At 48.9% G+C, this 57,671-nt stretch carries 46 protein-coding genes and 1 riboswitch (1 of these 47 running past the window's edge); of the genes, 28 read left to right on the top strand and 18 right to left on the bottom strand.

Annotation, left to right across the window (positions count from 1 at the left end; all coding sequences use genetic code 11):
• Positions 1-92 carry the 5' end (the start) of an ABC transporter ATP-binding protein/permease gene (locus ACTCCX_RS06760; protein ID WP_463275289.1) on the bottom strand. 1,933 nt of this gene lie to the left of the window's left edge, so 92 of the gene's 2,025 nt are visible here — the first part of the coding sequence; it begins with the start codon at positions 90-92; its stop codon lies beyond the left edge, outside the window.
• A gap of 103 nt (positions 93-195) precedes the next feature.
• Positions 196-789 carry a TetR/AcrR family transcriptional regulator gene (locus tag ACTCCX_RS06755; RefSeq protein WP_463275288.1) on the bottom strand — a complete coding sequence of 198 codons (594 nt, stop codon included), beginning with the start codon at positions 787-789 and terminating at the stop codon, positions 196-198.
• 222 nt (positions 790-1,011) lie between these two features.
• On the opposite strand from ACTCCX_RS06755, the gene ACTCCX_RS06750 reads away from it, so the two are divergent.
• The 5 genes from ACTCCX_RS06750 (at position 1,012) to ACTCCX_RS06730 (ending at position 7,237) form a co-directional block, all read left to right on the top strand.
• Complete coding sequence (locus ACTCCX_RS06750; RefSeq protein WP_463275287.1) at positions 1,012-1,995, top strand: lactate/malate family dehydrogenase; 984 nt, start codon at positions 1,012-1,014, stop codon at positions 1,993-1,995.
• Between the two features lie 382 nt (positions 1,996-2,377).
• A complete protein-coding gene (locus tag ACTCCX_RS06745; protein ID WP_463275286.1) occupies positions 2,378-4,186 on the top strand; it encodes a DUF4153 domain-containing protein in 1,809 nt (602 codons plus the stop codon).
• Between the two features lie 300 nt (positions 4,187-4,486).
• Entirely contained in the window at positions 4,487-5,713 is a 1,227-nt protein-coding gene (locus ACTCCX_RS06740; RefSeq protein ID WP_463275285.1) for a MalY/PatB family protein, read from the top strand.
• 126 nt (positions 5,714-5,839) lie between these two features.
• Entirely contained in the window at positions 5,840-6,730 is an 891-nt protein-coding gene (locus ACTCCX_RS06735) for a DMT family transporter (protein ID WP_463275284.1), read from the top strand.
• Between the two features lie 186 nt (positions 6,731-6,916).
• Positions 6,917-7,237 carry a hypothetical protein gene (locus ACTCCX_RS06730; RefSeq protein WP_463275283.1) on the top strand — a complete coding sequence of 107 codons (321 nt, stop codon included), beginning with the start codon at positions 6,917-6,919 and terminating at the stop codon, positions 7,235-7,237.
• 404 nt (positions 7,238-7,641) lie between these two features.
• Here ACTCCX_RS06730 and ACTCCX_RS06725 read toward each other — a convergent pair whose 3' ends face one another.
• From ACTCCX_RS06725 to ACTCCX_RS06680, 10 genes are all read right to left on the bottom strand, one after another.
• The gene (locus tag ACTCCX_RS06725) at positions 7,642-8,496 is read right to left on the bottom strand and encodes a MurR/RpiR family transcriptional regulator (RefSeq protein ID WP_463275282.1); all 855 of its coding nucleotides are present in this window, start codon (positions 8,494-8,496) and stop codon (positions 7,642-7,644) included.
• Positions 8,497-8,507: 11 nt separating this feature from the next.
• Entirely contained in the window at positions 8,508-9,431 is a 924-nt protein-coding gene (locus ACTCCX_RS06720; RefSeq protein ID WP_463275281.1) for an exonuclease domain-containing protein, read from the bottom strand.
• A gap of 43 nt (positions 9,432-9,474) precedes the next feature.
• Complete coding sequence (locus ACTCCX_RS06715; protein ID WP_463275280.1) at positions 9,475-9,765, bottom strand: hypothetical protein; 291 nt, start codon at positions 9,763-9,765, stop codon at positions 9,475-9,477.
• A gap of 352 nt (positions 9,766-10,117) precedes the next feature.
• On the bottom strand, positions 10,118-10,828 hold the full coding sequence (locus tag ACTCCX_RS06710; RefSeq protein WP_463275279.1) for a Crp/Fnr family transcriptional regulator: 711 nt from the start codon (positions 10,826-10,828) through the stop codon (positions 10,118-10,120).
• An 82-nt stretch (positions 10,829-10,910) separates the two neighbouring features.
• A complete protein-coding gene (locus ACTCCX_RS06705; protein WP_463275278.1) occupies positions 10,911-12,785 on the bottom strand; it encodes a heavy metal translocating P-type ATPase in 1,875 nt (624 codons plus the stop codon).
• Positions 12,786-13,136: 351 nt separating this feature from the next.
• Positions 13,137-14,531 carry an L-cystine transporter gene (locus tag ACTCCX_RS06700; protein WP_463275277.1) on the bottom strand — a complete coding sequence of 465 codons (1,395 nt, stop codon included), beginning with the start codon at positions 14,529-14,531 and terminating at the stop codon, positions 13,137-13,139.
• Positions 14,532-15,093: 562 nt separating this feature from the next.
• Positions 15,094-15,315: a heavy-metal-associated domain-containing protein gene (locus tag ACTCCX_RS06695; RefSeq protein WP_463275276.1), complete on the bottom strand. Its 222-nt coding sequence runs from the start codon at positions 15,313-15,315 to the stop codon at positions 15,094-15,096.
• 85 nt (positions 15,316-15,400) lie between these two features.
• Positions 15,401-16,786, bottom strand: coding sequence for an alanine/glycine:cation symporter family protein (locus ACTCCX_RS06690; protein ID WP_463275275.1), 1,386 nt, complete (start codon positions 16,784-16,786; stop codon positions 15,401-15,403).
• Between the two features lie 530 nt (positions 16,787-17,316).
• Positions 17,317-17,673, bottom strand: a complete 357-nt coding sequence (locus tag ACTCCX_RS06685; RefSeq protein ID WP_463275274.1) for a YtxH domain-containing protein — start codon at positions 17,671-17,673, stop codon at positions 17,317-17,319.
• 150 nt (positions 17,674-17,823) lie between these two features.
• Positions 17,824-18,696 carry a MurR/RpiR family transcriptional regulator gene (locus ACTCCX_RS06680; RefSeq protein ID WP_463275273.1) on the bottom strand — a complete coding sequence of 291 codons (873 nt, stop codon included), beginning with the start codon at positions 18,694-18,696 and terminating at the stop codon, positions 17,824-17,826.
• 168 nt (positions 18,697-18,864) lie between these two features.
• Here ACTCCX_RS06680 and ACTCCX_RS06675 point away from each other — a divergent pair, with 168 nt between their 5' ends.
• From ACTCCX_RS06675 to ACTCCX_RS06645, 7 genes are all read left to right on the top strand, one after another.
• Positions 18,865-20,274: a glycoside hydrolase family 1 protein gene (locus ACTCCX_RS06675; RefSeq protein WP_463275272.1), complete on the top strand. Its 1,410-nt coding sequence runs from the start codon at positions 18,865-18,867 to the stop codon at positions 20,272-20,274.
• A 53-nt stretch (positions 20,275-20,327) separates the two neighbouring features.
• Positions 20,328-21,665: a PTS sugar transporter subunit IIC gene (locus ACTCCX_RS06670; RefSeq protein WP_463275271.1), complete on the top strand. Its 1,338-nt coding sequence runs from the start codon at positions 20,328-20,330 to the stop codon at positions 21,663-21,665.
• A 42-nt stretch (positions 21,666-21,707) separates the two neighbouring features.
• The gene (locus tag ACTCCX_RS06665) at positions 21,708-23,201 is read left to right on the top strand and encodes a glycoside hydrolase family 1 protein (protein ID WP_463275270.1); all 1,494 of its coding nucleotides are present in this window, start codon (positions 21,708-21,710) and stop codon (positions 23,199-23,201) included.
• Between the two features lie 329 nt (positions 23,202-23,530).
• A complete protein-coding gene (locus ACTCCX_RS06660) occupies positions 23,531-23,863 on the top strand; it encodes a hypothetical protein (RefSeq protein WP_463275269.1) in 333 nt (110 codons plus the stop codon).
• 364 nt (positions 23,864-24,227) lie between these two features.
• Entirely contained in the window at positions 24,228-25,259 is a 1,032-nt protein-coding gene (locus ACTCCX_RS06655) for a type IV toxin-antitoxin system AbiEi family antitoxin domain-containing protein (protein ID WP_463275268.1), read from the top strand.
• 1 nt (position 25,260) lies between these two features.
• A complete protein-coding gene (locus ACTCCX_RS06650) occupies positions 25,261-26,154 on the top strand; it encodes a nucleotidyl transferase AbiEii/AbiGii toxin family protein (RefSeq protein WP_463275267.1) in 894 nt (297 codons plus the stop codon).
• A gap of 362 nt (positions 26,155-26,516) precedes the next feature.
• Positions 26,517-27,947 (top strand): 6-phospho-beta-glucosidase, encoded by a 1,431-nt coding sequence (locus tag ACTCCX_RS06645; RefSeq protein WP_463275266.1) that lies wholly within the window; start codon positions 26,517-26,519, stop codon positions 27,945-27,947.
• A gap of 415 nt (positions 27,948-28,362) precedes the next feature.
• On the opposite strand, the gene ACTCCX_RS06640 is transcribed toward ACTCCX_RS06645, so the two are convergent.
• Together ACTCCX_RS06640 and ACTCCX_RS06635 are read right to left on the bottom strand one after the other, a co-directional pair.
• Positions 28,363-29,043 carry a response regulator gene (locus tag ACTCCX_RS06640; RefSeq protein ID WP_463275265.1) on the bottom strand — a complete coding sequence of 227 codons (681 nt, stop codon included), beginning with the start codon at positions 29,041-29,043 and terminating at the stop codon, positions 28,363-28,365.
• Complete coding sequence (locus ACTCCX_RS06635) at positions 29,043-30,602, bottom strand: Spo0B domain-containing protein (RefSeq protein ID WP_463275264.1); 1,560 nt, start codon at positions 30,600-30,602, stop codon at positions 29,043-29,045. The genes ACTCCX_RS06640 and ACTCCX_RS06635 overlap by 1 nt, the downstream gene beginning before the upstream one ends.
• Positions 30,603-30,836: 234 nt before the next feature.
• Between ACTCCX_RS06635 and ACTCCX_RS06630 the strand changes: the two genes are divergently transcribed.
• The gene (locus tag ACTCCX_RS06630) at positions 30,837-32,135 is read left to right on the top strand and encodes a 2-hydroxycarboxylate transporter family protein (protein WP_463275292.1); all 1,299 of its coding nucleotides are present in this window, start codon (positions 30,837-30,839) and stop codon (positions 32,133-32,135) included.
• 51 nt (positions 32,136-32,186) lie between these two features.
• Entirely contained in the window at positions 32,187-33,359 is a 1,173-nt protein-coding gene (locus ACTCCX_RS06625; RefSeq protein ID WP_463275263.1) for an NAD(P)-dependent malic enzyme, read from the top strand.
• 262 nt (positions 33,360-33,621) lie between these two features.
• On the opposite strand, the gene ACTCCX_RS06620 is transcribed toward ACTCCX_RS06625, so the two are convergent.
• Positions 33,622-34,344: a Fic family protein gene (locus ACTCCX_RS06620; protein ID WP_463275262.1), complete on the bottom strand. Its 723-nt coding sequence runs from the start codon at positions 34,342-34,344 to the stop codon at positions 33,622-33,624.
• A gap of 252 nt (positions 34,345-34,596) precedes the next feature.
• On the opposite strand from ACTCCX_RS06620, the gene ACTCCX_RS06615 reads away from it, so the two are divergent.
• Entirely contained in the window at positions 34,597-35,280 is a 684-nt protein-coding gene (locus tag ACTCCX_RS06615; RefSeq protein ID WP_463275261.1) for an RraA family protein, read from the top strand.
• Positions 35,281-35,574: 294 nt separating this feature from the next.
• Here the strand turns inward: ACTCCX_RS06615 and ACTCCX_RS06610 are convergent, their stop codons facing one another.
• The 3 genes from ACTCCX_RS06610 to ACTCCX_RS06600 are packed head-to-tail and all read right to left on the bottom strand — an operon-like array spanning position 35,575 to position 40,628.
• Positions 35,575-37,200: a glycoside hydrolase family 13 protein gene (locus tag ACTCCX_RS06610; protein WP_463275260.1), complete on the bottom strand. Its 1,626-nt coding sequence runs from the start codon at positions 37,198-37,200 to the stop codon at positions 35,575-35,577.
• A complete protein-coding gene (locus ACTCCX_RS06605) occupies positions 37,197-38,822 on the bottom strand; it encodes a glycoside hydrolase family 13 protein (protein WP_463275259.1) in 1,626 nt (541 codons plus the stop codon). The genes ACTCCX_RS06610 and ACTCCX_RS06605 overlap by 4 nt, the downstream gene beginning before the upstream one ends.
• Before the next feature lie 42 nt (positions 38,823-38,864).
• On the bottom strand, positions 38,865-40,628 hold the full coding sequence (locus tag ACTCCX_RS06600; RefSeq protein ID WP_463275258.1) for a glycoside hydrolase family 13 protein: 1,764 nt from the start codon (positions 40,626-40,628) through the stop codon (positions 38,865-38,867).
• A gap of 295 nt (positions 40,629-40,923) precedes the next feature.
• Between ACTCCX_RS06600 and ACTCCX_RS06595 the strand changes: the two genes are divergently transcribed.
• From ACTCCX_RS06595 to ACTCCX_RS06535, 13 genes are all read left to right on the top strand, one after another.
• Positions 40,924-42,189 carry an extracellular solute-binding protein gene (locus ACTCCX_RS06595; RefSeq protein ID WP_463275257.1) on the top strand — a complete coding sequence of 422 codons (1,266 nt, stop codon included), beginning with the start codon at positions 40,924-40,926 and terminating at the stop codon, positions 42,187-42,189.
• A gap of 232 nt (positions 42,190-42,421) precedes the next feature.
• Positions 42,422-43,771, top strand: a complete 1,350-nt coding sequence (locus tag ACTCCX_RS06590; protein WP_463275256.1) for a carbohydrate ABC transporter permease — start codon at positions 42,422-42,424, stop codon at positions 43,769-43,771.
• A gap of 3 nt (positions 43,772-43,774) precedes the next feature.
• Complete coding sequence (locus ACTCCX_RS06585; protein WP_068622978.1) at positions 43,775-44,647, top strand: sugar ABC transporter permease; 873 nt, start codon at positions 43,775-43,777, stop codon at positions 44,645-44,647.
• A gap of 196 nt (positions 44,648-44,843) precedes the next feature.
• On the top strand, positions 44,844-45,677 hold the full coding sequence (locus tag ACTCCX_RS06580; protein ID WP_463275255.1) for an AraC family transcriptional regulator: 834 nt from the start codon (positions 44,844-44,846) through the stop codon (positions 45,675-45,677).
• A gap of 96 nt (positions 45,678-45,773) precedes the next feature.
• The gene (melA, locus tag ACTCCX_RS06575; RefSeq protein ID WP_463275254.1) at positions 45,774-47,084 is read left to right on the top strand and encodes an alpha-galactosidase; all 1,311 of its coding nucleotides are present in this window, start codon (positions 45,774-45,776) and stop codon (positions 47,082-47,084) included.
• Between the two features lie 500 nt (positions 47,085-47,584).
• Positions 47,585-48,766, top strand: a complete 1,182-nt coding sequence (locus ACTCCX_RS06570; protein ID WP_463275253.1) for a DUF1186 domain-containing protein — start codon at positions 47,585-47,587, stop codon at positions 48,764-48,766.
• Positions 48,767-48,932: 166 nt separating this feature from the next.
• Positions 48,933-49,000: riboswitch (Fluoride riboswitch) on the top strand.
• Positions 49,001-49,071: 71 nt separating this feature from the next.
• Positions 49,072-50,349 (top strand): phosphopyruvate hydratase, encoded by a 1,278-nt coding sequence (gene eno, locus ACTCCX_RS06565; protein WP_463275252.1) that lies wholly within the window; start codon positions 49,072-49,074, stop codon positions 50,347-50,349.
• A 432-nt stretch (positions 50,350-50,781) separates the two neighbouring features.
• Positions 50,782-51,102 carry a hypothetical protein gene (locus tag ACTCCX_RS06560; RefSeq protein ID WP_463275251.1) on the top strand — a complete coding sequence of 107 codons (321 nt, stop codon included), beginning with the start codon at positions 50,782-50,784 and terminating at the stop codon, positions 51,100-51,102.
• Positions 51,103-51,108: 6 nt separating this feature from the next.
• The gene (locus ACTCCX_RS06555; RefSeq protein ID WP_463275291.1) at positions 51,109-52,698 is read left to right on the top strand and encodes an alpha-glucoside-specific PTS transporter subunit IIBC; all 1,590 of its coding nucleotides are present in this window, start codon (positions 51,109-51,111) and stop codon (positions 52,696-52,698) included.
• Between the two features lie 64 nt (positions 52,699-52,762).
• The gene (locus ACTCCX_RS06550; protein WP_463275250.1) at positions 52,763-54,106 is read left to right on the top strand and encodes a 6-phospho-alpha-glucosidase; all 1,344 of its coding nucleotides are present in this window, start codon (positions 52,763-52,765) and stop codon (positions 54,104-54,106) included.
• Between the two features lie 100 nt (positions 54,107-54,206).
• Complete coding sequence (locus ACTCCX_RS06545; RefSeq protein WP_463275249.1) at positions 54,207-54,974, top strand: MurR/RpiR family transcriptional regulator; 768 nt, start codon at positions 54,207-54,209, stop codon at positions 54,972-54,974.
• A 134-nt stretch (positions 54,975-55,108) separates the two neighbouring features.
• Positions 55,109-55,717: a type IV toxin-antitoxin system AbiEi family antitoxin domain-containing protein gene (locus tag ACTCCX_RS06540; RefSeq protein WP_463275248.1), complete on the top strand. Its 609-nt coding sequence runs from the start codon at positions 55,109-55,111 to the stop codon at positions 55,715-55,717.
• 224 nt (positions 55,718-55,941) lie between these two features.
• Positions 55,942-57,030: a Jag N-terminal domain-containing protein gene (locus ACTCCX_RS06535; RefSeq protein WP_463275247.1), complete on the top strand. Its 1,089-nt coding sequence runs from the start codon at positions 55,942-55,944 to the stop codon at positions 57,028-57,030.
• Positions 57,031-57,671 lie beyond the last annotated feature (641 nt).

The raw sequence follows: 57,671 nt of genomic DNA, 5'->3' as shown, positions 1-57,671 counted from the left end.
AAGGAAAGGTTGACGTCCTTCAGTGCCTGGAAATCTTCCGCGCCGCTGATCGGGTAAAATTTATTCAGATTTTTTAGTTCGACAAAAGCCATAGTGATGGGATGCCTCCTTATTATTTTGAAGAATGACGATGAGTGAGTATTTACTCACTGTGTGATTAGTCCAGTATAGCGATTCGGGAACGGGCTGTCAATGCTATTGCTTGTCGGGTTTCAGTCCTTTGACGATCTGCTGGGTCAGATAGACGATCTCGGCTTCTTTATCGCGCTCCGCATCTGTGAAAAGGACGTAATGGGTCAGGTGGTTGCCGAACAGGACGCTCATGATGAACTGCCAAATGATGGGATTCGGCCAGTCGACGATTTCATTTTTTTCTTTATAGCCGTCGAGAATCGCGTAAATGCCTTCTATCAAGTCTTTTGGGATCATGGTGATGAATTCTTGGCAGCGCTGTTTGTCATACATCATTTCGCTGATGAAGATTTTGCCGGATTGAAAATGTTCTTCAGGCATCATAACGTCCTTGCGAACGATGAATTCCACGAACCGCTCGAACGGCGCATTCTCGGCAGAATTGCGGAACTGCCGCACTTGTGTGAGCGCTTCGGCAGAAATGATATCGCGGAGAATCGGGAAAATCGTAGCGTAAAGCAAGTTTTCCTTGGTCCCGAAGTGCTTGTAGATGGTTCCTTCGGCAACGTTGGCCGCTTTTGCGATATCCTTTGTGCTGGTGTTGGAAAATCCTTGCGTCGAGAAAAGCACTACGCAGGCATCCAATATGTCTTGCATCTTGGGGGACAAACCCTCTTTGCTTCGAATTTTTTGTTTTAAAGCTTCCACAAACTTTTCCATTGAACGTATGCTCCTCTTGGATGATGTTGCTTCCATAGTACTCGGACCGACCGATTAATGCAAGCCGGCGCTATGGTTTGCGCTCTTCCGCGAAATACTTGTGATAAACTGCTGAAAAGATGCTAAGATGAAAGTATGATGAGAACTGGAGGGGAAAAGATGCATAAAAATAAACTTGTTGTGGTGGGTGTGGGTCACGTAGGTTCGTACGTGTTGGCAGATGCGATGAAATTGAGGCTCTTTGCGGAAATCGCCACAATCGATATTCTGGAAAATGTCGCCCATGGGGAAGCGTTGGACCAGGCGCATGCGACCGCTTTGACCTATATGTCGAATGTGGATGTGCATGCCGGGGACTACTCCGATTGCGCGGATGCGGATGTGATCATCATCGCTGCTGGCCCAAGTGTCCTGAAGGATGAAAACAATCCGAATGCCATTCCGGATCGCGCCTCCCTGACCGGGAAAAATGCGGCGGTCATCCGTGAAGTGATGGCGGGAATCACCAAATACACAAAAGAAGCGATCATCATCCTGATCACGAATCCGTTGGACACGGTAACCTATATCGCGGCCAGCGAATTCGACTATCCGGAAGGCCGGATCTTCGGGACCGGTACGATGCTGGACTCGGCCCGTCTGCGGAAAGTGATTGCGCAACAGTATGGAGTGGATCCCAAGAGCGTGACCGGCTACATGATGGGCGAACACGGATTCACTGCCTTCCCGGTGGTGAGCCGCTTGGCCATCAATGGCATCCGTTATGATGAGTTCGCAGCCCATTTCCCGGAAGCGGAGACGTTGGATCCCGAAGCGATCGGAGCAGCCGTCGTACAGGTAGCCTATGATGTCCTGAACGGGAAAGGCTGGACGAACGCCGGGGTTGCGCAGTCCGCCATCACTTTGGCACAGGCAGTTTTGTTGGATGAGAAAAGCGTTCATCCCGTCTGTACGATCTTGCGCGGCCAGTACGGCCATGACGGGGATGTGGCTTTGAGTATGCCTTGCCTGATTGGCCGAAACGGTGTGGAAAAACAATTCGACATCGCGTTGGACGAGTGGGAAACCGCCAAACTGAATGCCTCGATCGACTACATTCAGTTGGCGATGAAGGATGCGAAGACCGGTCCGTTCAAAGATTAAGCAAGAGGGGCTGTCTCACATAGAGATAGCCCAATTTGTGTCAGAAAAATCAAAAAACTGTTCAGATTCTTGCAGCATAAGGAAAAATCCCGTACACGGTGAGTGAACCGACTTGCGGTATTTTGCTCTCCTCCGGCTAGGCGGCTCCGTCTGCTTTGCACCGTTTTAGTAGAAGGTGTTTTTTTGAGTGCGCGTACCTTAAAGGCATCGCAAAATTTGACAAAGGCGCTCTTGGATATCCATAATTAAGATAAGCAAACTGTACAGTTTCATCAGGAACAAATAGAACTGCCGCGGGTGCAAAGGATAGGTGCAGGAAGGGGGAAGGTCTCAAAAAGAGGATGCTATCCGATCATCCGAATGCCTGAAGGGAGTGGCAAAAATGAAAATCAAAGACGCATTTTGGAAAGCCTACAAAGGAATGGGGCGTTCCATCAGTCGTTATCCACTGACCGTGCTTTTCTTGATCGCGGTCGCAGTGTTGAACAGCTTCATGATCGAAAACCCGCGCGAGGATTATGCCCGGTATCTGTTCACTTTCTTGGTCGGGGCCATGCTGAGCATCGTCGGCCAAATGGTTTATGAACGTTTCTTTACGCAACTGAATACCCGTTATCTGCTGATGGGCGGATCCGCATTGCTTACCGCCGGCTATTACTTCGCGGTCGGGCCACAAACGCAGTACAATATAGCGATCAGTGTAAAAACGGGTGTGGCACTGTTCGCTCTCATGATCGCATTTATTTGGATACCTTCGATCAAAAATATCAAAGTGCCTTTCCACCGCAGTTTTTTGTCGGCTCTGAAAGCCTTCTTTACGACAGTGCTTTTTTCAGCCGTATTGACAGCCGGTATCAGCGCCATTTTTTATGCTACGGATTACCTTCTCTTCAATGTCGATTACAAGATTCTGATGCATCTGATGAATATCGTCGCATCATTGTTCGCGCCGATCTATTTCTTGTCGATGACGCCGCTTTACCCGGGCAAACGCGAAGAAATGATACCGGACGAGGCCTGGGCGAAACGAGGGGAAACGCTGGACCGCCAATTTATGGTGCCGCGCTTCCTGGAGGTCCTGATTTCCTACATCATCATCCCGTTGACAGCCATCTACACGCTGATCCTTGTGGTCTATGTTGTTCGGAACATCGCAGGGGAATTCTGGACAGACAACCTGATGGAGCCGCTGCTTGTTTCCTATGCGATCATCGTCATCATCGTCTATATCCTTGCCTGCAATCTCGATAATAAATTCGCCGACCTGTTCCGCAAGATTTTCCCTAAAATCCTGATTCCAATCGTCGTCTTCCAGACTATTGCTTCCTTCCTGAAAATCAGGGAGATGGGCGTGACGCATGGCCGCTATTACGTCATCCTGTTCGGCATCTTCGCGACGATAGCCGGCGTAATCTTCAGTTTCATGAAACCGAAGCACAATGGACTAATCGCCATCGCGCTGCTGGTTCTGTCGGCAATTTCCATCATTCCGCCGATTGATGCCTTTACCGTCAGCAAGAACAACCAAATCAGCTTTTTGGAAAAGAAACTGATGGAAAACGACATGTTGGTGGATGATGCAATCGTGCCGAAAAGTGACGTTTCCCTTAGCGATAAGATTGTCATCACCAAGCTCGCTTCCTACATCGACAATATGGGCTACAATAAAGAGGTAGCCTATCTGCCGAATGACTTCAATGTCTACAGTGACTTCAGCGATACCTACGGATTTGACATGACCTATTCCGAAACGGAGTATCCGCAGGGCGAAGGGGAATTCGTCTACCTGAATTGGGAGGCCAATCCGGTCGTCGGAATTGCCGGTTTCGATGTCATGCTCCATCAGTATCTCTACTACTCCGAAGTCGAAACGAGCACCGGCGAAACGACTGATTTTGAAGCGGACGGTCAACAATACCAATTGGAAAAAAGACTGGAGGATTCGTATTACGTCCTGGTTCTGAAGGACGCAGCAGGTGAAGAACTGCTTGCCTACAATACGGAAGAACTGTACGACACCATTTTTGAGAAATCAACAACATCGGGCTTTGATAAAGGGAACCTGACAGTCGAAGATGCCACAATAACCACTGAAAATGACCGCATCAGAATGACGATTTTGGTCAATTCCCTGGAACGCATGCCGGATTTCGTCGGTGGAGATCTCTACCTCTTCATTGAATTCAAGTAAGTCTTACGGAAAGAATGCTTTCGAAGTCCTGGCTGCGCCGTATGTGCGCTGCCGGGACTTATTTTTTCGCGCAAATGGACATGTGAGGAATGTTGACGCGGAACAACTGCGGTTGGATAAGGATTCGGCGTTGTGGCTTGACGACGTGTGAGGTTTTGTGACCTGATTTGTTATGGCAAATTAGACATCAGCCCAAAAACCCCTTATAGTTAGTTGCATAATTGAATTGCACCCGAAAACGAGGTGCTGATCCGACTCTTGTGTGACTAAAACTTACACGAGTGGGAAGGGAGAGATAACATGGTGTACGGTATGGAGATTGAAGGAAACAAAAAAATATATGATTTCGAATCGGTCATCAGCAGAAAAGGCAAAGGTTCTGTCAAGTGGGATCAGATGCGGCAATGGATGCCGGATGTGGCGGATGATGTGGTGCCGCTTACGGTGGCGGACATGGAATTCCGGACTGCACCTGAGATCACTAAAGGGCTGCAGGCGTATTTGGAAGACAACGTATTGGGGTATAGTATTCCTACTGAAGACTACTACCAAGCAGTGATTGCCTGGCAAAAGCGCCGGCACAATTTTGAACTGGAGAAGGAATGGATCCTGACCAGTCCGGGTGTTGTCTCAGCGCTTTATGCGGCGGTCAGGGCTTATACCCAGCCCGGTGAGGGAGTCGTCGTCATGACGCCGGTCTATTATCCTTTCTTTGAGGCCATCGAAAAAGCAGGACGGAAAGTCGTTCGGAATCCGCTCTTGAATCGTGCGGACGATTATACGATCGATTTCAAAGGGCTGGAACATCTCTGCCGCAAGAAAGAGAACAAGCTGATCATTTTCTGCAGCCCGCATAATCCGGTCGGAAGGGTGTGGACGGAAGAAGAGTTGGCGCGTTTGGCGGATATCGTCATTCGCTATGACATGATCATCATCGCGGATGAAATCCATCACGATCTGATCATGCCTGGCTACGAACATAAAGTTTTCCAGACGCTTTCCCACGCAGTGGCGGAAAGGACGATCACCTGCACTTCACCCTCCAAAACATTCAATCTGGCTGGGCTGTGCAATTCCAATATCATCATCAAAAATGTGGCTTTGCGCAAGAAATTATCTGATGCGCTCGGAAGTGTCTCCTGCGGCATGGTCGGGACGTTGGGCTTGGAAGGATGCCGGATCGCCTACAATGAAGCGGAACAGTGGCTTGATCATCTGATTCCGGTTATCGACAGGAACCAGCATCTGGTGCGTGACTTCTTCGCCGCGAATTTCCCCAAAATAACCGCACCCTTGGTTGAGGGGACGTATCTGCAATGGGTGAACTTCAAAGGGCTGGGATTGTCGGCGGAAGAACTGGAACGGTTCATGCGCGAGGAAGCGCAATTCTTTACCGATGAAGGCTACATCTTCGGGGAAGAGGGTGAAGGCTACGAACGCATCAATCTGGCGGCGCCTACCAAAGTCATCGAAGACGCACTGAACCGTCTAGGGGAAGCTTTATACAGAACGCAGGCAAATAATTGAGACTATGTGACGGAACGCAGACAGTTGTGCGTTCCGTATTTTTTTGCGTGGAAATCATCCCAGGCCGATCAACTCTGTGATATGATGGGTGTACTGTTTTGATCAAATAAGGGAAGGTGTGGGGTTGTGTCGAAAGGAAAAGGGAAAGTGATGCTGTCGATGCTGATATTCGGGACAATCAGCATCTTCGTCAAAAATATCGATTTGGCTTCCAATCAGGTCGCCTTCTTCCGGGGCGCTTTGGGGAGTCTGTTCCTCTGGGGAACATTGTGGGTGCGCAAGGAAAGAATCCCTTTGGCTCTGGTCAGAAAAAACGCAAAATTCCTGTTGTTGTCGGGTTTTGCGGTCGGCATGAACTGGATCTTGCTGTTTGAGGCGTTCCGTTATACGACGGTTTCGAATGCGACATTGAGCTATTATTTCCAGCCGATTTTCATGACGTTGTTGGCGCCGTTCGTCTTCAAGGAATCATTGACTGCGAAGAAGATCGCTTGCGTCCTGTTGGCGATGCTAGGGATGTTCCTGATCATCGGCGTGAGCCCGAATGCGGGGGATTACAATCATCCGGTCGGGATCGGATTCGGATTGGCTGCAGCATTTTTCTATGCGGTAGCGATTATGTCCAACAAAAAAATCGCGGGTCTTGGCGGGATCCCTTTGACTGCTTTGACGCTCGTTATCGCAACCGGAATCCTGACACCATATGTCGCTCTGACTTCAGGTTTTGGATTGGGCCAATTGACGGGGGGCTCCATCATCAGCCTGCTGGTTTTGGGCATCATCCACACGGGGATCGCATATGTGCTGATGTTTGCGGGCGCTCAGGCGGTTGAGAGCCAGACATTCGCTGTGCTCAGCTATGTGGATCCGGTGACGGCGATCGCGGTTTCGGCGCTGTTTCTGAAAGAGGACCTGTCGCCGATGCAATTGGCGGGTGGCGTGCTGATCCTGGCAGCGGCCTTCCTGAACGAGTTTCTGGGCAACCGGGAGAAACAGATAACGGTCATCGAAGAGTAACGGGATGATTCCGAATGCCTTACCTGTGCAGCCGCAGTTGCCGGCTTTTCCGCTCGCCCGCTCGCTCATCGGAAGAGGCGACGGAAAAGTGTGCGCAGCTCCGATGAAGGAGCCGCCACCGGAGGACGCCGGTAATAATCAGCCTGAACTCCGATGAAGCCACTCTTGTCGGAGAACGCAATCGGAATGCATCCTGAACTGCGGCGAAGCCTCCGTTCGCCGGAGAAGAACACGCAGCTACCGGCATGCTTTATCCGCAAGGGGCTTCGGTTGTGCTTCTTCACCATTTCCTGTAAGCTTGAACTAACCGCAACAGGAAACTTTTTGAGCACAGGGATTAAGGAGGATACGCGTATGGGTCTATTTGGATTTCTCTCGGTTTTGAATCTCGCGCTCTATATTGGAGGCATTGTTTTTGTCATTTATGTCATCCTTCAATTTCTGAAACTCGGCAGAGAGAGGAACGACCAATTGCAACAAATACTGGAAGACTGGCCATCATTTTAGGCGCATGAAACATTTTGGAAACCTGTGAAACACCTACGGTGAAGCACTTTTCAATTCGAAAAATTTTATACTTTCCTGCTATATGAGAAAAAACCGGACAAATTTGTCCGGTTTTTTTGTTGAGCAGAATGCCTCATTGCGTATGGCAGTACGCGGATAAGGCAATTTCTTCTCAAAGATGGAGTCATTGTTCCGACGCTTACTGACTGAGCGATCTCGCGCCGGGAGAAACCTGCTAATAAGAAATGAAGGTTCCTCTTTTATGGATGCATTCAGTATAAGCCCTAACGGTTTAGGAAAAAAGATGCCGAGTCCCGAATGAGAGAAAACTTTCACAACTTGCTTTCAAACGGTTTGAAAACTGAGAGGATCCTTTCAGAGGAAATGGTTGACCTGGTGAATTCTCACCAAGTGAAGCGGCTGATTTTTTTGTAGAAATCCATTTTCATTGCAACATTGTGATCGTAATCGAGTTTGAAATAGCTGGTGTAGAGACAGTCCAACAAAAACAGCAATGAAAGCCGGGTCGAAAACGAAGAAATCTTATTGTAATGGCTTTCATTCGAACTCATGTACAGGTGGTGCGTGGCAGCGCTTGCGAAAGGAATCTCATCAGTGGATGTGATCAACAGGATGGGCGATCGGTTTTTTTTCAGGATACTCACAATTTCAGGAATGACCGTACCCCTGCCTCCATATGAAACAACAATCGACAGGTGTGAGGGATCACTGGCAGCCGCCGTCAGACGTTGATGGTATTCTTCGACCGGGACATTGACGAACCTGCCGATTTCCTGCATCTGAAACTTGAAATTCTCGGCGAAAAACAGGTTCCCGGCGGAGGTATAAAGATCGATGGCTGTTTTCTTTTTCATCAGAGAAGCCGCCTGCCGCAGCTGCTCCAGATCGAGATTATTGAGCGAGGACACAACCGTCTGTTCGTAGAGTTCCTGCATCGTCCGTGTGATCTGATATTGGGTTTCATTGGGATGGATCGGATAGTTGAAATCCAGCGTCTTGCGCTCCTTCAGATAATCGCCGACCGAAGCCGAAACGAGGATCTTCAATTCGGAAAGTCCGGTCAGATCCAACTTTTTGCATAAGCGGTAAATCGTTGCGTTCGAAATGAAACTGGCTTCGCTGATTTCCGCGGAAGTCATCTTCACGAAAGCCTCGGGATTTTCTTTTATATAGGCAACCAAAATTTTCTCGTTTTCGGTCAGGCTGACCAAATTGTCCATTTTGCTGAAGATATTCATCTATCGTCACCTCATTTCTTTAAAAAGATGCGCAGGAAATCCGATTCCGAAAGCATCGTCAAATTGTGGCCGCTGCCCTGCAGTTCGCGGACGGATTGGATTTTGCGGCTCTCACCCGGTGTGCCGATTTTGCGCCAATCGCTGTCGGCGACGACGAGGTAGAGGGTCTCATAACTCAGATTGGCATCGAAATGGCCGCCGACATCGACGACGAGCTGCGCCAGATCGTTGCGCTTCAGTTTCTGGAAACGGCCGGTGAAGCAGACGTGCTTGTCGTAAAAGACGTGCTCCTTTTCGAACAGTAGGCTTTTCGGCTTCAGCGGGGCCGTCGCTTTTGTTCGTCTGGCAGGCGTACTTTTACCGCCTTTCGCGACGCCGAAGCTATGCGAGAACAATTTGCCCATCCGGTACTGGTATTCGTCAAGAAAGCCTTGGATTTCATAATCGTATTGCGCCAGCATCTTGCTGGTGATCAACCCGCAGGCGACCGCATCCTCCACTGCGTTATGGTGGTTATCGATGGTCATGCCGAAGTAGTCCAACACAGTCGGCAAGCGGTTGTTGTGCAGGTCCAGCATGCGCTGCGCCATCTTGCAGGAACAGAAAAATTCGTTCTGCATCTTCGGCAATTTGTAGGTTTCGATCGTTTGCTGCAGGCACTTCATATCGAATTGGGCAAAGTGAGCCACAAGCGGATCTGCGCCGATGAACGAACGGATTTCCGGATAAAGGCCGGCAAAGTCAGGTTCCCGCGCGACCATGTCCTCGGTGATGCCGTGGATCTGGATGTTTCCGTGGCTGAAATATTGGCGCGGATTGATGAGCGCATAGTAGCGATCAACTTCCTTGCCGTCGGAAAAACGGCTCAGGCCGATGGAACAGACGCTGTCACCCCGGCTGTTTGCAGTTTCAAAGTCAATGGCGACGTAATCCATGTGCATACTCCTTTTGGTTATTTAGTGAAAATGAATAAATGGCCTATTGCTGCTGCAAAGCTATGATCTCTTGGTAATAAGGGATCATGCTGCCCAGAGCGGCACCAATGATGAAAAACAACAGCATGCGGATGAGCAGGTAAGCCCAGCTTTCCGAGTAGTCACGCTCCGGATTTTTGTTCGAGCGCCGGAAGAGGAAGAACATGCCGATTCCCGCGATCCAGCCGATTCCCGACAGGAGCGCCTGCGACGCCACCGGATTCAGGTAGCCGATCACGAAGCCGACAACCGTGGCAAAGGCCAACAAAAGTCGCTGCTGCATTTTTTCTGTCATCAAAATTTCCCCCTTTTTCGTAAACCCATTCTACCACAAAGCATGCTTCGAGAATACGGTTGTGATCCGGCAAAGACAAGCAGAGTACGCATCTGTCGACAAACCGATCACCGAAAACCACAACAAACCTGACGGATCGCACTTTTGTCGGGCGTCCGCCCAGGATAGCATCCCCGAATGACGAGAGAGTACACATCTGTCGACAAAACAATCACCGAAAACCACAACAAACCTGACAAATCGTCCTTTTGTCGGGCGTTTGCAACTCTTAGCCGTCCCGACAGCGGACATCCAACGATTCATCCGGTTGCAAGTAAAAAACCGTCTCATTACGAGACGGTCGCTAACGGTTTTACAGGAACAGCAGACCATCGAGATCGAGGATGATGATTTCGCGGTGGTTCAGTTGTTTGATGAGGTGATGATCCTCCAATGAGCCCATCTTCCTGCTGATCGTTTCCGGTGTCGTCCCGAGGTAGGAAGCGAGATCCTTCTTCGACATCGGCAAAGCAATGGTGTCGCCGTCTTTCTTGGCCAGTTCGGCAAGGTAGAGGGCCAAGCGCGCTTCGACTTTTTCGGTCGCCACATAGGTCGTCTGCCTTTCCGATTTTTCCAGACGGTTGGAGAATTCCTGCAGCAATTTCAGCGAAATGGCAGGGTATTTCAACAAAAAGTGCTGCAGATCGCTCCTTTTCATCCGGCAAACTTGGGTCTCCTTCACCGCTTCGGCATAGGCTTCGTGCTTCGATTCGCTGAAGAGGGCCAACTCACCGGTGAAATCGCCCGGATTGAGGAAACGCACGAGCTGCTCTTTTCCGGACTCGGCCAGCCGGTAAATGCGGATCAGGCCGGAATGGAGGATGTAGAGTGTATCCGACGTATCACCGGGGCGGTAGAGCAGTTCGCCTTTTTTGTAGGTCGCCGGATGCGTGACGGACATGATTTCGTCCATCTGATCCGGCTCCAAGTGATTGAAGATCGGCACCAGCGAAATGCAGGAGCGGTGAGCGTTGCAAGAGCACGCGCCACTGCAGTTGTGGGCAGTTTTAGTTTGTTCATTCATTTGGCAAATCCTCCGTTTCGGAATGGGACAGGCAGTCTTGGTTGCTTAAATTGTACCGCAATCCACCGTCTGCGTGCGAATTTTATCTTAGTGCGATGTTCGATGTCCGGTTGAACCCGATCAGACGCATGGCGTTCAGGATGACGGCCAGGATGCTGGCTTCGTGGATGAACATGCCGCTGGCGAGATGGACGGAACCCATCAGCACGCCCGCCAAAAGGAAGAAAACGACCCCTACCGCAATGGCGATGTTCTGTTTCATGTTGCGCATGGTCGCCTTTGATAGCGAATAAGCGTGGGAAAACTGCATCAGTTTGTCGGCCATCAGCACAACGTCGGCCGTCTCCATCGAGATATCGGTCCCACCTTCGCCCATGGCCAAGCCGATGTCGGCTGTCGCGATGGCAGGTGCATCGTTGATACCGTCACCGGCCATCGCCACGACGGCTCCTTCAGCCTGCAACTGTTTGACGAACCGCACTTTATCCTCCGGCAGCAGCTCGGCATGGAAGGCATCCAGTTTCAGCTGCTCAGCAACCGCTTGGGCGGTATGCCGGTTGTCACCCGTCAGCATGATGATCTGTTTGATACCGTTGCGGCGCATTTCGGCCAAAGCCTGTGGTGCGTCCTCACGAATCTGATCGGCGATCGAGAAGAGCCCGGCAAGCGTGCCGTCGATGGCGATGAAAACGACGGTATTGCCGGTTTTTTCGCGTGCAATTGCGTAACTTTCTGCTGCTTCATTTATCAAGATTCCGGTCTGCGCCATCAGTTTGCGGTTGCCGGCGATGAGACGGCGGCCGTCCACAGTCGCTTTCAATCCGTGGCCTTTGATCACTTCCGTATCTTTCGGTGCAGCGCCCATTTCCAGGCCTTGTTGATGTGCGTATTTCACGATTGTTTGTCCGAGATGGTGTTCGGAAATGCGCTCCGCCGAAGCCGTCAGATGCAGCAGTTCGCTGCGATCGACAGCACCGAGGATATGGATATCGGTCACTTCCGGTTTGCCTTTTGTCAGCGTGCCGGTCTTGTCGAAAACGAGCGTATCGACTTTGGAAAAACGATCCATAACCTCGCCGCCTTTCACGAGCACGCCGTATTTGGCGCCGTTACCGATGCCGGCCACGTTCGATACCGGCGCTCCAATCACGAGGGCGCCAGGGCACGCGATCACAAGGAAAGTGATGGCAAGATGCAAGTCACGCGTCCAAGCGTAAACGATGACGGAAAGCACCACAATGGCCGGCGTGTAAAAGTTGGCGAAGGCATCGAGGAAACGTTCGGCCTTGGATTTGGATTCCTGCGCCTCTTCGACCAATTCGATGATTTTAGCGAAAGTTGTGTCATCGCCGACTTTTTCCGCGATCATTTCGATGAAACCATCATCCACCAATGTCCCCGAAAAGACTTTGTCATCCAAGGATTTGTTGGCCGGGACCGATTCGCCCGTCACGGCGGCTTCGTTGATGGCGGCTTGGCCCTTCACGATGATGCCGTCTACCGGGATTTTGCCGCCCGGCTTGATCAGTAAGCGGTCTCCGACAGAAACTTCCTCCACCGAAACCACCGTCTGGACATCCCCGCGCAGAATCGTGGCTTCCTGAGGCGCCATGTCGATCAAAGAGCGTAGAGAAGAGCGGGTCTTTTCCAAGGTGCGTGCTTCCAGGAAGTCACCGAACAGAAACAGGAAGGTGACGACGGAAGACTCCGTATATTCGCGGATGAACAGCGCACCGATGACTGCAATCGTCACCAGCAGCTCGATGCTGAAAGCTTTCATCCGCAACGCCAGATAGGCTTTGTACATGATCGGAACCACCGCGATGAGCGTCGCGAGGATAAGCGCGAAGTCAGCAGCAGTGGTATATCCGAGGGTTTTCAAAGCAAAACCGATGACGATTAGGAAGCCTGATAGTGCGGTAATGCGGTTTTTGTATTTATTTATCCATTTGATCATTTGAATGACCTCCTCTGGTATTTTCCTATAGCCTAATCATACGCCATTAAGCAGGAAAGCGACTTGATGGGGGTCAAGCTTTGGATGCGGAAATCAGATCGGCAGCACCTCAACCGTTTTCCTCCGGCGAACGGAGGCTACACCGGAGTACGGCCCACATTTAAGTCCTGTGCTCCTACGAGAACCTGCTCGCAGGAGAAGAGACCCGCACATTACCGCTGTTCTCCTGCGTGGGAAGCCTCACCGGAGGAGCGCAGCGACTTCTTCGCTCAATGATATCCGAATACAAAAAAAGCTGCCCGCAAATTGCAGGCAGCCGAGTCCTTTGTCAGGACAGATATAAATAGAAGACTAAATCGCATCCCCATCAACAACAGCAGCTTCATCATTCAGGATGGAGGAGTCGAATTCTCCGATGTTGCGGGAAGAAACGACGCCGGCCAACATGCTGTCGTTGACGTTTGTCAGCGTGCGCATCATATCGATGACTGGTTCTACTGAGATGACCAATCCGGCGATTGTGACAGGCAAGTTCATGGCGCCCAGAACAATCAAAGCGGCGAAAGTCGCGCCGCCGCCGACACCGGCAACCCCGAAGGAACTGATCGTCACGACCAGGATTAGCGTTAGGACGAAGCCGATGCTGGTGACGTCAATGCCCAAAGTCGGTGCCACGATGGTCGCCAACATGGCAGGGTAGACGCCCGCGCAACCGTTCTGACCGATGGATAGGCCGAAGCTGGCAGCGAAGTTGGCAGAGGCATCATCGACGCCCAAAGCTTTCGTTTGTGTTTCAACGTTCAACGGCAGTGCGCCGGCGCTGGAACGGGCAGTGAAGGCGAAGCTCAAGACTGGGAAAGCTTTTTTGAAGTAGGTGATCGGATTGACGCCGACAGCCGTCAGAATCAAGCTGTGCACCAGCAGGACAACCAGCAAAGCGGCATAGGAAGCGACCACGAACAGTCCCAAGTTGACGATGGCTTGGTAACTGGATGTCGCCATCATTTTGGTCATCAAGGCCAAGATTCCGTAAGGAGTCAGGCGCAGAACCAAAGTAACGATGCGCATAACGATGGATTGGATGACTTGTAACCCTTTCTTGAACAAAGCAGCATTTTCAGGTTGTTTTTTCTTGATGCCCATATAAGCGATCCCGACAAAAGCGGAAAAGACTACAACGGCAATCGTGCTCGTGCTACGCAGACCGGCCAGATCCTGAAAAATATTGGTCGGGATGAAGCTGAGCACTTGGCCAGGGATCGTCAAATCAGCGACTTGCGTCTGTTGGGTAGTCAAGGCTTCGATCCTTGCAGTTTCAGCGGAACCTTGCGTGAATTGTGCGCCGTCAAGATTGAAGAGGATGACGGATGCCCAGCCGATAAGGGCAGCGATGGCGGTTGTGCCTAACAAAGTGCCAAGAACGGATCCGCTGATTTTTCCGAGATTCTTCGTTTCCTCGATGCGGGTGAATGCACCCACGATTGAAACGAAGATCAACGGGATGATCAGCATCTGCAGGAAGCGGACATAACCGTTGCCGACGATATTGATCCAATCGATGGCGGTCAATGTGATTGTGCTGTCCGGTGCGAAAAGCAGCTGGATGGCTGCCCCGAAGATGACCCCCAGAGCCAACGCGATGAAGACGCGTCTTGAGAACTTGACATGTTTGGCCCCCAAACGGTAAAGCGCGAAAAGCAATGCTGCAAAGACTAGCAAAATAGCGACGATGGAAAAGATTTCCATAAAAAATTCCTCCTTTAAAATATAATGCCTGACTGAAAACAGATGCCGGATGAAATAGAAAAATGAGTGCCATTCGCATCCCTTTTCCGAGAACCAAAAAAGCCCTCGTCCCTATACTCCAAATGCTTGGAATACAGGGACGAAAGCTCTTCGTGATCCACCCTAGTTCGCACGACCCTCGCGGATCCTGCCTCATGAAGTACGCAGAACAAGCCATACTTCTGTACGCTATCGGGTACAAACCGAAACGGCACTAACGCACCGCTTTGCTCCGAGACGCATTTTCGCTATCCTGACCATGCCTCTTCCCACCAACCGAGGCTCTCTTTGATGACCGTGAAAGGTACTTCTTCTCTTCAACGCACAACTTATTCTCATTTGTGTTTTCATGATAGCACGCTTATTTTTCAAAAGCAACTGATATCCCTCGGTTCGGGAATAATTGAATTTGCGGGAGTGAGGATACAGAAAAATGAATTACTGCCCGGAATCCATGTTTCAGGACACCTTCGACAGTAAAAAAGAAGGGGCCGCCACTCAATTGTGGCGACCCCTAAAAAAGCTAGGATTCTTTGACCGATTGGACTTCGTAACCCAGTTTTTGGATTGTTTCACTGATATCGCTAGCTGAAGTTTTGTTGCCGTCGAATGCGGCTTTGACTTTGCTTGAGTTGAACAACACTTTGACGGTTTCGACACCCTCGATTTTACTGACGGCGGATTCGATTTTCTTGATGCACGATGGGCAAGTGACGGGGCCCAATTGGATAACGGCTTGGTTCATGATTCATTCCTCCTGTGTGTCTGGTATGACTCCAGTATAAGCGGAATAAGTTGGAAAGGACTTGACCGGCATCAAGTATTCGAAATCATTTTACGTCGTAATCGTAGAAGATGCGGCCTTCCAATTTGCAACGGTCGTAATCCTCCAGGACAGCTTTGACTTGATTGGATAGATAGAAGAGACCGAATAAATTGGGGATGACCATGAGGGCGTTGAACGTATCGGCAAGCATCCAAACGATATCGACTTCCTGAAGCGCGCCCAGGAAAATGAAGATCGCCACTAGAATCTGGTAAGGCAAGACGCCTTTCGTTCCGAACAGATATTTGATGTTCGATTCGCCAAAGTAGTACCAGCCGATGATCGTCGTGAAGGCGAAGAAAGTCAGGCAGATGGCCAAAAGGACGGATCCACCGCCTCCGAACGCGATCGAAAATGCGGCTTGGGTCACTTGTGCACCTTTCAAGGCAGGATCCAGATAGGATTCGGTCACCAAGATGATCAGTGCCGTAGCGGAGCAGACGACGACGGTATCGATGAATACACCGACCATCGCTGCCAACCCTTGTTGTACGGGATGATCAACGTGCGCGACGGCATGCGCGTGCGGCGTCGAACCCATTCCGGCTTCGTTGGAGAACAGGCCCCGTGCCACACCTTTTTGGACTGCAGCTCTTACGGATGCTCCGGCGATACCGCCGATAGCGGCTTGCGGCGTAAAGGCTCCGACAAAAATTATTTTGAGGGCAGGGCCAACATTATCACGGAAGAGGAATAAAATAACGAGACTGGCGACGATATATACAAGTGCCATGATCGGGACGACGAATTCGGCGAATGAAGCAATGCGTTTCATTCCGCCTGCGAAAATCAGGATGGCTGCCACAGCAATCAGGAAGCCGGTCACCCATTCCGGAATGGCGAAGGCGGTGGTAACGGCCGATGCGATCGAGTTCGATTGCACCATGTTGCCGATGAATCCCAGCGCTACGATCAGCGAAACTGAGAAAAATTTAGCCAAAGCATTGGATCCGACCCCTTTGGAAAGGTAGAAGGCCGGTCCGCCGACAAGATCGCCCTTGTTGCGGTCGCGCATCCGGTAGACCTGAGCCAGGATGGCTTCATTGAAGATCGTACCCATACCAAGGAAAGCGGACACCCACATCCAGAAAATGGCGCCCGGTCCACCGCCTAGGATGGCCGTTGCCACACCCGCGACGTTCCCTGTGCCGACTTGAGCCGCTATGGCTGTCGCAAGAGCTTGGAAGGAAGACATCGAACCTTCTTGGGAAGCATCTTTTTTGAATATTTTACCGAAAACTTGCTTGAAAGCTTCCCACATGCGCGTGATTTGCGGGAAACCGAAGCGGAACGAGAAGAACAATCCCGCGAACAGCAGGCCGTATGTCAGGAAATAATCCCATAAGAGAACATTCACATAGTTGGCCAAAAAACTATATATCGCATCCATATAATACCAAATCCTCCAATAGGTGCATTCACACCATTTTGTTATGTATCTTTGATATTCTATCGATATCCCATGGCGGTGTCAATGGGATTGTGAAATTTTCATTAGGGAAAAACGACCGAAGAAGAGAGTTGGATTAGATTTTTGTGACGAAAAACACATTTTTCGTGCTTGGGACTGCGCTTAGGCGCAGAAGGGATTGTGTTTTTTCGGATGATTAGAATATGATGAGGTTCGAGGGTGGTAAAGCCGATTGGAATTCAGAAGAACTGCTCAGGCCAATATTCTACCTAGCGTTTGGGCTCGAGAATGTCGAATAGGTGAAGAACATTCAACTATCTGACCCCACATGGCACTGAAATGATCGAATACCCGAGCGGCATTCGATCGTCTGCCTGCGCAGACCAAAAAAACAGACCCCAAAAATCAAACATAAATCCGGGCCTATGCGTTCTCGGTGCGTAAGCCGGGCGTAAACGGCAACAGAAGAGGCTGCCCTGACTAAATAGGGGCGACCTCTTCTGTTGCGTTCACAATGTCTTCAGCGCTTCCTCGATCGGATCAAGTTCGTCGGCTGCGGGCGCCGGCGCCTCGCCTTCCATTTCGGCATCGAAGCGTTCCTCGGATTCGGGAACTTTGGCGGCGAATTTCTGCTTCACGGTGTCGGTCGTTTCCTGGGCCTTTTCTTTGGCCTGATCGACGGCCTCTTTTGCAGTGTCTATCACGGTTTCCTTGGCCTTATCGGTGTAGTCCATCACTTTGTCCAACGCTTCATCGGCTTTGTCGGCCAAATCTTTGCGGATATCTTTGCCGGGCTTCGGAGACAGCAGCAGGGCGATCCCTCCGCCGATCACAAGCCCTTTAACGAAACTGGAAAATTTTCCCATTGTCGGTTCCTCCTTTATTTAGTCCAAATACCACCATACAACTGAACGGATTGGATGCTTGAAGAAAAAAAGACGATTTTACACCTTCAGTATAAGTCACGCCCAAAATTAAACAAAACAAAAACCACTGGCTTCGGCTAAATAATAACCTTAAATATCGCTCATCTTCTTGTTGATCTGGACCATGCTCAATCGGCCGGTGTGCTCCAGCATGTATTCGTAGTTGGCCAAGTAGTCCTTTTCGAAGATGCCGCTGTAAAAAAGATCAAGGATATAGCTGAAGCCGGCAGAAGAAGCGAATTGGCCGATTTTCGAATAATATTTTTCCCAAGGCGGAATGAAGAAATTGTAATCGCAGGCCTCGCTGAGGCTGTTCTGGCCGAATGACGTGATGGAGATCGTCTTCGTTCCGCCGTAGCGGCACAGTTTGGCATCGCCGATCGTTTCGTGGGTTTCGCCGGTATAGGACAGCAGAATCGCCACATTCTCTTCCGAGGAACGGCTGGCGTAGTAGTCCTGTTCGCCCGGTCCGCTTGCGACGATCACGCGCTTGCCGATGCGCATGCAATGGTACTGGAATTCCTTGGCGTGGGCGATGGTCGAATGGGAGCAATAGACATTGATCGTTTCGGCCCTCTCCAGGAGCGCGATCACATCCTGCAACTTGGTGTAATCCAGCAGGCTCTTGGTCTCTTCGATGGCGGCTTCCTTCAAGGCGGCGATGTTGATTGCGATCGTCTGCACTTTGTCGCCGCTCTGGATCGGGAAGTTGGCATCCAATTTTTCGGCTGACGGGGAGTCCGACTTCTGTTCCGTCAAGTATTTCAGTTTGAAATCATTGAAGCCTTTGTAACCGAGCTTCTGGCAGACCCGGACGACGGTGGCGTTCGATGTGAAGGTGTGCTTGGCCACTTGTAAAGTCGTCATGTCGACGACACTGTCAAAATGATTGATGAAATATTCCACTACTGCCTTTTCCGTTCCGGAAAAGGACTCCGAAGCAAGCTTCGTCTGCAAGTCCATGCTGCTGTTCACCTCATTTGATATCGTGTTGATCCGTAATGCCGTTACAAGCAAACGGAAGGATGCAAACAAATCATGTAACCGCTTTCCGGATTCGCCCGGAAGTGTATACGCGGTATTCTTTAATGGTTATCATAGCATTAATGAATCGATTAGAGGAGGAAAAAAATGAGTAGATTTCCAAAAGGATTTTTGTGGGGAGGCGCAATTGCCGCGAATCAGGCGGAAGGCGCCTATCTGGAGGACGGCAAAGGTTTAGCCATCTCCGATGTGTTGACGAACGGAGTGCTGTCGCAACCCGATGAGGCGATCGATCCGGAGAAGTTTTATCCGAGCCATGAAGCGATCGATTTTTACCACCGTTACACAGAAGACTTGCAGTATATGGAAGAAATGGGCTTCAAGGCTTTCCGGACATCGATTTCCTGGGCACGCACCTTCCCGACCGGCGAGGAAGCGGAGCCGAACGAAAAAGGACTGCAGTTCTATGATGACCTGTTTGCGGAAATGCTGAAACGCGGCATGGAGCCGGTCGTGACTTTGTCGCATTACGAAACGCCATACGCCTTGGTTCAGAAATACAACGGTTGGGAAAGCCGCGAGCTGATTGGGCTGTTCGAGAAATACTGCAGCACCGTGTTCGAGCGCTACAAAGACAAAGTCAGCTATTGGATGACTTTCAACGAGATCAACAACATGCACACGATTCCGTTTGCGGCGGGTGCCGTGATTTTGGATGAGACGGATGAAAACGAAAAGCTGCGCGTCATCTATCAGGCTTCCCACAACATGTTCGTCGCCAGCGCCCGGGTCAACAAGCTGTGCCACGAAATCATGCCGGAAGCGCAGATCGGCTGCATGCTTTCGTTGAGCGCGGTCTATCCGAACACCTGCAGACCGGAGGATATCTTCGGGGCGATGTCGTTGCGGAGACGTTCCTTGTTCTTCAGCGATGTGATGTTGCGGGGGAAATACCCGTCCTATGCCGACCGCATTTTCGAGGAATACGGCATCCGGCTGGAAATGGACGACACCGATTTGGCCGAAATCGCGGCTTATCCAAGCGACTATCTGGGTTTCAGCTATTACCGCAGCACGACCTACAAGGACGGCATGAAGATTCTCGGCAATACGGGCGGCATCATCGGCGAGAAAAATCCGTACTTGGACGAAACGCCATGGGGGTGGCAAATCGATCCGCTGGGACTACGCTATGTCTGCAACGAGCTCTACGACCGCTACCAAAAGCCATTGTTCATCGTGGAGAACGGCATGGGCAGCAATGACGAGGTGACGGCGGACAACCAAATCCATGACGACTACCGTATCGATTACACCAAGAAGCATCTGGTTGAAGTGGCCGAGGCTGTGAAGGATGGCGTTCCGGTAATGGGCTACACCTACTGGGGCCCGCTTGACATCGTCAGTGCCGGCACCGGCGAAATGAAAAAACGTTATGGCTTCGTCTACGTCGACAAGGACAATGCCGGTAACGGGTCGCTGAAGCGCTTCAAGAAGGACAGTTTCTATTGGTACCAGGAAGTGATCGCAACAAATGGAGAAAGCCTGTTCAAATAGGACAAGTTGATCATAAGTAAGACAGCTTGAAACAGTTGAAGGGGGAATTTTAAATGAGTTTCATGGACAAACTTAGCTCAGGGATTGATGTCGTCGCCGAAAAGGTCGAGGGGAACAAATATCTCCGCGCCATCAAGGATGCATTCACCGCCTACATGCCGTTCATCATCATCGGTTCGTTTGCATTGCTGTTCAATGTGCTGCTGACTAGCCCGACGACCGGACTTGCCCAGTTCGCGCCGTTCAGCTTCCTGACCGCTTTGGCACCGGCATTCAGCACGATCAATTTCGCAACGATGGACATCATGTCCCTGCTTATTCCTTTGTTTTTGGCATCAAATCTTGCAAAAAGCAATAATACGAATCCATTGATCACAAGCGCGGTCGCATTGATCGCTTACGTCATTGTGGTTCCGCAATTCTTCACTACGACAGTCGATGGCGTGCAGCAGGTCGTCAGGGGTCTGCCGGCAACCAGCACGAACGCTTCAGGCCTGTTCATCGGCATGATCCTGACGATTCTGGTTGTCGAACTGTTCACGAAATTATCCAATGTGGATGCGTTGCGCATCAAAATGCCGCCGAGCGTCCCGGGCGGAATCGTCGCTTCCTTCAACGTGCTGCTGCCGATTTTCGTGACCTTGATCATCGTGGCGCTGGTTGCCCAATTATTCCTGAACACTACAGGCATGTACATGAATGAATTCATCTACAAAATCGTGCAGGCACCGTTGGAAAGTTTGGTCCAAAGCCCAGGCGGCATCATGCTCTTGGTTATCGTCAGCCAAATATTCTGGTTGGTGGGCATCCACGGCGGCTTGATTATTTCACCCATCCGAAATCCGTTGTTGATTGCAGCTTTGGCCAACAACATCTCGGCTGTCCAAGCAGGAGAAGCAGCTACGAATCCTGTAACCATGGGCTTCTGGATGTCGTTCATCGTTCCCGGCGGTGCCGGTTTGACGCTGTCCCTTTTGATTGCCATCCTGATCGCCTCCAAGCGTGATGACCACAAGGCCGTCGCCAAAGTGTCCTTCATGCCAGGGCTGTTCGGCATCAGCGAGCCAGTCGTTTTCGGTCTGCCGTTAGTATTGAACCCGGTGTTTGCGATCCCGTTCGTCTTCGCTTCCAGCATCGGCACGGCGATCGCGCTCTTCTTCAACCAGATCGGCTTCCTGCAGCCGAACACGGTCGATGTGCCGTTCGGTCTTCCGCTTGGCGTAGGCGCCTTCCTTGGCTATGGCATCAACGGTGTCATCGTGCAGCTGCTGATCATGGCCTTGGGTGTCGTGATGTACATGCCTTTCGTTTTGGCTGCCAACAAAACTGCTGTCGTGACAGAAGAAACCGAGACTGAAACTGAAAGCCGGATTGCCGCAGAAAAAATTTGAGCACAACCTAAAACACAATCAGAACAAAAAGGGGACTGAAAAATGAAAAGTTACTATCCGAAAGATTTTCTCTGGGGCGGCGCCATCGCCGCCAATCAGGCTGAAGGTGCTTGGAATGTGGACGGAAAAGGCATGTCGGTGGCGGATGTCGCCCGCTTCAAACCGGACATTTCCGTCGAGGACTACAAGTCGCAATGGCACGTTTCGTTGGAGGACATCGCCATTGCGAAGGCGACCGATGACGTCGTTTATTATCCGAAAAGAAGAGGCGTCGACTTTTTCCACCGCTACAAGGAAGACATTGCTTTGTTTGCTGAAATGGGCTTCAAAGTGCTGCGCGTTTCGATCGCCTGGACGCGGATCTTCCCGAACGGCAACGAAGCTGAGCCGAACCAAAAAGGCTTGGACTATTACCGCGATCTGTTGGCAACGTTGCGTGCCCACAACATCGAACCACTGGTGACGCTGTCGCACTATGAGATGCCGCTTTATTTGGTGGAAAATTATGACGGCTGGGTTTCGCGTGAAGTCATCGATTTTTTCACCAAGTTCAGCGAGACCGTCTTCCGTGAGTACAAGGATCTGGTGACCTACTGGCTGACCTTCAACGAAATCGACAGCGTCTTCCGCCATCCGTTCACGACGGTCGGTGTGGTCGAAGAGAAATACGATGACAAAAAAGCCGCGGAAGAAGCCATTTATCAGGCGTTGCATCACCAATTCGTGGCCAGCGCCGAAGCGACCAAGCAGCTGCGGGAAATCATCCCGGGTGCGCAGATGGGTGCGATGCTGACGAAGACGATGACCTATGCCGAAACCTGCGATCCCGATGAGGTGCTGATGGCGCAAAAAGCTAACCGCGACAACCATTTCTACGCGGATGTGCAGATTTTCGGCGAATATCCGAAGCACGTATTGAACTATTTCGAAGAGAACAGCTTCCACATCGCCTGGACTGACGAGGACCTCCAGCTGTTGAAGGATTACACGGTCGATTTCCTTTCCTTCAGCTACTACATGTCGATGGTCGTGTCGAAAAATGCGGACAAGCGCGAAAAAGTCGGCGGCAATCTGACAACGGGCGTGAAGAATCCGTATCTGGACACTTCCGAATGGGGCTGGCAAGTCGATCCGGTCGGCTTGCGCATTTCGCTGATCGATCTCTATGACAAGTACCGCATCCCGTTGTTCATTGTCGAGAACGGCCTCGGTTCGACCGATGTGCTGACCGCGGATGGGACCGTCGAGGATGATTACCGCATCGCGTATTTCCGCGATCATTTCGAACAGATGAACCTGGCGCTCAAGGACGGCGTCGAGCTGATGGGCTACACTTCCTGGGGCTGCATCGACATCGTCAGCGCCTCGACTTCCCAGATGGCGAAACGCTACGGCTTCATCTACGTGGATGCCGACGACTACGGCAACGGCACCTACGACCGCTACCGGAAGAAATCGTTCCATTGGTACAAGGACGTCATCGAAAGCAATGGGGCAAGCCTGTACGCCGAACCGCAGGCCACCGCAACAAAATAATCAGAAAAGCCCTATCGGGAAGCCGATAGGGTTTTATGCAGCAATTGAATGTATGCTATGGTCAGAAATAACCCGCCGAACCCACTTTGGCGGGGAAAATCCGGTCAAATCGCAGTCAGAAAACCCGCCAAAACCAGCTTAGCGGGAAAAAACGTCCGCAGACATCACGAGCTTCCCCGTCAAAACCATTTTGACGGGGAATTCTGCCTAGTCGGAATCCAAAAAAATGGTATCGCCGTTTGGATGGGCGTATAATCGGGTTGAGGAAACTATCTGATAATGCAACTGCAGCGTGCGTCGGTTTCGGTTCGGGAAAGAAGGGAATCTTTATGAAATTTCCGATTCTGCCAAAAACGTCCAAAGGGAAATGGACAGTGATTTTGTTTGTTGCCGCCTTGGTGCTGGGAGTTGCGGGCAACCGGATTTCCAGCGCAATAGGAAACACCATCGAATACCCCAATCCAATCAACAGTCCTTTGTTGGGGAGCGTGATCTATCTTACCTTTGCGTCCGCAATACTGGCTTCGGTGATGGGGATCCTGGCCGTGAGGAAGGAGCACGAGCGCTCACTGCTGGTGTATCTGCTTATATTGCCCGGCTTGTTCTTTGTGTTCGCCATCGCCGGTTTTCTGATCGCCAATCTTATCGGCCCGCCGGACTGATGTGATAGTTGAGGCGCCCTTTTCGGGGCGTCTTTTTGTTTGGGGATATCCCTACAATCCGCTTGCTCAATTCCGGTGAACATCTGCTGGCCGGAGTTGGCTGCATTGCGGAGGTCTGTTCTCCGGCGAAGCCGCCGTGGTCGGAGGTGATGAGTTTTTTTGGTCTCCTTCTCCGGCAGGGAGTGTGCTCACCGGAGGAATTTGGATCTGAATGATGATCAAGAAAAATTGAATGATTAACAGATTCCAATGAACAATAAAGGTTAAAAGTAAAAAAATAATCAATTATGATTCGGAAATTTAATGTTTTTGCTATATAATTAACTATACAAATAGTTAAAAGTGTAAAGGTAGGTGTGGGCGGATGGATGGCAAATCAGAAAATAGACGGAATGTTGAGAATCTGAAGCAGGAACTTTTTCAGTTGTGGAGCACGGAATATTCAGCCGATAGTTTGGCAAAGCTAATTCACGTTTTGAATGTGAGTGAGCAGGACGCATCCAATCAGATTTTGAAGGAATCTGACTACGGAAAATACCAGTCAGATTTTGCCGACATAAAAGACAACATGCAGCACGCTCTCCGGAATGCCCGATTTTATCAAGGCGACATGAATCGGATGAAGAAGGCGGACAAGATCAGTGCGATGACAGCCATGTTGGAGGCGATGGAAGCCGAAGATGTAGAACGCTACTTCAATCAAATCAGTGCGGAAGTTTATGCGAATCAAATTGACAGCTATATTTCTGGAGATCTGCGCCCCGATATCGGATCGGCCGAATTTAAGTTTCTTGTCCTGCTGAACAAATATCATGGAATCGTCATCCGGAAATTGTTCAGACAAGATGGGATGAGCGATTACACTATCAAGAAGTATGTCGATAAATACAAGCTGACCGAGTTGGACAAGGGGATTTATATTCATCCGGCTAGCCCTGTCGACAGGGAGTTCATTCTTGTAAATAAATATTCTAAATCCACAATATCCCACGTTACGGCACTGTACTATCACGACTTGACGGATGTGATTCCTTACTCGGTATACGTGAGTTTTCCTAAGGGGTATAATTTGTCGCAAATCAGCAAGAATGAAAAACGAGTACATACCCTTTTGACGGATGTTATTATTGTGAACAACGATGAGATTTCCGAAAAAGATCAAATTACCGTGCTTTCTGATAATTTGAATCCCATCCGAATAACATCGAAGGAGCGGACAATTGCGGATATTCTGAAACCTGTCAGCCGCATCGAAGAGGAGGTAAAAGTATCCGCTTTGAAACGGTATCTTGCCGACCCGCAGGTTAATGTAAACAGGCTGAGAAGGATCGCCAGTAAACAGGGAGTAGGAAAAATACTGGATGATTATTTGACGAGGTATCTGAAGGAGGAGTGAAATGCGGAGCGCTAGACTGTCAGATCTGATCCGAGGGTTGAAAGTGGAGGATGGCGAAACGATAAATGTTCAGGAATTACGGATAAGATATGCTTTAGAACGCTTTTTGACGAGGGTAAGCCGGTCTGAATATCGGGATAATTTCGTGCTGAAAGGCGGCTTCCTGATGGGGACGATCTACAATATCGGTCAAAGGAGCACGAAAGATTTAGATACGATGGTGAATAATCTCTCGGCCAATCAAGAAGAAATCAGAAAAGCATTGCAGACAGTATCGGTGTTGGATTTAAATGATGGCGTGACATTCATCGTATCAGAAATCACCCAAACGCAAGATCAAAGAAGGTATTCAGGATTCCGGGCAAAAATGATAATGCTTTTTGACGGGGAACAATCCAAGGTGAATTTTGATTTGGATATCGGAGTGGGGGATGTTATCACTCCCTCAGCTTCCAATTTAGAATTGAAGCTGACTTTTAGTGAAGTTCGCGGAAAAAATGAGTCGATTAATGTTTTGGCATACCCACTCCAAACAATTTTGGCAGAAAAACTGGAAACCGTATTGGAGAAAGGTATTCTAAATTCACGTATGAAAGATTTTTATGATTTGAGGCTTATGTTAAGTGATCCAAACCGCCCAACAATCGATCTGTGCTACGCTGCGTTTGAGAATACTTGGATGTTCCGGCATGAAAGCGTAATTGAGGAAGAGTTGTTCGAGGATTGGCTATTCGTAATCGAAGACATCGAGAACAATGAAACAGTCAACCGAGTGTATTGGCCCAATTATGTGAAAGATAGAAAATATGCGCATGGTATAGAGTTTAAACAGATTGCACGACAACTTAAGGATTTTATTTTAGAGTTACAACAATTCTACCTCCAACTCCGGTGAGCGCCTGCCGGCTGGATTTGGAGGTATCGTGGAGGTCTGTTCTCCGGCGAAGCCGCCGTGGTCGGAGGTGATGAGTTTTTTTGGTCTCCTTCTCCGGCAGGGAGTGTCCTCACCGGAGGAAAATGGAAAAAAACCGTCAGGCGAAAGCAAAGCTCACCTCCATTTTGCCTCTGCGTCCACAATAATTATGTTTCTTGCCCCACAATATTTACATTATCCATCCAAAAGTGATAGTATTATTAATGTAACCGATGCCGGGAAGGTTCAATAGAATGGTAGCGGTTACTGAAAACTTTTGCATAAGCGAAAGTGATGAAACTGTAGGCAACATTTTAGTATAAAAAGATCTAGGAGGATGGAAAATGGCTTTAAGAGAAGACTTTTTATGGGGCGGCGCGACTGCTGCCAATCAGTGTGAAGGTGGATACAACGAAGGTGGACGCGGTTTGGCGAACGTTGACGTTGTTCCCGTCGGCAAAGACAGAGGAGCCGTCATCACAGGTAAAATGAAAATGTTCGATTTTGACGATGAGCATTTCTATCCTGCATTGGAAGCTATCGACATGTACCACCGCTATAAAGAAGATATCGCTCTGTTCGGCGAAATGGGCTTCAAAACCTACCGTTTATCTATCGCATGGACACGCATCTTCCCTAACGGAGACGAAGCGGAGCCGAATGAAGAAGGTCTGAAATTCTACGAAGACCTGTTCAAAGAGTGCCATAAATACGGAATTGAGCCATTGGTGACGATCACCCACTTCGATTGCCCAATGCACCTGATCAAAGAGTACGGCGGCTGGCGCAACCGCAAAATGGTTGGCTTCTATGAGAATCTTTGCCATGCGATTTTCAATCGCTACAAAGGCTTGGTCAAATATTGGTTGACCTTCAATGAAATCAACATGATTTTACATGCACCATTCATGGGTGCCGGTTTGTACTTCGAAGAAGGCGAAAACGAAGAACAAGTCAAATTCCAATCCGCACACCACGAGTTGATGGCCAGCGCAATCGCAACCCGCATCGCGCATGAAGTCGATCCTGAAAACCAAGTGGGCTGCATGCTGGCTGCCGGGAACTACTATCCATATACTTGCGATCCTAAAGACGTCTTCAAAGCGCAAGAAGAAGACCGTGAAAACTACTTCTTCATCGATGTGCAATCACGCGGCGAATACCCTGCTTACGCACTGAAAAAATTGGAGCGTGCAGGCATCAAAATCGAGATGGAGGAAGGCGACAAGGAAATCCTGAATGCAAACACAGTCGATTTCATTTCCTTCTCTTACTATTCTTCACGCGTAGCGTCCGCTGATCCTGAAGTGAACGCAAAAACAGCAGGCAACATTTTTGAATCCGTCAAAAATCCTTATCTGGATGCGAGCGAATGGGGCTGGCAAATTGATCCATTGGGACTGCGCATCACGATGAACGCGATGTACGACCGTTACCAAAAACCATTGTTCATCGTTGAAAATGGTTTGGGAGCTGTCGATGTGCCGGACGAAAACGGCTATGTCGAAGACGATTACCGCATCGCCTACATGGCGGCGCATATCGAAGCCATGAAAGATGCCGTGAATTTGGACGGCGTTGATCTGTTGGGCTACACGAGCTGGGGCTGTATCGACCTTGTCAGCGCAGGGACCGGCGAAATGAAGAAACGTTACGGTTTCATCTACGTCGACCGCGACAACGAAGGCAATGGCACGCTGAAACGCACGAAGAAAAAATCCTTCGACTGGTACAAACAAGTCATCGCCAGCAACGGGGAAGACTTGTCGTTCTAAATGCATAACAAACAGGAGTGGCCGTCTCAGATCGAGACGGCCACTCCTGTTTTTGCTTCGTTATGGTATATGTCGGGATTTTCAAGCGAAAAGTCAGTTGAAATTCCGAGAGAAAGCCGATCTGTCGACAGAACGAATAGCGAGGACTGCAAAACACCCGACAGAAAGCTCATCTGTCGGGCGTTAGCCCAGGACGGTGATCCGAATAGTCGAGAGATGGCGCATCTGTCGACAAAACGATTGCCGGAAACCAAAAAATACCCGACAGTAACCCTATCTGTCGGGCATCAGCCCAGGACGGTGATCCGAACTGTCGAGAGAAAGCAGATCTGTTGACAGAACGAAGACCGAAGACCGCAAAACACCCGACAGAGCCTGGATTTTCGCACCACTTACTGAAGACGACCCCAGACGTTCATTTCTTCCGGTAAAACGCAGTCGGCCGGCCGACCGTTCCGTACTCCAAGCGCATTTCGATGACCTGTTTGTCCTCGAGATAGCGTAGATACTTGCGGACCGACACATGGGAAAGGTTCGCCAGACTGGTGATGTCGTTCACGGTGAAATCGCCTTGTTGTTGGTCGATGCAGGCCATGATCATGGTCAGCGTCGAAGGGGTCAAGCCTTTGTCGATGGCGTCATCTTCCTTCTCGTCAGGTTGCTTATCCAACGAGCGGAACTGGTCCAGCTGCTTTTGCGTGATCGGTTTCGCTGAATGCAGCAGCTCTTGGCGCTGCACGAAGGCTTCGATGCTCTTTTCGAAGCGTTTGAACTGGAACGGTTTGAGGATGTAGTCGACGATGCCGCACTGTAGCCCGATCCGGATCGCCTCCTGTTCGCCGGCTGCCGTGATCATGATCAGATCGGCCGGATAATCCCGTTTCCGCAGGGCCCGGATCAGATCCAGGCCGCTCTTGCCCTGAATGTTGACGTCGACCAGCAGCAGATCGTAGGTATGCTTGCTGGTCAGGCGGATGGCTTCGTCGTAGCTGCCGCAGGTTCCCGACACGATGAAGCCGGGGATTTTCTCCAGGTAGCGCCGATTGATGGAAAGCACCATCGGATCGTCCTCCACAATCAATACATGATAGGCCATCAGTTTCCTTCCTTTCTGTACGCCGTCTTCAGGGAAATCCGAAGCCAGCGGTCGATGCTTTCGCACGCCAACTGTCCGTCGACTTTTTTCAGCAGCTGGGAAATGAACGGGGCCCGCAGCTCTTCCGCCAGCCGTGCCTGCATGGCGGGATCCAGCCGCAGTTCATAGACGGTCTCCAAGCGGTCGTTCCAGAAACCGAAATGGATCTGCAGCTCATCGGCCAGCTGGTTGTCCAGAATGAACCGGTCCAGGAAGCGGACGATGTTGATCCAGCATTGGACCGCCATATGATCGGTCGTCGACGGCACGTCGGGATAGACTTCGATCATGAACGGGTAGTTCCGTTCGGTGAACTTGCTGCGCTCGCCGATCAGGAAGCCTGCGATGACGGGATTTTTGACCAGAAAAATCATGCGATGGGAGAACTCCTGCTCCGGTTCGAGGATTTTGCTGAGATACTCGTTCAGTTCTTCGTACTCCTCCAGCTCGGCCAGGCCGTAGATGACATGCAGTTTGTTCAAAAAGTCGTGCGACTGCGTCTGCAGGGTGGTGGCGTAGGTGGCCGCGTTGAACAGCTGATCCGTCAGCAGATAAAGTTCCGTGGCATCGCGCATCAGGATGATTTGGCCGATGACTTTCTTGGCGACGGTGATCGGGGCTGTCGAAAGCAGATAGTCCACGCCGTCCTGATGATAGATCTGGTCGCTCGTTTTGTTTTTTTCGGCCAACAGCTTCAAATCCTGCGCCACAGGCAACAGCGTTTGGATGGGTAGGCCGATGATTGCCTCATCCACTTCATCCTGTTGGAACAGCTTTTTCGCCTCCAGGTTGGAGAGGACGACCCGGTTGTTTTTATCGGTGACGAGGATGGCGTCCTTCGTGTTCTCAAGCATCGCATTGCGTTCCTCCAATAAGCGGGCGATCTCGACGGGTTCCAGGTTGTACATTTGGTTTTTCAGCTGGAAAGCCGTGAAGATGGCGGCGCCGAAGCCGAACAAGAGGCTGACCGCGAAACTGACGGAGAAGGGCTGCATCGTTTTCTTGGCGATCGAAGCGAGCGTGGTCGTCTTGATGCCGATTGCGACGACGCCGATTTCCGTGTTGTCCGCATTGAAGACCGGGACGAAAGCGCGCAACGATTGGCCAAGCGTACCCTGCGCGATCGAAGTCGTTTCCTCTCCCGATAGCGCGGCTTCCTCATCGCCGCCCTGGAAAGGCTCGTTGATCTTGTCCGGATCGGGATGGGTCAGGCGGATGCGGTCCATCGTCATGACCACGACGAAGTCCAATTGGTAGGTCTCGGTGATCTGGTCGGTGTAGGCCTGGATTTCCGGATTGGTGGCACCGTTGCTCAGGGTTTCGACAACGAGCGGCTGCGCGGCCACGATTTCGGCGATGGATAGGAGCTGCTCCTCTTCCTGCGTCTGCGTCGCTTCATAGATACGGTTCGTCAGCGAGAGGTACAGGACGCTGACCGTCAGTGCCACCGTGACCAATACCATCAAGGTGAGCTTCACCCATAAGCGCTGGTTTTTCCATTTTTGCTTCAGTTTGATCATTCTTCCATGTTCCCTCCCTAGTACACAGCCATTATACCAAATGAAAAGTAGGCGTTCTCAATTTAATTAATTGAATAACACTTAAATTAATTAAATAATCTATTTTAAATTTGAAAGCGGTAGCATAATGAAACCAAGTTAAAGAAAGCGCTTCAAGAGGCGCGGGTAATCAAAAGGAGGAGAAGGAAAGTGAGAGACACGACAAAAGAATTGGAGCTGGAACAGCTCCCGGGCATTTCGGAGTTGACGGTTTTCGACAGATTCAAGAATGCGAAGGTAGGCGCGATCCCATTGCCAACTTATCTCGTGATGTCAGCCATTATAATAGCTTCTGCGTATCTGGGCGAATTGCCCGTCAACATGCTGGGCGGGTTCGCGGTCATTTTGAGTTTGGGTTGGCTTTTGGGAGGGATCGGCGCAAGCATCCCGGGGCTGAAGAACTTCGGCGGATCGGCCATCCTGTCGCTGATGGTGCCATCAATCTTGGTATTCATGAATGTATTCAACCAAAACACGCTGGATGCGGCGAACATGCTGATGCGGGAAGCGAACTTCCTGTATTTCTACATCGCCTGCCTCGTCTGCGGAAGTATTCTGGGGATGCACCGCAAGATTCTGGTTCAGGGTCTGATCCGCATGATCATCCCGATGGCTGTGGCGATGATCGCCGCACTGATCGTCGGAACTTCAGTGGGAACATTGTTGGGACTGGGTTTTGAGCATACGCTCTTCTACATCGTGACACCCATCATCGCCGGCGGAATCGGTGAAGGCATCCTGCCGTTGTCGCTGGGCTACAGCGCCATCACCGGCATCCCGAGTGGGGAATTGGTTGGTCAACTGATTCCGGCAACGATCATCGGTAATTTCTTCGCGATTATCTGCTCAGGTGTTTTGAACCGTTTGGGTGAAAAATATCCTGAGAAAAGCGGCAAGGGCCAACTGATCAAATTCGGCGCCAACGATGATATGGCTGATGCCATGCAGGAAGACAAGAGCCCGCTGGACATCAAGTTGATGGGCGCCGGCGTTCTGACGGCCTGCACACTGTTCATCGCCGGCGGACTTTTGGAAAGATTGACAGGCTTCCCGGGACCGGTGCTGATGATCCTGATCGCTGCCAGCATCAAATACTTGAGCCTGTTGCCAAAAGATGTCGAAAAAGGCTCGAAACAACTCTACAAATTCATTTCCGGCAACTTCACTTTCCCATTGATGGTCGGGTTGGGCTTGCTGTACATCCCGCTTAAAGACGTCGTCGGCATGCTTTCTTGGCAGTATTTCGTGGTCGTGATCTCGGTCGTGTTGACCGTTGTCCTGACCGGTTTCTTCGTCGGCGGAAAAATGAACATGAACCCGATCGAAGCAGCCATCGTAACGGCTTGCCAAAGCGGCATGGGCGGAACCGGGGATGTCGCCATCCTATCGGCTTCCAACCGCATGAATCTGATGCCGTTTGCCCAAGTAGCTACACGTTTGGGCGGCGCCATTACCGTCATTTCGATGACAGCCTTACTGCGTTTCCTGTTCTAAAAACATAAAAATACCAAAATCATAAACGAGAAGAAAGAGAGTGTGTTCACTATGACAGATGTTAAAGAAAAAGCATTGGCTATCAGCAAAAAATTCGGCGGTAAATTGGAGGTCATCTCGAAAGTTCCGATCGAAACGATGGAAGACCTGAGCATCGCCTACACACCGGGTGTCGCAGCCGTCTGCATGGCAATCGCCGGCAACAAAGATGACGTCTACACCTATACAACCAAAAAGAACCTGGTTGCTGTCGTGACGGACGGATCGGCGGTCCTGGGCTTGGGCAACATCGGACCGGAAGCAGCCATTCCGGTAATGGAAGGCAAGGCGGCTCTGTTCAAACGCTTCGGTAATGTCGATGCCGTGCCGATTTCCCTAGATACGCAGGATGTCGAAGAGATCATCTCGCACGTTGCTGCCATCGCACCTTCTTTCGGCGGGATCAACCTGGAGGACATCAGCGCGCCTCGCTGCTTCGAAATCGAACGTCGCCTGAAAGAGATGTTGGACATTCCGGTCTTCCATGATGACCAACACGGGACCGCGATCATCGTGCTGGCGGCACTCTACAATTCCTTGCGCCTGACCGGCAAAAAAATCGATGAGATTCAAGTGGTCGTCAACGGAGGCGGTGCTGCAGGGATTGCCATCAGCCAAATGTTCCTTTCCGCTGGTATCAAGAACCTGATGGTCGTGGATCGCACCGGCATCATTTCCGAAACGGATCCTGAATTGGCTGAGCGTCATGTGGAAATCTCCAAAGTCACGAACCGAAGCTTCCGGACCGGAACTTTGGAGGATGCAGTTGTTGGGATGGACGTATTCGTCGGCGTATCCGCACCAGGCGTTTTGAAGAAGGAATGGATCGCAACGATGAATGCAAAACCGGTCATCTTCGCGATGGCGAACCCGACGCCGGAAATCTTCCCGGATGAAGCCAAAGCCGGCGGCGCCTACATCGTCGGCACCGGCCGCAGCGACTTCCCGAACCAAATCAACAACGTACTCGCCTTCCCTGGGATCTTCCGCGGCGCATTGGATGAGCGCGCCAAAGACATCACCATCGAAATGCAGTTGGCGGCCGCACGCGGCATCGCCAGCATCGTCAGCGATGAGGAACTGAACGTCGACTACATCATGCCTGACGTCTTCACCCCGGGCGTGGCCGACATCGTAGCCGCCAGCGTCATGAATGCTGTAAAAAAAGAAGAAGTGCTTGTCTAAAACGTACGCTGCTAACCGGAGCTGAACAGCAAGATTGGTGCGTTTCTCCGGTAAGGGTTCCGCCACCGGAGAACGTCGGTATTTTCCGCGCTCTCCTCCTGCGAACCTGTCCTCATCGGAGCACAGATCTGATGTGTGAACCGTCCTCCGGCGTAACCTCAGTTAGCCGGAGGAGGGCGTTCTGATCAGAAAAAAGAGAAGAAGGATGCCTGATCGAATCGGGCATCCTTCTTCTCTTTTGCAGTGTTGGCGCACGCTCGTGTTACTCAACAAGTTTGATTTGGTCTTGATCCATGTTTTGAAATGCTTTCATGCGCTTCTTCTCTTTTGCTAATATTTCCTTGGCAAAAGACATAAACCCACCTAAATCTTGCCTTGCCAGCAATTCAATATAAATTGCCGTTGCTTCTTTTTCGATAATCAGAGGTGGGAACCCCTCTTGCAGCAACGAGTAGTTCATCAGCATACGTCCTGTGCGTCCGTTACCATCTGAGAATGGGTGGATCCGCTCAAATTGAATATGTGTATCTAAAATTCCCTCTAATTTTATTTCGTCAATCGCTGCATTTTCCAGCCTATATTCCAGATTATCCACTAACTGTTGGACCAGAAATGGCGTTTCTCCTGGTGAAGCAGTTTGAAATTCTGCCCCTATCATCTGGTTTTCGTTCTTTTTGAATTGTCCTTTATCATATTGAAGCCGATCGGTTAAATCGGCATGAAGCTCCTTGATGATGGATACTGAGAGCGTATCGTTACTCTCCAAATGATCCAGCATGTTGGAAAAGGCTTGTTTATGGTTTTCGATTTCATAAAATTCGCGCACAGTCGCCCCGCTACTGATTGGGAGAGTACCATTTAAAATAATCGAGACTGTCGCCGGTAACGAAATCGTATTTCCTTCTATTCCTGCTGAGTGGTGGGCAAGACGCACTAACATATCATCTAAATAGTTTTGTGGTATTTCATTCAAAAAACCGCTCATAAAACCCAGCCTCCTCTTCTTCGTGTCCCAACACTATCATACCTAAATGCTATCTCGATGTACAAACATTTCTCCATCAAAATGGTACAGAACAAGTATGTTCACCCGTTCGTCTCCCCCATAATGTTAAAGTGGTAGAATGGTAGAATGGTAGAATGGTAGAATGGTACAAATATACAAAAAGACGCTTAATCTGATATAGTTGAGTAAATAATTTGATTTATTGACAAAATGAAAAATGGAGGCGTGACCATGAGCGAGAACAACCAAAGAATGGGTTTCAGGATCATCACAGAAATTCCGAGGCCGACACCCGAACTGCTGGAAAGACTGAACAAATTCACCGTGCCGGAGCTATGCGACGGGATGGATGTTTTCCGGGCGATGGACTACCAGATCAAGCCGATGGTGACCACGCAAAAAATCATCGGACCGGCCGTCACCCTGCAGCTGATGCTCGGCGACAGCCTGATCGTGCCGAAAGCCCTTGAGGCAGCGCAACCGGGCGACATCATTGTCATCGATGCAAAAGGCAGCTGCAACAACGGCGTCTGGGGCGATAACCGCAGCCGCGTCGCCAAAGCGATCGGCCTTGCCGGTGTCGTAATCGACGGTGCTTTCCGCGATATCGAAGAGAACGAAGCGATCGGCTTCCCGATCTACGCGCGGGCGAACACCTGCGGACGGAGCACAAGGGGCGCGAAAGGGGAAGTCAATGTGCCGATTTCCTGCGGCGGCGTGTCCGTGCGCCCGGGCGATATCATCGTCGGGGACCGCAACGGGGTCGTCGTGATTCCTTTGGAGCATGCCGAGGAAATCATCGCAGCCGCGCAGGAACAGGTCGATAAGATGGAAGCGCAGCTCGCCAAATTCGAAGAAACCGGACAGATTGTGCCAGCCAGCCTGGAGATGGAATTGAACCGTTTGGGCTACTAGAGCAAAACAACAGCGGATGGACCGCCCCTGACCGGGCGACCATTCGCTGTTTGTGTTTTTACGGTATGCGGTATGCAGTATGCGGTCGTTCTCCTCCGGCGAACGGAGGCTTCGCCGGAGATCGGCCCACATAAAAATCTTGTGCTCCGATGAGGCCGGGCTCGCAGGAGGAGAGAGCGAAAGTTACCGTCATCCTCCGGTTGGCGGAGCCTCACCGGAGCAGGGTCCCCCGATTCCGGGCCGCTCAACTCTGGTCACCGGCAGGCACTCCATAGCCACTGCACGGGCAACCACTCAGCCGATTTCCTCAAACACCCAAGCATCGTACGGCTGCATCCAGATCCGTTTTTCCACAGTCGCCTGGTCCGCATTCGTCGACAGCATCCGCCAGTTTTTGTTGGCGACCCGCGTCGGCAGGTCGATTTGGCAGGGGTTGCGGCTTATGTTCGTGAGCACAAGCACCTGTTTCGTCTCCGATTTACGCAGATAGGCAAAGACCTGCGGATGGTTTTTCAGGATCAGTTCGAAGGCGCTGTCGGCAAAGAAGGGCTGCGCTTTCCGTAACCGGATCAGGTGCTTGTAATGGTTCAAGACCGATTGCTCGTCCTTTTCCTGATCAAAAATGTTCACCTGCGCGGTGTTGGCATTGACGGCCATCCAGGGCAGCAGCTCGGAGAAACCGCCGAACATCCCGCCTTCCCACTGCAGCGGCGTGCGCGAATGGTCGCGGGTCCAGTGGGTGACGTTGCGCAGCGCTTCTTCCGGCGAGGCGCCGCTGTCCAACAAGAGACGGTAGAGATTGTGCGAATCCTGGGCATCGACTTGCTCCATCGACTCGAAGGCGAAGTTGGTCATGCCGATTTCCTGGCCTTGATAGATGAAGGGCGTGCCTTTCAGCAGCATGTACATCGTTGCAATCGCTTTGGCGGATTTAGGCGACTCATCCCCCAGAATTGAGGCGATGCGTGGATTGTCATGATTCTCCACGTACAGGGCGTTCCAACCGTTCGAGCCCAAATCCTTTTGCCAACGCGAAAGCACCTTTTTGAACCCCAACAGATTGAGCCGTTCCGCACCCGGTTGGCCTTCGCGAACATTATGCTCCAGCTCGAAGATCATGTTCAGATAGCCGTCTTCTTTGGTCCAATGCACCGCTTTTTTGCTGGAAACACCGCTCGCTTCCCCGACCGTCATGATCGGGTAGGCCGCAAAAATATCCTTCAGCTCCTGCATATAGACTTCGATCCCCGCGACATTCATAAAAGGCGCCCAAGGGTTGTCGCTGATTTTGAAATCCCACGGTTCTTTTTGGATATGGCTGATCGCATCCAGTCGGAAGCCGTCGATCCCCAAGTCCAACCACCAGCGGATCATCCGGTAGATTTCTTCCCGCACTTGCGGGTTTTTCCAATTCAGGTCCGGTTGTTCCGGCGCGAAGACATGAAAATAGGCTTGGCCCGAGTTCGCGTCGTAAGTCCAGGTCGAGCCGCCGAAGAAACTTTGCCAAGCGTTCGGCATCTTGTTTTCGGTGGCATCCGCCCACAAATAGTAATCCCGATAAGGGTTCTCACGGCCTTTTTTCGCTTCCAGGAACCAAGGATGCTGATCGCTCGTATGGTTCACGACCAGATCCATGATGAGTTTGATGCCTGCCGCATGGGCTTTTTCCAACAGTTCTGCGAAATCGGCCAGCGTCCCGAAGTCGGGATGAATGTCCTGGTAATCGGAAATGTCGTAGCCGTTGTCGACATTCGGCGAGGCGTAGACAGGGTTGAGCCAGATGAAATCCACACCCAAAGACTGCAGATAAGGTAGTTTTTCGATGATTCCCTGCAGATCGCCGATGCCGTCGTGGTTGGCGTCGCGGAAACTCCGCGGATAAATCTGGTAGCCTACCGCATTTTTCCACCAGTTTTTCATGCGGTCACCTTGACCACAAAGGCTTGCCAAGGCTGCAGCTGCAGATCCTTCAGAGCGTTAAGCGGCATTTCATAATTATGGATGATCACTTCGGCCAGCTCATCCTCGACCGAGAAAGGCTGCGTTTCATCGGAGAAGTTGGACACGACCAACCAACGTTCACCTTCGTATTCCCGGTAATAGCTGATGACCTCGTCGATGGTATCCACCAGCTCGAAATCGCCCCAAACCACGATTGGGTTTTCTTTGCGCAGGCGGATCAGTTTTTGATAGGTATAAAAGATCGAATCCGGATTGGCCAGCGCAGCTTCCGCATTGATGGCCGGATAATTTCCATTTACGCCGATCCAAGGCGTGCCGGTCGTAAATCCGCCGTGCAGCGAAGCATCCCACTGCATTGGACGACGGGCATTGTCGCGGCCTTTCGCGTTGATTGAGGCTAGGATGTCCGCTTCGGAATAGCCTTTTGCCAGGCGCTCGCGGTACATATTGATTGTTTCGATGTCCCGTGCTTCCGCAATGTCAGTGATCGGCGTATTGATCATGCCGATTTCTTCGCCTTGATAGATATAAGGGGTACCCTTCATCAGATGCAGCAGGATCGCCAGCATTTTGGCGCTTTCGGAACGGTATTCCTGGTCGTTGCCCCAACGCGAGAGCATCCGCGGCAAATCGTGGTTGTTCCAGAACAGGGAATTCCATCCGTCGTGCCCGAGTTCCGTCTGCCATTTCGCCAGAATCCGTTTCAGTTCAGCGACTTGCATCGGCTGCAGATCCCATTTCTCGCCGTCCGGTTTCTGATCCAGGCCGATGTGCTCGAATTGGAAAACCATCGACAGCTCGTTGCGTTCCGGGGCGGAATACAGTTTGGCGATTTCCGGGGTCGCTCCCCAGGTTTCGCCTACGGTCAGCAGGTCGTGTGCACCGAATGTTTCCCCATGCATTTCCTGCAGGAATTCATGCAGCTGCGGGCCGTTTCCGGTGATTCCTTTTTCGGGAATCTTGCCGATCAGGTCGATGACGTCCATGCGGAAGCCGCCGATCCCTTTTTCGATCCAGTGGTTCATCATCGTGTAGATTTCCTGGCGCATCTTCGGGTTCTGCCAGTTCAGGTCAGGCTGTTTTTTGCTGAAAAGATGCAGGTAATATTGACCGCTCGCCGCATCCCATTCCCAGGCCGGTCCTGAGAAGGCCGATCCCAATCCGTTTGGCACGCCACCATCTTCGGCAGGGTCCGCCCAAACATAATAGTCGCGATAAGGATTATTTTTGCCTTTCTTGGCTTCAACAAACCAAGCGTGCTCATCCGAAGTATGGTTGACCACCAGATCCATCACTACTTTGATGTTGCGCTTGTCGGCTTCCGCGATGAAATGCTCCATCTCCGCCATCGTGCCGAACTCGTCGAGAATGGCTTCGTAGTCTGAAATGTCATACCCGTTGTCATCGTTCGGCGACTGGTAGACGGGCGAAAGCCAAATGGCGCCGATTCCCAATTTTTCCAGATAGTCCAATTTTTCGGTCATGCCGGCGATATCGCCGATGCCATCGCCGTTGCTGTCCTTGAAACTCCGCGGATAGATCTGATAAACGACGACCTCTTGCCACCAATGTTTTTCCATGCTGCAACCTCATCTCTTGTTTGTTGTCCTCAATATGCAGGGTTATTCTTTCATCAATACAAAACCTTTGCGCGCCAATTCGACCGAGCCGTCCGACACGTCCGCCAGATTCGCAAACAAGGCCTTTCCGATCAGTTCGACCCGTGCGGAGTGTTCCCCGGTATTGAAGGCGCCACGGATAACTTCGCCGCCCAGCATGCGCTCCAAAATGATGACGCCCGATTCTTCGGAAACTTGACGCCAATAAACGCTGCCTTCCGATAGGATCTTCTGCTGCTCCTTGCGGAAACCGATCAATTCTTTCGTGAACCGATGCAGATCGCGGTCCTGCTTGTCTTCTTCCCAGACCATGCACTTACGGCAATCCGGGTCCATCCCGCCGGTCAGGCCGATTTCGTCCCCGTAGTATAGACAAGGCACGCCGGGCTGGATATAGGTGAAGGCCAGGGCTTGTTTCATGATGTCCTTGTCCTCATTGGCCTCCGTCAACAGGCGCGGCGTATCATGGGAATCCAAAATGTTGAACTGCATCTGGTTCGTCTGATCACGGTAGAGCATCAATTGGTTGTTCATTTCCGACACCATTTTACTCAAGGATAGTTCATTCTTCACGAAGTAGCCCATGATCGCATCGGTAAAGGCGTAGTTCATGACGGCATGGAATTCATCGCCCTGCAGCCAGTTTTGGGAGGAATGCCAAATTTCACCAAGAATATAGAAATCTTTTTTTGCTTCATCGCAGACGATCCGGAATTTTTTCCAAAACGCGTGGTCGACTTCGTTCGCGACATCCAGGCGCCATGCATCGATATCGAAGGCTTCGATCCAATAACGGGCGATGTTCAGCAGATAATCCTGCACTTCCGGATTGGCCGTGTTCAGTTTCGGCATGTGTGGATTGGCGGCAAAGACATCGTAGGTGATGTCGTAGGCATCTTCAAAATTTTCGCCGCGTTTGTAGGAAGCCGGAAACTCATTGATGTGGAACCAGTCGACGTATTGTGAATCTTCCCCATTTTTAAGGACGTCCTGCCATTGCGGCGAGGAATCGCCGATATGGTTGAAGACGGCATCCAGCATGACTTTCATGCCGCGCTTGTGGCATTCGTCCACGAGTTTTCTGAATGTTTCGGCGTCACCGAAGGCCGGATCGATCTTCAGGTAATCGATTGTGTCGTATTTGTGGTTGGAAGCCGCTTCAAAAATCGGACAGAAATAGATGCCGTTTATGCCCAGGTCCTCCAGATAATCAAGCTTGTCGATGACCCCCTGCAGGTCGCCCCCGAAGAAGTTCTCCCGACTGGGGTCTGCCGATCCCCAAGCCAATGTGCCTTCCGGATCATTACTAGAATCCCCGTTGGCAAAGCGCTCCGGGAAAATCTGATACCAGACGGTTTCCTTGACCCATTCCGGCGTATTGAAGCGATCGACTTCATGGAAGAAAGGCATCCGGAAATAATTGTTCGGCATCCGCAAATATTCTTCCTCTAATGGATAAACGCCGTGATCGCCGTAAAAGACCGAGATGCCGTCAAAGCCCTTCAAGGCGAATGCATAGGCCAAACGCTTCAAGGGAGCCTTCACTTCCACGAACCAATAATCGTACAGATCGGTGGAAAGGGTTTTGATCATCTGCAGCGGTTTGCGGAACCATTCTTCTTTGTCCAGGAAATAAGGGTCTCCGTATAGTAAGGCCATCTCCCTTACGTCTCCGCGGGCAGTCCGCAGCCGGACGTGCATCGTTTCATGGTCATACAGATAGGCGAATTCGCTCTCAGGGCGATGGTAAAGTGCGGAAGTGTTCATATAAAATCGGCTCCTTTTATTCTTTGTTTTCCCACATTGTGGCACAATGCCTAATCGGTTGCAAGAACTTTTAGCAATCGGTTGCATTTTATTTTTAGAGAGGGAAATGCGGTCCGTTGACCTTCGGATGATCGAAAAACCTTGGTAATCCTATATAAACAAGCTTTTTACAAGCAATCGGGCAGCTCGTCGGAATAAAACGTATTCTTTTTTTGAGAAAAAAAGCTTGACTATTAAAGCAATCGGTTGCATAATCAAACTTGTAAAGGAAATTCATTTCAAGGGGGACAAGTAAGTGAAAACGAATTGGAAAAAGTATTTTGGAAGCGGTTTAATCTTGGGAGCATCTGCTTTAATCTTGGGCGCATGCGGCGGCACAGCTGATACAAGCGATACAGGCTCAGCTGAAAACACATCCGGAGAAGTCGTTGTGGAAGGCGACGTCAAATTGTGGGTGGACACAGATCACGTGGAAGTCTTCAAAGGGATTGTAGCAGAGTTTGAAAAAGAATTTCCTGAAGTTACGGTTGAAGTGGCAGCAGGAAGCTCAGCTGATGCAAAGAAAGATGTCTCGAAAGATCCAAAAGCAGCGGCTGACGTTTTCATGATGCCGCACGACCAAGTCGGTCAAATGGCTGAAGCAGGTCTGTTATATCCGAACACAAAATATGCAGATGAAGTAAAAGCAAATAACGTGGAATCGGCTGTCGAAGGCGTAACCTGGAACGATCAGCTTTACGGCTATCCATACGGCGTCGAATCGCAAGTCCTCTACTATAATAAAGCGAAACTGACTGAAGACGATGTGAAGAGCTGGACGACATTGACTGAAAAAGGCAAAATCGGCACAAACTTTGCTGAAGCAGGAGCCAACTATATCTTCGGACCGCTGTTCATGAGTAACGGTCTATACTTGTACGGCGAAACTGGCGAAGATCCAAGCGGAACCAATTTCAATGACGAAAAAGGTGCTGAAGTGCTTGCATGGATCGCAGCCCAAAAGAACAATCCAGGCGTGATCCAATCCGGCGCAGAAGCTTTGGCCAACTTGGAAGCGGGCGTTTCCGATGCCTTCCTTTCCGGTCCTTGGTCGAAAAACGATGTGATCGAAGCCTTGGGCGACAACATGGGCGTTGCGGCTTATCCGACAGTCGATTTCGGCAGTGGCGAAGTCCAGATGAAAGCTTTCTTGGGCGTCAAATTATTTGCTGTAAACCAACAGACAGAAGCACCTTTAGCTTCCATGGCTTTGGCGAACTACCTGACCAACGAAACTTCGCAGATGACTGAATTCCAGGAAATGGGCGTCATTCCATCAAACAAAGCCCTTCAGGAAAATGCGGAAGTGCAGGAAGATGTCGTGGCAAAAGCCGTAATGGAAATGTCCCAACCGACTCACTCGGTCGTCATGCCTAAAGTTCCGGAAATCGTGTCCTTCTGGCCAGCGATGGATGCCATCATCAACGATGCATACAAAGGCAACATCACCGCAGACGAGTACATGAACAAATTGGACAAACTCGTAGAAGACACATCCAAAGTCACTGAATCTGAAGAATAAAAAGAGGAAAAGCGGAACGGGTTCGTTCAGCCCTGAAAGAATTTTAGGAAATTGTGCCGACTGAGCATCGCAGAGCGCAATAGGTACAATTTATCTAAATTCCGAAGGGCTAACCCGTGTAGCTGGACATCTATTTTAGGCGCATGAAATATTTTTTAAGCTAAAAGGGAGGGCGAAAGATTACGCATCTTTCGTCCCTCTTATTTAAATCAAGAAAGTGAGTGGGGAAGCCATGTTCAAGAAAAAAAGTTACGGCCAGCAGATGACCTTTCGGGAATTGTTCAAAGAAGGGGACATCGCAACAAAACTTTCCTTTGTTGTCATGGGGGCCGCCAATCTTGCCAATAAACAATACTTAAAAGGTTTGATTTTCCTGTTATCGCAGATCGCCTTCTTCTATTGGCTGATTCGCAACGGACTGCGGGCGCTGGCCATGTTGGCGACGTTGGGCACCCGGGAGCAAGGGCTCGTTTTTGACGAACGCCTAGGGATTGAAGTGCTGCAAGAGGGCGACAACTCGATGTTACTGCTATTATTCGGCATTGCTGCCATTGTAATCTGTGTGGTCCTCGTCGGCTTGTACGTCATCAATCTCAAAAGCGCGCGGCATATCCATGAACTGAAGCAAGCGGGCAAAAAGATCCCGAGCACGATGGATGATCTGGGCAGCCTGCTGAACGAACGGTTCCATGCCACTTTGATGACCATTCCTTTATTGGGCGTGCTGCTATTCACGATTCTGCCGTTGCTCTACATGATCTCGATCGCCTTCACAAACTATGACCATACGCACCTGCCACCGAAAAACCTCTTTACCTGGGTCGGCTTTGTGAACTTCGGTAACGTCATTTCCGGGAATATGGCAGACACCTTCTTCCCGGTCTTGGGCTGGACGCTGATTTGGGCTACGCTGGCGACTGTCACTTGCTTTTTCTTCGGCATCCTACTGGCGCTTTTGATCAACACCAAAGGCCTGAAATTCAAGGGTGTTTGGCGCACGATTTTCGTCATCACGATGGCCGTGCCGCAGTTCATCTCGCTGTTGGTCATGCGCAATCTCTTGAATGGCGCGGGTCCCATCAATGCAACGCTGCTGAGCCTGGGTCTGATTGATTCCGCCATTCCGTTTTTGACGGATCCGATCTGGGCAAAAATTACCGTCATCGTCGTCAACATGTGGATTGGGATTCCGGCCACGATGCTGGTTTCGACGGGGATCATCCAAAACCTGCCGACCGATCAGATCGAGGCTGCTCGGATCGATGGCGCGAATAAGCTACAGATTTTCCGCAACATCACGTTCCCGCAAATCCTGTTCGTGATGATGCCGGCGCTGATCCAACAGTTCATTGGAAACATCAACAACTTCAACGTCATTTTCCTGTTGACCGGCGGTGGACCTTCGAACTCCGACTTCTATGGCGCGGGTTCGACGGATTTGCTCGTCACGTGGCTGTATAATTTGACCGTCAATACAATGGACTATAATTTGGCATCCGTCATCGGTATCCTGATCTTCATCCTGTCCGCAGCATTCAGTCTGCTTGCTTACACAAGAACGAATTCATTCAAGGAGGGCTAAAAAATGGCAAAAGCAAAGAAAACAACAGGATACAAAGCGCAGCGGCGGTATTCGCTGGCTGCGGTCTACGCCATCCTGGCTGTCCTGTCGGTCATTTGGCTGTTCCCGATCGTTTGGATCGTTCTGACCAGCTTCCGGGCAGAGGGCGGCGCGTTCGTCCCGTACATCATCCCGAAATCGTTCACTTTGGAAAACTATAAGATTCTGCTGCTGAACACATCCGGGAACTATCCGTTTGTGCGATGGTTCCTGAACACGCTGTTCGTTTCCGTAATCAGCTGCATCCTGTCGACCCTCATCACGATCGCCATGGCGTACGCCCTGTCGCGCCTACGCTTCAAGATGCGGAAACCGTTCCTGAAAGTCGCTTTGGTGCTGAACATGTTCCCCGGCTTCATGAGCATGATTGCCGTCTACTACATCCTGAAAGCCCTGAACCTGACCGAAAGCCTGCTTGCTTTGATTCTGGTCTATTCCGCGGGTTCCGCGCTGGGCTTCTACATCGCCAAAGGATTCTTTGACACAATTCCGATGGCGCTCGACGAATCGGCCATGATCGACGGCGCCAACAAGTGGCAGATTTTCACAAAAATCACGCTGCCGTTGTCCAAACCGATCATCGTGTACACGTCCTTGCTGGCTTTCATGGGACCATGGATGGACTTCATCTTCGCCAAAATCATCATGGGCGACAACATCCCGAACTACACGATTGCGATCGGCCTGTTCACAATGATGACCCGCACGACCGCCAACTCGCTGTTCATGGCGTTCACCGCCGGCTGCGTGCTCATCGCCATCCCAATCACGATCCTGTTCATCTTCATGCAACGCTTCTACGTGGAAGGCGTGACATCCGGATCTGTTAAAGGATAAGAATGTTTCAATGAAAAAGCCGAAAAGGCGCCCTTGCGGGGGCGCTTTTTCGGCTTTTCTAGGTGGTGTTGGCAATCGTGTGTACGAAAAAGATGGATAATCCACAGTTATCCATCTTTTCGCCAATAATAGATGTTGTGCTAGAATCTATCTATACGACAATCACGATAAATAAACAGACAACAGAGGTCGCGCTATGGATGAAAAACACTTAAAGGATCTATATTTCAAAGAATATTATTTCTCGGATTTCTTCTTTTTCAATGTAGGATACGAGAAATGCAAGAGCGGGCATCGATTTGGCCCTTGGTTACGGGACAACTATATCGTGCACTTTGTGATCAGCGGAAAAGGAAGATACATCGTGAACGATACAACACATGACTTGGGAGCGGGAGATTTTTTCCTGATCCGTCCGAATGAACTGGTCGATTACGAAGCGGATGCTGAAAATCCTTGGGAATACTATTGGATAGGCTTTTCGGGCAGTAAGGTGGAGGATATCCTGCATACGAACGGAATCGGGGCGAAGGATTATATCGGCAAGGTCGACGCGAAAGATGAGCTGCAGAGGAAATTCGAGCGCTTTATGCAATCCGATTTTTTTGATGATTCCAAAAAACTAGTAAATCAGGCCTTTTTCTATGACATTTTCTCGTTTTTCAGAATCCACAATGAAAATATGGAAATGGGTGTCCGTGTCAGCCGAACGAAAAAATACAGCGAAGCCTTTTTGTTGTACGTGGAAAATAATTATTACCGCGAGGGTTTGACGATCGAAGAAATCGCAAAATCGATGTACCTGCACCCGTCCTATTTCAGCCAGGTGATCAAAGAGGAGTTGGGCTTGACCGCTCTCAAATATGTGAACCTGTACCGGATGAATAAAGCTAGCCAGTTGCTGAAAACGACGGAACTATCAGTGGAGGAAATAGCGAGCGCGGTAGGGTATCAAAACCGGCACTCCTTTTCACGGGCCTTCAAAAGCCAGTTCCACAGTTCTCCGACCCGGTATAAGCTTGAAAAATAAGACCTAGAAAATTGTACCCTGCAGCTAAAATCATGCCCTTCTTATTCAGTAAGAATCAACTATACTGGAGACATCAAATAGAAAAGGAGCATGGACATGGTCAAAATTTGTTTTATCGGTGCAGGGAGCACAATCTTCGCAAAAAATGTTTTGGGGGATGCGATGCTGACGCCGAGTCTCCAGGATGCAGAAATCGCATTATACGATATTGATGAAAAAAGATTAAAAGAATCCGAACTGATGCTTCAGACAATCAACAAAAACTCGAACCAAAACCGCGCGAAAATAAAGTCTTTCAGCGACAGAAAAGAAGCTCTGAAGGGCGCGAATTTTGTCATCAATGCGATTCAAGTGGGCGGATACAAACCGAGCACGGTGATTGATTTTGAGATCCCGAAAAAATACGGCTTGCAGCAGACGATCGGGGACACTACCGGAATCGGCGGTATTTTCAGAGGATTGCGCACACTTCCTGTGATGTTTGAGTTTGCGAAAGAAATGGAAGAAGTTTGTCCGGATGCATGGCTACTGAACTACACCAATCCGATGGCGATTTTGACGATGGGCATGCTGAAAGCGACGAAGATCAAAACGGTCGGCTTGTGCCACAGTGTCCAAGTCTGTGTACCGGAACTGTTCGAACATCTGGGGATAAAAGATCAGTACAATCTGGATGAATTCCAATGGAAAATCGCCGGCATCAACCATATGGCCTGGCTGCTGGAAATCAACCGGAACGGAAAAGATTTCTACCCTGAAATCCGCAGTCTGGCTTCAAAAATCGCTGATCCCCATAAGGATTCTGTGCGTTTTGAATTGATGAAACATTTCGGCTACTATATCACGGAATCCAGCGAGCACAACGCAGAGTACCATCCATACTTCATCAAGAAAAATTATCCGGAGCTGATTGACCAATTGCAGATCCCGATCGATGAGTACTTGAGAAGATGCGTTGATCAAATTGCAGGTTGGGAAACTCAAAGAGAAGAAATCGTCAACAACGGTTCACTGGAACACACGAGAAGCCGCGAATATGCCTCTTATATTATGGATGCGATTACAACCGGAACCCCAGCTATGATTGCCGGGAATGTTTTGAATAAAGGTCTGATCACGAACTTGCCGGAAAATTGCTGTGTGGAAGTTCCGTGTTTGGTGGACAAGAATGGCGTTCAACCTACCTATGTGGGCGACCTGCCTACGCAACTGGCCGCATTGAACCGGACGAACATCAATGTCCAGGAACTGACTGTTGAAGCCGCAATGACACTCGAAAAAGACAAAATCTATCAAGCGGCCTTGATGGACCCGCATGCGAGTTCAGAACTGTCCATTTCCGAAATCAAAGCGATGGTTGACGAACTGATCGCTGCCCATGGCGATTACCTGCCGACCTATAAATGAGGACAAATAGGTGCGCGTAGGCAATCGGCTTCGGAGTACCCTATGATAAATCGAACGTCTATCTATGCAAAAAGTAGGAGCTGCCCCGAAAAGTTGGGCGGCTCCTGCTTTTTTTGGACTGGGGCGAGTTTGTCGTGCGAAAAACATGGATAATTCATAGTTATTCATGTTTAAGCAAAGATTCGGGCTCGAAAAGATGAATACTTTAGAGTTATTCATCTTTTCAATCAACGCGCCACCGTGGTGACCGCCAGCTACGGCCAGAGACGTGCTGCCCGGAGTTGAGCGACGCGCCGACCGATCATCATCGGCAAGCGAATGTTGGCCGGAGAAGAATGATTTTCAGGCAGCCGAACTCCGGCGAAGCCGAAGAAGCCGGAGGTGACAGTTTATTATCTGTTACTTTCCGCCCAGAAGTGCCCCGCGAAGTGCAGATATGGTAAACTAGAGGTACATAAAGTGCAGTGCTAAAAACCTATATCATTGGTGAGGTGTTAGTGATGGTAAGCAGAGAATTGAAAGTAACCATGTTGGAAGCAGTGGATAATCAATTGAGCATGAACGAACCAAAATGCACAAAGGATACTTTTGAACGGCTGATTGCTTCAGGCTGCAGCCCGCAAGAGGCGAAAGAAAGCATCGCTGAAGTTCTGTTGGACAGGATAACCGCGAGTTTGGCAACGGGAGAAGCTTTCGATGAAGCGGATTTCGGCAAGCGATTAGCCAGTATCGAAGGCAAAAGGAAACAGAATCCAGCCACTTTCGACCCTTCCGAAGAGACGATGGCTGAACTGATTGAGCGCATCAAATGCGATCCCGCCAGGATTTTCCCCGAAGCAGAGTTGACGGAAATCATTGCCAGAAAAGAAGAGGCGATTCCTTTGTTGCTGGCTCTTCTAAAAGAGGTAAGGGATAACGCAGAAAAATACAGCAACGATTTTGATTATTTTGGGCATATATATGCGGTTTTTCTGTTGGTTCAGTTCAGAGCTAAAGAAGCTTATCCTATCGTTCTGGAGCTGTTCAGTCTGCCGAATGGACTGGCAGACAAGTTGTTTGGGGATGCGGTGACGGATTATGCCGGAAGGATAATGGCATCCATTTGTGGCGATGATGTGGCACCCCTAAAGCAGCTGGCTGAGAATGAGGATGCTGATAAGTATGTCAGAGTCGAAGCTCTGATCGCATTGGCTATTTTGACATTGCACGGAGAGCTCGAACGGAAGGAGCTTATGGCTTATTACAAAGAACTGCTCCCCACAATCGACAACATGACCATTGTCACGTTGCTGATAAATCTCTGTACGGATATTTATCCGGGCGAGGTGTATGATGAAATCAAAGCAGCCTATGAAAATGATAAGGTGGATTATTTCATGATCGGCATGGAATCCGTGGATCATTCCATGCGGGAAGGCGAGGTGTCAGTTCTGGCTAGGGCCAAGAGGAACATACACTTGCAAAAAATCGATGATACGATCGATGAATTGATGGGTTGGGCCTATTTCAAATATAACCGAGGTCCTGTCAAAGAGAACTATTTTGAGCAGCTGATGAACAACGACGCGGGCTTCATGCCAAAGTCGAAGGGGACACCCGTCGTCAACGAACCAAAAATCGGCCGCAATGACCCTTGTCCTTGCGGGAGCGGCAAAAAGTACAAAAAGTGCTGCGGGAAATAAGGGCAAAACCGCTTAACAATGCATGTAGCTTATCGGCATTTCAATGACGGCCTCTTCTCTATGCAATTCCAACTTTGTTGAGCAATTTTGTAAATAGAATGGATTAGTAAGCGCAACCATTATAATAATTGATTTATTATTTTTTAATTGCTATACTTAACGAAAATAGAAAGTCGGCGATGGTGTTCGCCTTTAACTATCATAATAACTATGATTAATGACACCTACTTAAATAAAGGCGCAAAACCGCCTTTATTTAAGTGGGTGTCATTTTTTATTGTCTAATCATAAAGGAGGAGAAAATTTTGGCAGCGAAAATTCAGTTTATCAAAGCAAGGGAAGTATTCGATTCACGCGGCAACCCCACCGTTGAAGTGGACGTTCATTTAACGGATGGTTCATGGGGACGAGCTTCCGTGCCTTCAGGTGCATCTACTGGAGATAAAGAGGCGGTTGAGTTAAGAGATGGAGGCAAACGTTTAAAAGGTCTCGGGGTTTCAACTGCAGTGAATAATGTAAATACTGAAATCAACAGCTTATTAGTAAACCAATCCCCTTTTGATCAAGCACTCGTGGACGCATTAATGATTGAAGCAGATGGGACACCTAATAAAGGACGTTTAGGTGCTAATGCCATACTGGGTGTATCCATGGCCGTTGCCAGAGCGGCAGCTAACTCATTAAATATTCCTCTTTATCGCTATTTGGGCGGTGTTGATTTAGAATTGCCCTTGCCATTTTTTAATGTTATCAATGGCGGCAAACACGCTGACTCGGGTATAGACGTACAAGAATTTTTAATTACTCCTATTGGGACTTCCAGCTTTAGAAAAGGGTTAGAGATGGTAGCGGACACTTACCACACTCTGAAAAAAATGTTGAAAGATAAAGGGTTGGAGACAGCGGTAGGCGATGAAGGTGGTTTTGCCCCTCGCTTAAAATCCACTGAGGAGGCTCTTGGTTTCTTGGTTGAAGCTATCAAAGCAGCCGGGTATGAACCTGGTAAAGACATAGCGATTGCTATGGACCCTGCAGCCAGTGAATTCAGTTCCGACGGCGTCTATCATTTTGAAGGGAAAACGATGACTTCAGATCAGATGATCAGTTATTACCAAGATATTGTAGAGAAATACCCAATCATTTCCATTGAAGATGGTTTATCTGAACATGATTGGGATGGATTTAAAAAGTTGACAGAGGTATTGGGTGACCGCGTGCAATTGATCGGAGACGATATTTTTGTAACGAACCCAGAAATTTTCCAAGAAGGAATTGATAAAGGGATAGCTAATTCTATCTTAATTAAATTAAACCAAATTGGAACAGTTTCTGAATCGATTGCAGCTATTAAAATGGCTAGAAAAAACAATTATACAACCATGATTTCTCATAGGTCAGGTGAAACAGGCGATACATTTATTGCTGACTTCGCTGTAGCTATGAATGCAGGACAAATTAAAACCGGATCAATCGCGCGTTCTGAGCGAGTCGAAAAATATAACCAATTTTTACGAATAGAAGAGGAATTGGGTAATTCGGCACAAATGGCTCATTTCGACGTGAAAAAAAATAATTCAAAATAAGTTACATTATCTATAAGTTGTCTGTATTCAGTTTTTGAATTGTATAGCCAGAGCCCTGATGAAATCGGGGTTCTTTTTTGTAAGAGTTGAAAACACATGATTTCATGAGAGGATCATACGAAATCCAGTGCAGAAATTGTATTTGTATTTGGTAAGTGCAATAGGTGCGCTGTAAAATTCATTGAGGATGGTGGTATCCTATTGAAAGGCAATTATGCGACTATAATCAAAGATGTAGCACTTACAAATATCGAAGAAGATGATAAAGAACAGTCATCAGGTAAAATCATAAGGAAAAGCCAAGTCTATGCATTCTGTTTTCGAGAAAATAACTGGGATAACAAAAGCTTAAGAAAAAGTACTCGAAAAGTCTATAACGGGCTTTTAGAGTGCTTTTTTAGTTGTGGATCATTCGCAACAAAGTGATTCATAATGGCGGAAAAGGTTTGTTTATCGTTTAGATCAGGAATACGTCAGCGCAACCCCATAATGGCCGGAGACGCAAGGCTGTTTGTTGCCGTCGAACTTGATCTCGTAGGTCTCGACCGCTTGCGGTGGATTCAAGATGATGAAGCTGATGCGCAGCGGCACGGCTTGTATTTCCTCGGCAAGCGCCTTGAGAAATTTCTCAGGAAATGGGAAAAATGCCGTTATGAGAACGCTTTCCCTAAAGCGCCTCAAGTTATTGTTGGGGGCTACTGCCCGTGCTATAGTAGTCCCATGAAAAGGATTTCAAAAAACAAAAGGAGATGAAAAATGATGATGCAGAAACTTCAGCGTTTCGGCGGCGCCATGTTTACACCAGTACTATTATTCGCTTTTGCAGGGATTATCTTGTCGCTTTCGATCATGTTCCAAAATGAAATGTTGGTTGGTGGAATCGCAGCGGAAGGGACGATATGGAAAAACTTCTGGGCGGTTGTTGAGTCCGGTGGTTGGACAGTTTTTAATCAGATTGAGTTATTATTCGTTATCGGTTTACCTATGGGATTGGCGCAAAAAGCAAATGCCCGGGCAGCTTTAGAGTCGTTCGTTATCTATACGACATTCAACAACTTCTTGAGCAAAATTCTTCAGTTGATGGGACCAACTTTCAATGTTGACTTCACCCAAGAAGTTGGCGGCAACAGTGGACTGAAAATGATTGCCGGCACTAAGACTTTGGATACCAATCTGATCGGCGCTATCTTGATTGCAGCAATCGTTGTCTGGATCCACAATCGCTATTTTGAAAAGAAATTACCAGATTGGATCGGTATTTTCCAAGGTTCTTCGCTGGTTGTGATCATCGGATTCTTCCTGATGCTGCCGCTGGCGTTCCTGACAGCTTGGATTTGGCCGATCATCCAAGGCGGCATTGGTTCTGCACAAGGCTTTATGGCAAGTTCCGGGACATTCGGTGTTTGGTTGTATGTGTTCCTCGAAAGGATTTTGATTCCGACAGGTCTGCACCATTTCATTTATCAACCGTTCATCTTTGGTCCAGCGGTGGTGGAAGGTGGCTTGACTGCTGCTTGGTTGGAAAATCTGAATACTATCGCACAGTCAACTGAACCTTTGAAAGAACTGTTCCCTGCTGGTGGTTTCGCGCTGCATAATGTTTCCAAACTTTTCGCACCTCTGGGGATTGCGGCGGCTTTCTATGCGACAGCAAGTCCCGAGAAACGTAAGAAAACATTGGCCTTGTTGATTCCGACAGCGCTGACTGCCATTCTTTCCGGAATCACGGAACCGTTCGAATTCACGTTCCTCTTCATAGCACCGCAGTTGTTCTTGGTTCACTCTTTGTTGGCAGCAACGTTAGGCGCAACCGTCTATGCTTTCGGAGTTGTTGGAGATATCGGTGGCGGCTTGATTACGAACTTGTCGCAGTTCATCATTCCGATGTCGATCAATCATATGGGATCAGTTCTGACGCTGTTCGCGGTCGGCTTTGCTTTCAGTATCATCTACTTCTTTGTGTTCCGATTCGCCATTCTGAAGTATGACTTGAAAACACCTGGTCGTGAAGATGCGGAAGAAGTCAAGATGTACAGCAAACAAGAGTATCGTGAAAAGCAAGCCAAGAAAAATGCTGGCGCGTTGGCCGGCAATCCATATGCTGTAAGTGCTGCGCATTATATGGAAGCGTTAGGCGGCGTCGATAACATTGTCGAGGTGAACAACTGTGCGACAAGATTGCGTGTTACGGTGGCGGATGAAGCATTGGTGGCACCTGATGCGGAATTCAAAGAAGGCGGCGCGCATGGTCTCGTCAGAAATGGAAAGGCGTTCCAAGTGATTGTGGGTCTGGATGTTCCGCAAGTCCGAGAAGCGTTTGATCAGTTGGTTGCACAAAAGCCAATCTAACAACATATCCAATAGATTTATCATCATAAAAAACTAAATTAACAATAGAAAGGGAGAATAAAAAATGGAATTAAAAAAACAATCGATCGCTATCGCAGGCGGAGGCAGCACATTCACACCAGGAATCATCATGATGTTGTTGGAGAATCTGGAGATTTTTCCGATCAGACAAATCAAATTTTATGACAATGATCCGGAGAGACAAAAGCAAATCGCGGATGCCTGCGAAATCATCCTGAAAGAACGGGCACCTGAAATCACTTTCGTTGCAACAACTGATCCCGAGACTGCTTTTACGGATATCGATTTCGTGATGGCCCATATCCGTGTCGGAAAATATGCGATGCGTGAGAAAGATGAGAAAATTCCTTTGAAATATGGTGTCATCGGTCAGGAGACTTGTGGACCGGGCGGGATTGCATACGGCATGCGTTCGATTGGGGGCGTATTGGAATTAGTGGATTACATGGAGCAATATTCTCCTGATGCATGGATGCTGAACTACTCCAATCCAGCAGCGATCGTAGCCGAAGCGACTCGTAAACTTCGTCCAAACAGCAAAATCATCAACATATGCGACATGCCTGTAGGTATCGAACACCGCATGGCGGAAATTCTCGGGATGAAATCCCGCAAAGAACTTTCCATACGCTACTATGGATTGAACCACTTCGGCTGGTGGACAGATATCCGTGATAAAGACGGCAATGACCTGATGCCTGCAATCCAAAAGCATGTCAAAGAGCATGGCTATATCACGCCTGCCGAGCTGGAAGGAAAGGGCAGCGAGGAAGTGGAAGCAAGCTGGGTGCACACATTCGGAAAAGCTAAAGAAGTTTATCCACTGGATCCAAAAACCTTGCCGAATACTTATTTGAAGTACTACTTATTCCCACAAGACGAGGTCGAAAAAGCCAACCCTGAATACACACGCGCAAATGAGGTGATGGATCACCGTGAGAAAATGGTCTTTGGGGAGTGCAACCGCATTGCGCAACTTGGGACAGCAGTGAATTCCGAACTGGAAACGGACGATCACGCTTCTTACATCGTCGACCTGGCTCGGGCGATTGCGTACAATACGAAAGAGCGCATGCTGCTGATTGTGCCGAATAATGGGGCGATCTCCAACTTTGATCCGACAGCGATGGTGGAAATTCCGTGCATCGTAGGTTCGAATGGTCCTGAACCACTTGTTCAAGGCGAAATTCCTCGTTTCCAAAAAGGCTTGATGGAACAGCAAGTCGCTGTAGAAAAACTGGTAGTGGAAGCTTGGGAAGAAGGCTCCTACCAAAAATTATGGCAAGCACTGACTGTTTCCCGCATCGTACCGAATGCGCGCGTGGCCAAAAATATTCTGGATGATTTCATTGCCGTCAATACGGACTTCTGGCCTACTTTAAACTAGGAGTTCCTTCCTGAAACAACCCATTCATATGATACAATAGAGTCGCAAACCAAAGAGAGTTGCTCTTGGTAGGCGACTCTTTGTTTACGGAGGGATACGGGTGGAATTAGAAAGTATCATCAATGAGCACTTCAACGAACTAAACGAAAATGAAAAAGCCATTATTGAATATATCATCAAGAATAAGGCGAATTGCCAAGAGATGACCATCATTGAATTGGCGAAAGAGACGCTGACATCCAAATCCTCAATCCTGCGCCTGACGCAAAAGCTGGGGTTCAGCGGATACAGTGAGTTCAAATACAGTATTCGCAAGGATATTTCCAAACAGCATGCCGTCGGACCGGAATACGATCTGTACAGCATGCAAATCAAAGACATCGAAACAACCAAAAAGATATTTGAACAGACTGAATTGACACCGATCCTAAAGCAAATGCAGGAAGCGAAGCGGATTTTTTGCTATGGGACCGGCTGGGGGCAGCGGAATGTGCTGGCTGACTTTCTGCGGTCCATGATTGCTGTCGGAAAATATCCCATTCTATTGGAAGCCAAAAGGGAATTGGAAATGGCATCCAAAAGCGACATAAGGCCTTCTGACTTGTTGATCGTGGTTTCGTTGAGCGGGGACATACGCGAAGTTGAAAAAGAAATGGGCATTTTGAAGCTAAAAGGCATTCCAATTGTCTCGATTACTAGCTTGAGCAATAACAGTTTAGCGTCTTTAGGGAAGTATAATCTGTACTTTCAGAGTACCCCCATCATGCAGGGGGATACTGAAATCGTATCTTTCCTTCCGCTCCACCTGACTTTGGACAGCCTGTACAGGAAATATGTGGATTATACGAACCGGTTTATGAAAGAGTAAGTGCGTAGCTGAAGAATGTTCAAAAGCACGAAAAAGCAGGAGCTGCCCCAAATTGGGGAGGCTTCTGCTTTTTGACTTTTGCGCTACATTTACGTATAATTTGATGTATAAAAATCAAAAAAGTGGTGAGTGCTATGACGGGAAATCAAAAGAAATTAATGGAACTCGTGGCGCACGAGGCAGAAAAAAACCACGGAGTTGTGTTCCTGGCTACGTTGAGGGAGAATGGCTTTCCGAATCAGGTCTCATTGAATTATTTGAAAAAAGAGGGGTTTGAAAAGATCAGCGGGGGAATCTATTTATCGCCGCTTTACTATGAGGATGAAATGTATGTTTTTCAAAAGCGGTTTGCGAAAGGCGTATACTCCCATGAAACAGCGCTTTATTTGCATGGCTTGTCCGATGTAACGCCTTTTAGTTATACGATGACTTTCCCGCGCGGTTATCATTCGAAAAAAATTAAAGAGCAACCTATTTCGGTGTTATGGAAGGATCGGTCCGTTTGGCAGGAGGACCAAATGACCGTCAAAAGCAGCAATGGGAACGATATTGTCGTCTATTCGATGGAACGAACCTTGTGCGACATGTTTAACGCGCGGTATGAAGCGGACGAAGATGTGCGGGTACAAGCAATTGTAAAATATATGCGAAGATCCGACAAAAATGTCCCTAAATTGCTTAACCTTGCTAAAAAACATAACGTTCTGGACAAAATAAAAACTTATGTGGATGTATTGTTGTGAGCTGACCACCAAAAATTAGATTTTTTAGGTCGAACTTTTGAGGGTAGGCTCATTTACTGCTGCTTTTTCTTTTATAAACTGTCAAAGTAAGGAAAGGCGGTGTTATCAATATTTTTAACTTTCAAAAAATAAAATTGTATAACCATTCGAAATCAAAAATCGTATAGTATAATAGAATGGAACATGTGTTGCACTATATTAGAATGCTATAGGGGGTAACGAAGATGGCGATTTATAGTGGCGAAACGGTTAATGATGCAATTGAAAAAGGCTTGAAAGATTTAGGTATTGATAAAAAACATGCAGAAATCACTGTTATTCAGCAACCAAAACCTGGTATCTTAGGAAAATTTAGCAAAGAAGCCAAAGTTGAAATCATTAAATTATCTGATGCGGATTTAGAAAAAAAGAAAAAATTTAAGAAATTTGGAATTATTGGTGGTGCAGCATTTTTTCTAATTCTTTTGCTTAGTATTTTTTTAAGTGAAGTTTTCACATCAACTAAGAATTCAGATAACAATGAAATATCTGCGCCTATTGCTTCAACGGAGTTAACATCCCAAAATTATAAAACAGTAGTGCAACAGTTTGAAGATGCTGGTTTCATAAATATAAAAACTACAAAAATTGAAGATCTTATAACAGGTTGGTTAATTGAAGACGGGGAAATTGAAAAAGTAACCATTGATGGAAAAGAAGATTTTGAGGACGGAGATTTTTTTTCAAATGATGTGCGAGTTGATATTGCATATCACACATTCCCACCTGAAACGGAGCACCCCGATGATATGGCTGAAAAAATAACTAGCTCAGAATCTGAGTCTGTTGCCATAGCTGAGTCCATTTCCAAAGCCGAAGCTGAATCTATCGCGATAGCTGAATCTGTTGCAAAAGTCGAAGCTGAGTCTATTGCCATAGCTGAATCTGCTGCTAATGAAGAATGGATGACTTCTGTGAACCAATCATTAGACAATTCTTTAACCCAAATGCAAGGGTGGGCTTTAGGATTATTAGATAGGGATGGTTACCCTACTGAAAATGGAACGCCAGATCCATATTTTGCATGGGCTTTGTTTATAGTCGATGCTCAAGTGGAAAATGAAAATAAAGCGATTGTATTAGTAGGTAGTGAGTTTATGAGTCTTTCTGAATACGAAAAAACATCCATAATTGATTATCTTCAAAATGTTATTCAAAATGAACTGTATGGAGCAAGTACGCCAAATAGTGTACATATAACAATATACGCTAGTAACAATATAATTGGCTCATCAAAAATTCTAAATATGCGAGAGTATAAATGGAAAGACTAAATAAAGATGACTGCTGACGAAAAATTACTTCGGTATCAGCTGTATAGTATCATCGGAAAATCAGAAAATCGACTCATTATTTCGTTGGTAAGTCCTGAAAGCTGATATAAATATTTTTTATAAACAGGAGGACAATAACTTTTTGTAACAAGGTGCTGAATTGGTCAGTAGATAATAAATATTTCTTAGAATATGACACGTTATATATAATAAGTCACTACAATTTAATGTAATTGAGGAGGGGATATAACATGATTGGACGTATGTTGAAATTTTTTGTTATTTATATTCTGCTAGGACCTATAACTATCACACTGTATATTATTAAATGGTTGTTTAAAGGATAGAATGATATTGTCTTCAGGAAAGGTTCTTTCCTATTTTAGTTGATTTGTCTCTCTATGTGTAGATCAGTTTGGTTTTTTATCCTTTGGCGGATTTCACAGCTAGATGTCCCATTAATAGTCTGAAATAATCAAAAAGAGGATGGCCTAAATCATGGGAAATGATTTAGGCCATCCTCTTTTGCTATTTAATGTCTGCTGAATAATTTATAAACCCTATTGTGACAACGCTTTTCGATGTTTTTTGGTATAATAGATGCATGGAATCCAGGGCAAAACACCAAAAATCCGTGCACT

It is taken from the genome of Trichococcus sp. (genome assembly GCF_055118575.1).
The sequence above is the reverse complement of the archived record's forward strand: the minus strand, read 5'-3'. Positions and strand labels throughout refer to the sequence as shown.

Coding starts and splice junctions, on each gene's coding strand:
- ACTCCX_RS06755 (WP_463275288.1), bottom strand. CDS start 789: ATGCAAGACATATTGGATGCCTGCGTAGTGCTTTTCTCGACGCAAGGA.
- ACTCCX_RS06750 (WP_463275287.1), top strand. CDS start 1,012: ATGCATAAAAATAAACTTGTTGTGGTGGGTGTGGGTCACGTAGGTTCG.
- ACTCCX_RS06745 (WP_463275286.1), top strand. CDS start 2,378: ATGAAAATCAAAGACGCATTTTGGAAAGCCTACAAAGGAATGGGGCGT.
- ACTCCX_RS06740 (WP_463275285.1), top strand. CDS start 4,487: ATGGTGTACGGTATGGAGATTGAAGGAAACAAAAAAATATATGATTTC.
- ACTCCX_RS06730 (WP_463275283.1), top strand. CDS start 6,917: ATGCATCCTGAACTGCGGCGAAGCCTCCGTTCGCCGGAGAAGAACACG.
- ACTCCX_RS06725 (WP_463275282.1), bottom strand. CDS start 8,496: ATGAATATCTTCAGCAAAATGGACAATTTGGTCAGCCTGACCGAAAAC.
- ACTCCX_RS06720 (WP_463275281.1), bottom strand. CDS start 9,431: ATGGATTACGTCGCCATTGACTTTGAAACTGCAAACAGCCGGGGTGAC.
- ACTCCX_RS06715 (WP_463275280.1), bottom strand. CDS start 9,765: ATGACAGAAAAAATGCAGCAGCGACTTTTGTTGGCCTTTGCCACGGTT.
- ACTCCX_RS06710 (WP_463275279.1), bottom strand. CDS start 10,828: ATGAATGAACAAACTAAAACTGCCCACAACTGCAGTGGCGCGTGCTCT.
- ACTCCX_RS06705 (WP_463275278.1), bottom strand. CDS start 12,785: ATGATCAAATGGATAAATAAATACAAAAACCGCATTACCGCACTATCA.
- ACTCCX_RS06700 (WP_463275277.1), bottom strand. CDS start 14,531: ATGGAAATCTTTTCCATCGTCGCTATTTTGCTAGTCTTTGCAGCATTG.
- ACTCCX_RS06695 (WP_463275276.1), bottom strand. CDS start 15,315: ATGAACCAAGCCGTTATCCAATTGGGCCCCGTCACTTGCCCATCGTGC.
- ACTCCX_RS06690 (WP_463275275.1), bottom strand. CDS start 16,786: ATGGATGCGATATATAGTTTTTTGGCCAACTATGTGAATGTTCTCTTA.
- ACTCCX_RS06685 (WP_463275274.1), bottom strand. CDS start 17,673: ATGGGAAAATTTTCCAGTTTCGTTAAAGGGCTTGTGATCGGCGGAGGG.
- ACTCCX_RS06680 (WP_463275273.1), bottom strand. CDS start 18,696: ATGGACTTGCAGACGAAGCTTGCTTCGGAGTCCTTTTCCGGAACGGAA.
- ACTCCX_RS06675 (WP_463275272.1), top strand. CDS start 18,865: ATGAGTAGATTTCCAAAAGGATTTTTGTGGGGAGGCGCAATTGCCGCG.
- ACTCCX_RS06670 (WP_463275271.1), top strand. CDS start 20,328: ATGAGTTTCATGGACAAACTTAGCTCAGGGATTGATGTCGTCGCCGAA.
- ACTCCX_RS06665 (WP_463275270.1), top strand. CDS start 21,708: ATGAAAAGTTACTATCCGAAAGATTTTCTCTGGGGCGGCGCCATCGCC.
- ACTCCX_RS06660 (WP_463275269.1), top strand. CDS start 23,531: ATGAAATTTCCGATTCTGCCAAAAACGTCCAAAGGGAAATGGACAGTG.
- ACTCCX_RS06655 (WP_463275268.1), top strand. CDS start 24,228: ATGGATGGCAAATCAGAAAATAGACGGAATGTTGAGAATCTGAAGCAG.
- ACTCCX_RS06650 (WP_463275267.1), top strand. CDS start 25,261: ATGCGGAGCGCTAGACTGTCAGATCTGATCCGAGGGTTGAAAGTGGAG.
- ACTCCX_RS06645 (WP_463275266.1), top strand. CDS start 26,517: ATGGCTTTAAGAGAAGACTTTTTATGGGGCGGCGCGACTGCTGCCAAT.
- ACTCCX_RS06640 (WP_463275265.1), bottom strand. CDS start 29,043: ATGGCCTATCATGTATTGATTGTGGAGGACGATCCGATGGTGCTTTCC.
- ACTCCX_RS06635 (WP_463275264.1), bottom strand. CDS start 30,602: ATGATCAAACTGAAGCAAAAATGGAAAAACCAGCGCTTATGGGTGAAG.
- ACTCCX_RS06625 (WP_463275263.1), top strand. CDS start 32,187: ATGACAGATGTTAAAGAAAAAGCATTGGCTATCAGCAAAAAATTCGGC.
- ACTCCX_RS06620 (WP_463275262.1), bottom strand. CDS start 34,344: ATGAGCGGTTTTTTGAATGAAATACCACAAAACTATTTAGATGATATG.
- ACTCCX_RS06615 (WP_463275261.1), top strand. CDS start 34,597: ATGAGCGAGAACAACCAAAGAATGGGTTTCAGGATCATCACAGAAATT.
- ACTCCX_RS06610 (WP_463275260.1), bottom strand. CDS start 37,200: ATGAAAAACTGGTGGAAAAATGCGGTAGGCTACCAGATTTATCCGCGG.
- ACTCCX_RS06605 (WP_463275259.1), bottom strand. CDS start 38,822: ATGGAAAAACATTGGTGGCAAGAGGTCGTCGTTTATCAGATCTATCCG.
- ACTCCX_RS06600 (WP_463275258.1), bottom strand. CDS start 40,628: ATGAACACTTCCGCACTTTACCATCGCCCTGAGAGCGAATTCGCCTAT.
- ACTCCX_RS06590 (WP_463275256.1), top strand. CDS start 42,422: ATGTTCAAGAAAAAAAGTTACGGCCAGCAGATGACCTTTCGGGAATTG.
- ACTCCX_RS06585 (WP_068622978.1), top strand. CDS start 43,775: ATGGCAAAAGCAAAGAAAACAACAGGATACAAAGCGCAGCGGCGGTAT.
- ACTCCX_RS06580 (WP_463275255.1), top strand. CDS start 44,844: ATGGATGAAAAACACTTAAAGGATCTATATTTCAAAGAATATTATTTC.
- melA (WP_463275254.1), top strand. CDS start 45,774: ATGGTCAAAATTTGTTTTATCGGTGCAGGGAGCACAATCTTCGCAAAA.
- ACTCCX_RS06570 (WP_463275253.1), top strand. CDS start 47,585: ATGGTAAGCAGAGAATTGAAAGTAACCATGTTGGAAGCAGTGGATAAT.
- ACTCCX_RS06560 (WP_463275251.1), top strand. CDS start 50,782: ATGGCGGAAAAGGTTTGTTTATCGTTTAGATCAGGAATACGTCAGCGC.
- ACTCCX_RS06555 (WP_463275291.1), top strand. CDS start 51,109: ATGATGCAGAAACTTCAGCGTTTCGGCGGCGCCATGTTTACACCAGTA.
- ACTCCX_RS06550 (WP_463275250.1), top strand. CDS start 52,763: ATGGAATTAAAAAAACAATCGATCGCTATCGCAGGCGGAGGCAGCACA.
- ACTCCX_RS06540 (WP_463275248.1), top strand. CDS start 55,109: ATGACGGGAAATCAAAAGAAATTAATGGAACTCGTGGCGCACGAGGCA.
- ACTCCX_RS06535 (WP_463275247.1), top strand. CDS start 55,942: ATGGCGATTTATAGTGGCGAAACGGTTAATGATGCAATTGAAAAAGGC.